This window comes from Cohnella suwonensis, assembly GCF_042655365.1.
Lineage (GTDB): Bacteria > Bacillota > Bacilli > Paenibacillales > Paenibacillaceae > Cohnella > Cohnella suwonensis.
Window position 1 is genome coordinate 1 of record NZ_JBHSMH010000042.1, and the last position, 56,699, is coordinate 56,699.

At 54.7% G+C, this 56,699-nt stretch carries 56 protein-coding genes and 1 pseudogene (1 of these 57 running past the window's edge); 39 read left to right on the forward strand and 18 right to left on the reverse strand.

Going from position 1 to position 56,699, the window contains the following annotated elements:
- Positions 1 to 211: 211 nt before the first annotated feature.
- Together aroF and glnA are read left to right on the forward strand one after the other, a co-directional pair.
- Entirely contained in the window at positions 212 to 1,273 is a 1,062-nt protein-coding gene (gene aroF / locus ACFPPD_RS13755) for a 3-deoxy-7-phosphoheptulonate synthase (protein ID WP_209749689.1), read from the forward strand.
- A gap of 274 nt (positions 1,274 to 1,547) precedes the next feature.
- Positions 1,548 to 2,972: a type I glutamate--ammonia ligase gene (gene glnA, locus ACFPPD_RS13760; RefSeq protein ID WP_209749688.1), complete on the forward strand. Its 1,425-nt coding sequence runs from the start codon at positions 1,548 to 1,550 to the stop codon at positions 2,970 to 2,972.
- Between the two features lie 115 nt (positions 2,973 to 3,087).
- Here glnA and thpR read toward each other — a convergent pair whose 3' ends face one another.
- Positions 3,088 to 3,693 carry an RNA 2',3'-cyclic phosphodiesterase gene (thpR, locus tag ACFPPD_RS13765; protein ID WP_209749687.1) on the reverse strand — a complete coding sequence of 202 codons (606 nt, stop codon included), beginning with the start codon at positions 3,691 to 3,693 and terminating at the stop codon, positions 3,088 to 3,090.
- A gap of 149 nt (positions 3,694 to 3,842) precedes the next feature.
- On the opposite strand from thpR, the gene serC reads away from it, so the two are divergent.
- The 3 genes from serC (at position 3,843) to ACFPPD_RS13780 (ending at position 5,955) form a co-directional block, all read left to right on the forward strand.
- Positions 3,843 to 4,931, forward strand: coding sequence for a 3-phosphoserine/phosphohydroxythreonine transaminase (serC, locus tag ACFPPD_RS13770; protein WP_209749686.1), 1,089 nt, complete (start codon positions 3,843 to 3,845; stop codon positions 4,929 to 4,931).
- Between the two features lie 118 nt (positions 4,932 to 5,049).
- Positions 5,050 to 5,514, forward strand: a complete 465-nt coding sequence (trmL, locus tag ACFPPD_RS13775) for a tRNA (uridine(34)/cytosine(34)/5-carboxymethylaminomethyluridine(34)-2'-O)-methyltransferase TrmL (RefSeq protein ID WP_209749685.1) — start codon at positions 5,050 to 5,052, stop codon at positions 5,512 to 5,514.
- A gap of 198 nt (positions 5,515 to 5,712) precedes the next feature.
- Positions 5,713 to 5,955: an AbrB/MazE/SpoVT family DNA-binding domain-containing protein gene (locus tag ACFPPD_RS13780; protein ID WP_115992011.1), complete on the forward strand. Its 243-nt coding sequence runs from the start codon at positions 5,713 to 5,715 to the stop codon at positions 5,953 to 5,955.
- Between the two features lie 88 nt (positions 5,956 to 6,043).
- Here ACFPPD_RS13780 and ACFPPD_RS13785 read toward each other — a convergent pair whose 3' ends face one another.
- Positions 6,044 to 6,196: a hypothetical protein gene (locus tag ACFPPD_RS13785; protein WP_209749693.1), complete on the reverse strand. Its 153-nt coding sequence runs from the start codon at positions 6,194 to 6,196 to the stop codon at positions 6,044 to 6,046.
- A gap of 140 nt (positions 6,197 to 6,336) precedes the next feature.
- Between ACFPPD_RS13785 and ACFPPD_RS13790 the strand changes: the two genes are divergently transcribed.
- Positions 6,337 to 7,458, forward strand: a complete 1,122-nt coding sequence (locus ACFPPD_RS13790) for an aminotransferase class I/II-fold pyridoxal phosphate-dependent enzyme (RefSeq protein WP_378082516.1) — start codon at positions 6,337 to 6,339, stop codon at positions 7,456 to 7,458.
- On the opposite strand, the gene ACFPPD_RS13795 is transcribed toward ACFPPD_RS13790, so the two are convergent.
- Both ACFPPD_RS13795 and ACFPPD_RS13800 read right to left on the reverse strand, forming a co-directional pair.
- On the reverse strand, positions 7,455 to 7,763 hold the full coding sequence (locus ACFPPD_RS13795; protein WP_209749683.1) for a Rieske (2Fe-2S) protein: 309 nt from the start codon (positions 7,761 to 7,763) through the stop codon (positions 7,455 to 7,457). The genes ACFPPD_RS13790 and ACFPPD_RS13795 overlap by 4 nt on opposite strands.
- Positions 7,763 to 8,680, reverse strand: coding sequence for a DUF2161 domain-containing phosphodiesterase (locus ACFPPD_RS13800; RefSeq protein WP_209749682.1), 918 nt, complete (start codon positions 8,678 to 8,680; stop codon positions 7,763 to 7,765). The genes ACFPPD_RS13795 and ACFPPD_RS13800 overlap by 1 nt, the downstream gene beginning before the upstream one ends.
- 168 nt (positions 8,681 to 8,848) lie before the next feature.
- Here ACFPPD_RS13800 and ACFPPD_RS13805 point away from each other — a divergent pair, with 168 nt between their 5' ends.
- Positions 8,849 to 10,744: a PrkA family serine protein kinase gene (locus ACFPPD_RS13805; protein WP_209749681.1), complete on the forward strand. Its 1,896-nt coding sequence runs from the start codon at positions 8,849 to 8,851 to the stop codon at positions 10,742 to 10,744.
- A gap of 78 nt (positions 10,745 to 10,822) precedes the next feature.
- Here the strand turns inward: ACFPPD_RS13805 and ACFPPD_RS13810 are convergent, their stop codons facing one another.
- The 3 genes from ACFPPD_RS13810 to ACFPPD_RS13820 form a co-directional block, all read right to left on the reverse strand.
- A complete protein-coding gene (locus ACFPPD_RS13810; protein ID WP_209749680.1) occupies positions 10,823 to 12,424 on the reverse strand; it encodes a glycosyl hydrolase family 18 protein in 1,602 nt (533 codons plus the stop codon).
- A 98-nt stretch (positions 12,425 to 12,522) separates the two neighbouring features.
- The gene (locus ACFPPD_RS13815; RefSeq protein ID WP_209749679.1) at positions 12,523 to 13,377 is read right to left on the reverse strand and encodes a sensor histidine kinase; all 855 of its coding nucleotides are present in this window, start codon (positions 13,375 to 13,377) and stop codon (positions 12,523 to 12,525) included.
- A 538-nt stretch (positions 13,378 to 13,915) separates the two neighbouring features.
- Positions 13,916 to 14,569, reverse strand: a complete 654-nt coding sequence (locus tag ACFPPD_RS13820) for a sensor histidine kinase (protein ID WP_209749678.1) — start codon at positions 14,567 to 14,569, stop codon at positions 13,916 to 13,918.
- Positions 14,570 to 15,712: 1,143 nt separating this feature from the next.
- Here ACFPPD_RS13820 and ACFPPD_RS13825 point away from each other — a divergent pair.
- The 6 genes from ACFPPD_RS13825 to ACFPPD_RS13850 all read left to right on the forward strand — a co-directional run bounded on the left by ACFPPD_RS13825 (position 15,713) and on the right by ACFPPD_RS13850 (position 19,845).
- A complete protein-coding gene (locus ACFPPD_RS13825) occupies positions 15,713 to 16,372 on the forward strand; it encodes a hypothetical protein (protein ID WP_209749677.1) in 660 nt (219 codons plus the stop codon).
- Complete coding sequence (locus ACFPPD_RS13830; RefSeq protein ID WP_209749676.1) at positions 16,365 to 16,895, forward strand: accessory gene regulator ArgB-like protein; 531 nt, start codon at positions 16,365 to 16,367, stop codon at positions 16,893 to 16,895. Before ACFPPD_RS13825 ends, ACFPPD_RS13830 begins: the two co-directional genes overlap by 8 nt.
- Positions 16,892 to 17,023 carry a cyclic lactone autoinducer peptide gene (locus ACFPPD_RS13835; protein WP_209749675.1) on the forward strand — a complete coding sequence of 44 codons (132 nt, stop codon included), beginning with the start codon at positions 16,892 to 16,894 and terminating at the stop codon, positions 17,021 to 17,023. The genes ACFPPD_RS13830 and ACFPPD_RS13835 overlap by 4 nt, the downstream gene beginning before the upstream one ends.
- Before the next feature lie 20 nt (positions 17,024 to 17,043).
- Positions 17,044 to 17,433, forward strand: a complete 390-nt coding sequence (locus tag ACFPPD_RS13840; protein WP_209749674.1) for a LytTR family DNA-binding domain-containing protein — start codon at positions 17,044 to 17,046, stop codon at positions 17,431 to 17,433.
- A gap of 156 nt (positions 17,434 to 17,589) precedes the next feature.
- Positions 17,590 to 18,390 (forward strand): class I SAM-dependent methyltransferase, encoded by an 801-nt coding sequence (locus ACFPPD_RS13845; RefSeq protein WP_209749673.1) that lies wholly within the window; start codon positions 17,590 to 17,592, stop codon positions 18,388 to 18,390.
- A gap of 108 nt (positions 18,391 to 18,498) precedes the next feature.
- On the forward strand, positions 18,499 to 19,845 hold the full coding sequence (locus tag ACFPPD_RS13850) for an MATE family efflux transporter (protein ID WP_209749672.1): 1,347 nt from the start codon (positions 18,499 to 18,501) through the stop codon (positions 19,843 to 19,845).
- A 28-nt stretch (positions 19,846 to 19,873) separates the two neighbouring features.
- Here the strand turns inward: ACFPPD_RS13850 and ACFPPD_RS13855 are convergent, their stop codons facing one another.
- Both ACFPPD_RS13855 and ACFPPD_RS13860 read right to left on the reverse strand, forming a co-directional pair.
- Complete coding sequence (locus tag ACFPPD_RS13855; protein WP_209749671.1) at positions 19,874 to 20,752, reverse strand: SDR family oxidoreductase; 879 nt, start codon at positions 20,750 to 20,752, stop codon at positions 19,874 to 19,876.
- 152 nt (positions 20,753 to 20,904) lie between these two features.
- Complete coding sequence (locus tag ACFPPD_RS13860; protein WP_209749670.1) at positions 20,905 to 22,311, reverse strand: SpoVR family protein; 1,407 nt, start codon at positions 22,309 to 22,311, stop codon at positions 20,905 to 20,907.
- A gap of 176 nt (positions 22,312 to 22,487) precedes the next feature.
- Here ACFPPD_RS13860 and ACFPPD_RS13865 point away from each other — a divergent pair, with 176 nt between their 5' ends.
- From ACFPPD_RS13865 to recQ, 12 genes are all read left to right on the forward strand, one after another.
- Positions 22,488 to 22,868: a hypothetical protein gene (locus ACFPPD_RS13865; protein WP_209749669.1), complete on the forward strand. Its 381-nt coding sequence runs from the start codon at positions 22,488 to 22,490 to the stop codon at positions 22,866 to 22,868.
- Between the two features lie 256 nt (positions 22,869 to 23,124).
- Positions 23,125 to 23,697, forward strand: coding sequence for a sulfurtransferase TusA family protein (locus ACFPPD_RS13870; RefSeq protein WP_209749668.1), 573 nt, complete (start codon positions 23,125 to 23,127; stop codon positions 23,695 to 23,697).
- Between the two features lie 2 nt (positions 23,698 to 23,699).
- On the forward strand, positions 23,700 to 24,854 hold the full coding sequence (locus ACFPPD_RS13875; RefSeq protein ID WP_209749667.1) for an MBL fold metallo-hydrolase: 1,155 nt from the start codon (positions 23,700 to 23,702) through the stop codon (positions 24,852 to 24,854).
- Positions 24,855 to 24,868: 14 nt separating this feature from the next.
- Positions 24,869 to 25,096 (forward strand): sulfurtransferase TusA family protein, encoded by a 228-nt coding sequence (locus ACFPPD_RS13880; RefSeq protein ID WP_209749666.1) that lies wholly within the window; start codon positions 24,869 to 24,871, stop codon positions 25,094 to 25,096.
- Positions 25,097 to 25,146: 50 nt separating this feature from the next.
- Positions 25,147 to 25,926 carry a sulfite exporter TauE/SafE family protein gene (locus tag ACFPPD_RS13885; RefSeq protein ID WP_378082518.1) on the forward strand — a complete coding sequence of 260 codons (780 nt, stop codon included), beginning with the start codon at positions 25,147 to 25,149 and terminating at the stop codon, positions 25,924 to 25,926.
- A gap of 26 nt (positions 25,927 to 25,952) precedes the next feature.
- Positions 25,953 to 26,429 carry a DsrE/DsrF/DrsH-like family protein gene (locus ACFPPD_RS13890; RefSeq protein WP_209749664.1) on the forward strand — a complete coding sequence of 159 codons (477 nt, stop codon included), beginning with the start codon at positions 25,953 to 25,955 and terminating at the stop codon, positions 26,427 to 26,429.
- A gap of 92 nt (positions 26,430 to 26,521) precedes the next feature.
- Positions 26,522 to 26,788, forward strand: a complete 267-nt coding sequence (locus ACFPPD_RS13895) for a metal-sensitive transcriptional regulator (protein WP_209749663.1) — start codon at positions 26,522 to 26,524, stop codon at positions 26,786 to 26,788.
- A 31-nt stretch (positions 26,789 to 26,819) separates the two neighbouring features.
- Positions 26,820 to 27,206 carry a rhodanese-like domain-containing protein gene (locus ACFPPD_RS13900; RefSeq protein ID WP_209749662.1) on the forward strand — a complete coding sequence of 129 codons (387 nt, stop codon included), beginning with the start codon at positions 26,820 to 26,822 and terminating at the stop codon, positions 27,204 to 27,206.
- Positions 27,207 to 27,559: 353 nt separating this feature from the next.
- Complete coding sequence (locus ACFPPD_RS13905) at positions 27,560 to 28,723, forward strand: BMP family ABC transporter substrate-binding protein (RefSeq protein WP_209749661.1); 1,164 nt, start codon at positions 27,560 to 27,562, stop codon at positions 28,721 to 28,723.
- A gap of 39 nt (positions 28,724 to 28,762) precedes the next feature.
- A complete protein-coding gene (locus ACFPPD_RS13910) occupies positions 28,763 to 29,743 on the forward strand; it encodes an aromatic ring-hydroxylating dioxygenase subunit alpha (protein WP_378082493.1) in 981 nt (326 codons plus the stop codon).
- A 167-nt stretch (positions 29,744 to 29,910) separates the two neighbouring features.
- The gene (gene helD, locus ACFPPD_RS13915) at positions 29,911 to 32,289 is read left to right on the forward strand and encodes an RNA polymerase recycling motor HelD (RefSeq protein ID WP_209749660.1); all 2,379 of its coding nucleotides are present in this window, start codon (positions 29,911 to 29,913) and stop codon (positions 32,287 to 32,289) included.
- Positions 32,279 to 34,093, forward strand: a complete 1,815-nt coding sequence (recQ, locus tag ACFPPD_RS13920) for a DNA helicase RecQ (protein WP_209749659.1) — start codon at positions 32,279 to 32,281, stop codon at positions 34,091 to 34,093. Before helD ends, recQ begins: the two co-directional genes overlap by 11 nt.
- A gap of 335 nt (positions 34,094 to 34,428) precedes the next feature.
- On the opposite strand, the gene ACFPPD_RS13925 is transcribed toward recQ, so the two are convergent.
- Genes ACFPPD_RS13925 through ACFPPD_RS13935 form a run of 3 tightly spaced genes read right to left on the reverse strand, consistent with a single transcriptional unit; the run spans position 34,429 to position 36,909 of the window.
- Positions 34,429 to 35,037: a 3'-5' exonuclease gene (locus ACFPPD_RS13925; protein WP_209749658.1), complete on the reverse strand. Its 609-nt coding sequence runs from the start codon at positions 35,035 to 35,037 to the stop codon at positions 34,429 to 34,431.
- Positions 35,038 to 35,061: 24 nt separating this feature from the next.
- Entirely contained in the window at positions 35,062 to 36,045 is a 984-nt protein-coding gene (locus ACFPPD_RS13930) for a TIGR03943 family putative permease subunit (RefSeq protein WP_378082495.1), read from the reverse strand.
- The gene (locus ACFPPD_RS13935; RefSeq protein WP_378082519.1) at positions 36,046 to 36,909 is read right to left on the reverse strand and encodes a permease; all 864 of its coding nucleotides are present in this window, start codon (positions 36,907 to 36,909) and stop codon (positions 36,046 to 36,048) included. It abuts the gene before it with no gap.
- Positions 36,910 to 37,365: 456 nt separating this feature from the next.
- Here ACFPPD_RS13935 and ACFPPD_RS13940 point away from each other — a divergent pair, with 456 nt between their 5' ends.
- The 5 genes and pseudogenes from ACFPPD_RS13940 (at position 37,366) to ACFPPD_RS13960 (ending at position 40,997) form a co-directional block, all read left to right on the forward strand.
- On the forward strand, positions 37,366 to 37,902 hold the full coding sequence (locus ACFPPD_RS13940) for an Ig domain-containing protein (protein ID WP_209749656.1): 537 nt from the start codon (positions 37,366 to 37,368) through the stop codon (positions 37,900 to 37,902).
- A gap of 230 nt (positions 37,903 to 38,132) precedes the next feature.
- Positions 38,133 to 39,122, forward strand: coding sequence for a quinone oxidoreductase family protein (locus ACFPPD_RS13945; protein WP_209749655.1), 990 nt, complete (start codon positions 38,133 to 38,135; stop codon positions 39,120 to 39,122).
- A 94-nt stretch (positions 39,123 to 39,216) separates the two neighbouring features.
- Positions 39,217 to 39,882, forward strand: coding sequence for a hypothetical protein (locus ACFPPD_RS13950; RefSeq protein ID WP_209749654.1), 666 nt, complete (start codon positions 39,217 to 39,219; stop codon positions 39,880 to 39,882).
- Between the two features lie 81 nt (positions 39,883 to 39,963).
- Positions 39,964 to 40,869 (forward strand): annotated as a pseudogene (locus ACFPPD_RS13955) (SulP family inorganic anion transporter).
- Positions 40,854 to 40,997: a hypothetical protein gene (locus ACFPPD_RS13960; protein ID WP_209749651.1), complete on the forward strand. Its 144-nt coding sequence runs from the start codon at positions 40,854 to 40,856 to the stop codon at positions 40,995 to 40,997. The pseudogene ACFPPD_RS13955 and the gene ACFPPD_RS13960 overlap by 16 nt, the downstream one beginning before the upstream one ends.
- A 60-nt stretch (positions 40,998 to 41,057) precedes the next feature.
- Here the strand turns inward: ACFPPD_RS13960 and ACFPPD_RS13965 are convergent, their stop codons facing one another.
- Complete coding sequence (locus ACFPPD_RS13965; protein WP_378082497.1) at positions 41,058 to 41,234, reverse strand: helix-turn-helix domain-containing protein; 177 nt, start codon at positions 41,232 to 41,234, stop codon at positions 41,058 to 41,060.
- A 242-nt stretch (positions 41,235 to 41,476) separates the two neighbouring features.
- On the opposite strand from ACFPPD_RS13965, the gene ACFPPD_RS13970 reads away from it, so the two are divergent.
- The 4 genes from ACFPPD_RS13970 (at position 41,477) to ssuE (ending at position 45,380) form a co-directional block, all read left to right on the forward strand.
- Positions 41,477 to 42,907, forward strand: coding sequence for an NAD-dependent malic enzyme (locus ACFPPD_RS13970; protein WP_209749650.1), 1,431 nt, complete (start codon positions 41,477 to 41,479; stop codon positions 42,905 to 42,907).
- 103 nt (positions 42,908 to 43,010) lie between these two features.
- Positions 43,011 to 43,817 (forward strand): lipase family protein, encoded by an 807-nt coding sequence (locus ACFPPD_RS13975; RefSeq protein WP_209749649.1) that lies wholly within the window; start codon positions 43,011 to 43,013, stop codon positions 43,815 to 43,817.
- A gap of 130 nt (positions 43,818 to 43,947) precedes the next feature.
- On the forward strand, positions 43,948 to 44,829 hold the full coding sequence (locus ACFPPD_RS13980; protein ID WP_378082520.1) for a LysR family transcriptional regulator: 882 nt from the start codon (positions 43,948 to 43,950) through the stop codon (positions 44,827 to 44,829).
- A complete protein-coding gene (gene ssuE, locus ACFPPD_RS13985) occupies positions 44,826 to 45,380 on the forward strand; it encodes an NADPH-dependent FMN reductase (RefSeq protein WP_209749648.1) in 555 nt (184 codons plus the stop codon). Before ACFPPD_RS13980 ends, ssuE begins: the two co-directional genes overlap by 4 nt.
- A gap of 147 nt (positions 45,381 to 45,527) precedes the next feature.
- Here the strand turns inward: ssuE and ACFPPD_RS13990 are convergent, their stop codons facing one another.
- From ACFPPD_RS13990 to ACFPPD_RS14010, 5 genes are all read right to left on the reverse strand, one after another.
- Positions 45,528 to 46,361 carry a carbohydrate ABC transporter permease gene (locus ACFPPD_RS13990; RefSeq protein WP_209749647.1) on the reverse strand — a complete coding sequence of 278 codons (834 nt, stop codon included), beginning with the start codon at positions 46,359 to 46,361 and terminating at the stop codon, positions 45,528 to 45,530.
- Between the two features lie 3 nt (positions 46,362 to 46,364).
- Complete coding sequence (locus tag ACFPPD_RS13995; RefSeq protein WP_209749646.1) at positions 46,365 to 47,240, reverse strand: carbohydrate ABC transporter permease; 876 nt, start codon at positions 47,238 to 47,240, stop codon at positions 46,365 to 46,367.
- 63 nt (positions 47,241 to 47,303) lie between these two features.
- On the reverse strand, positions 47,304 to 48,635 hold the full coding sequence (locus tag ACFPPD_RS14000) for an ABC transporter substrate-binding protein (protein ID WP_209749645.1): 1,332 nt from the start codon (positions 48,633 to 48,635) through the stop codon (positions 47,304 to 47,306).
- A 130-nt stretch (positions 48,636 to 48,765) separates the two neighbouring features.
- The gene (locus tag ACFPPD_RS14005; RefSeq protein WP_209749644.1) at positions 48,766 to 50,382 is read right to left on the reverse strand and encodes a response regulator transcription factor; all 1,617 of its coding nucleotides are present in this window, start codon (positions 50,380 to 50,382) and stop codon (positions 48,766 to 48,768) included.
- A gap of 1 nt (position 50,383) precedes the next feature.
- Positions 50,384 to 52,174: a cache domain-containing sensor histidine kinase gene (locus tag ACFPPD_RS14010; protein ID WP_209749643.1), complete on the reverse strand. Its 1,791-nt coding sequence runs from the start codon at positions 52,172 to 52,174 to the stop codon at positions 50,384 to 50,386.
- Positions 52,175 to 52,431: 257 nt separating this feature from the next.
- Between ACFPPD_RS14010 and ACFPPD_RS14015 the strand changes: the two genes are divergently transcribed.
- The 5 genes from ACFPPD_RS14015 to ACFPPD_RS14035 all read left to right on the forward strand — a co-directional run.
- Positions 52,432 to 53,328 (forward strand): transporter substrate-binding domain-containing protein, encoded by an 897-nt coding sequence (locus tag ACFPPD_RS14015; protein ID WP_209749642.1) that lies wholly within the window; start codon positions 52,432 to 52,434, stop codon positions 53,326 to 53,328.
- A gap of 30 nt (positions 53,329 to 53,358) precedes the next feature.
- Positions 53,359 to 54,150, forward strand: coding sequence for an amino acid ABC transporter permease (locus tag ACFPPD_RS14020; RefSeq protein ID WP_209749641.1), 792 nt, complete (start codon positions 53,359 to 53,361; stop codon positions 54,148 to 54,150).
- Positions 54,140 to 54,850 carry an amino acid ABC transporter permease gene (locus tag ACFPPD_RS14025; RefSeq protein WP_209749640.1) on the forward strand — a complete coding sequence of 237 codons (711 nt, stop codon included), beginning with the start codon at positions 54,140 to 54,142 and terminating at the stop codon, positions 54,848 to 54,850. The genes ACFPPD_RS14020 and ACFPPD_RS14025 overlap by 11 nt, the downstream gene beginning before the upstream one ends.
- On the forward strand, positions 54,847 to 55,599 hold the full coding sequence (locus tag ACFPPD_RS14030) for an amino acid ABC transporter ATP-binding protein (RefSeq protein ID WP_209749639.1): 753 nt from the start codon (positions 54,847 to 54,849) through the stop codon (positions 55,597 to 55,599). The genes ACFPPD_RS14025 and ACFPPD_RS14030 overlap by 4 nt, the downstream gene beginning before the upstream one ends.
- Before the next feature lie 119 nt (positions 55,600 to 55,718).
- On the forward strand, positions 55,719 to 56,699 hold the 5' portion of the coding sequence (locus ACFPPD_RS14035; protein ID WP_209749638.1) for an LLM class flavin-dependent oxidoreductase. It continues 36 nt past the right edge of the window; only the first 981 of its 1,017 coding nucleotides appear in the window; its start codon is at positions 55,719 to 55,721; its stop codon lies off the right edge, out of view.

Sequence of the window (56,699 nt, forward strand, 5' to 3'; positions counted from 1 at the left end):
GATGAGGGAAAACCTCACGTCCGGTTTGATGAAGGGGGAGCTGGGAAAGTAAAAGGAGGGCTTCCGCCCTCCAATGAAATTTCAGTTCTCTACTCTACCCCGGAGAATCGGGGTTGACAGAAAAGGCATCATCCTATATATTTGCTTTAGTGCTTAAAAGCGTATAAGCGTTGAAGCGTATACGCGTTAAACGACTAGGAGCGTGAACCGAATGATCGTCATTACTTCCCCTCATATCGCCGAAGAGCGCATCGCGGAAATCGTCCGCCATATCGAGAACACGGGCGTGCAAGCGCACGTATCCCGCGGCACCGACCGCACCGTTATCGGAATCATCGGCAAAGCCGAGCCTTCGCTCGCTGAGCATATACGTTCCATGAAAGGCGTCGAGAACGTCATCAAGATTTCCAAGTCCTACAAGCTGGCCAGCCGCGACTTCCATCCGGACAACACGATCATCGAAGTGAAAGGCGTCAAGATCGGCGGAGACGACCTTATCGTCATGGGCGGACCTTGCGCGGTGGAAACGCCGGAGCAGATCGACGAGATCGCGCGTCTTGTCAAAGCGGCCGGAGGCCAAGTGCTTCGCGGCGGCGCGTTCAAGCCTCGTACCGGTCCCTACAGCTTCCAGGGCATCGGCATCGAAGGACTGAAGTGGATGAAGGACGCCGGCGAGAAATACGGCCTTCTGACGATCACGGAAGTGATGGCTCCCGAATTCGTGGACGTGTGCGCGGAATACGCGGACATCATGCAAGTCGGCACGCGCAACATGCAGAACTTCGATTTGCTGCGCAAGCTGGGCACGATCCAGAACCCGGTTCTTCTCAAGCGCGGGTTCAGCTCGACTTACGACGAATGGCTGAACGCGGCGGAGTACATCCTCGCGGGCGGCAATCCTAACGTGATGTTATGCGAACGTGGAATCCGCACGTTCGAAACCTATACCCGCAATACGTTCGACTTGGCTGCGATCCCCGTGATTCAGCAGCTATCGCACTTGCCGGTCATCGCGGACCCTAGCCACGCGACGGGCCGCAGGGAGTTGGTGGAAACGATGACGAAAGCTTCCGTCGCCGCAGGCGCGAACGGCTTGATAATCGAGATGCACACCGACCCCGACAATTCGGCGACGGGAGACGGCGTTCAATCGTTGTTCCCGGACCAGTTCGCGAATCTGCTCAAGGAATTGGAGCAGTTAGCTCCGTTGCTCGGCAAGAAATTCGACACGAAAAAGGCGCCGGCAGAGGCTTTCGCGACCTGGCAGAAGTAAAAGTGCGATTCAAAAACAACGTAACGAACGCTTATCCCCGTGAGCGGTCGCTACGTTGTTTTTGCGTCCCGAAAAGCCTATCGCAATAGGGTTAAAGACGAATTATGAACATTTAATGAAGTTGTGAGCAATGCTCACATAGCCTCAAAAAATACCTTACATAAGTATTGACGCTCCTAATAGGTAGTTTTATAATAATTTCATAAGTTCGGTGAAAACTTGAACAATTGATCGGTTTCACACACTTAATGTTCGGAAATGGGGAGGAAATACAATGTCAGCTCAGCAAGTTTTGGATTTGATCAAGGAAAAGAATATCGAGTTCGTCGATTTCCGTTTTGTCGACCTTCTGGGTCGCGGACATCACATTACACTGCCTGCTACCGAAGTCGAAGCGGAAACTTTCGTTAACGGGGTAGCATTCGACGGTTCCTCGATTCACGGTTTCCGTGGCATCGAAGAATCCGATATGGTTATGATGCCGGATACGAATTCCGTATACGTCGATCCTTTCACTGCTCACGCTACGCTGATCGTCATCTGTAACATCCATACGCCGGACGGCCAACGTTATGAGCGCGACCCGCGTTCGATCGCTCACAAAGCGGAAGAGTACCTTCAATCTTCCGGAGTCGGCACGACGGCATTCTTCGCGCCTGAATCCGAATTCTTTATTTTCGACGACGTTCGTTACGAATCCACGATGAACTCTTCTTCCTTCTTCGTAGACTCCGAAGAAGCGGCTTGGAACACGAACCGAAAAGAAGAAGGCGGCAACCTTGGTTTCAAAGTCGGCGTCAAAGGCGGATACGTTCCGGTTGCTCCCGTTGACTCCCAGCAAGACATCCGCAGCGAAATGGTTCGCTTGATGCAAGAATCCGGCCTGCGCGTAGAGCGTCACCACCACGAAGTGGCGACTGCCGGCCAAGCGGAAATCAACTTCCGTTTCGACACGCTTACGACGACAGCTGACAACCTCATGAAATATAAATACATCGTGCACAACGTTGCTCGCCAATACGGCAAAGTCGCAACGTTCATGCCGAAGCCTCTCTTCGGAGACAACGGTAGCGGCATGCACGTTCACCAATCCATCTTCAACGAAGGCAACCCGCTGTTCTATGAAAAAGGCGGCTACGCTAACCTGAGCGAGATGGCTCTGCACTACATCGGCGGTATCCTGCACCATGCACCGGCTTTGATCGCGTTGACGAACCCGTCCACGAACTCGTTCAAACGTCTGGTTCCTGGTTACGAAGCGCCGGTTAACCTGGTTTACTCCAAAGGAAACCGTTCCGCAGCCGTTCGTATCCCGGTTGCAGCGGTTACGCCTAAAGGCTGCCGCATCGAGTTCCGTACGCCGGACTCCACGGCTAACCCTTACCTTGCTTTCGCGGCTATGCTGATGGCAGGTCTGGACGGCATCAAACGCAAAATCGATCCATCCGCATTGGGCTACGGTCCTTTCGACACGAACATCTACGAGCTTTCCGACGAGCAAAAGAAAGAAATCCGCAGCGTACCGGGCAACCTGGACGAAGCGCTTGACGCTCTCGAAGCCGACAACGAGTTCTTGACCGAAGGCGGCGTATTCACGAAAGAGTTCATCGAGAACTACGTTTCCGTGAAACGTTCCGAAGCGAAATCGGTTGCGATCCGTATCCACCCTTACGAGTACGGCCTCTACTTCGACTGCTAATCGGTCGATTCGAATGATAAGCTCCCTTCGGGGAGCTTTTTTCGCGTTCAAGATTCGATGTCGAATAGGCATCTTGATTCACTTCGTGATCAAAATCGGGCTTTATGAACAACCTCTACAATAAGCGGGCGCCGAGCGGGAAGGCGCCGATCGGTTCATAACTGGGCCGGCGGCCAAGGTGCGTTCGGAAGAGCGTCACCTCGGACGCCGGCCAGTTGTTCGGCTCGGCGGGGAGGGCTGACCGCCACGCCGCGCCGAGCGCCGCCGGATCGAAGCCGGCGGCCGCGTCGCGAGCGAGCGTCACGTGCGCGCGATAGGGTCTGGCCTCCGTAGCGAAGCCGGAGGCCTTCAGGCGCGAGCCCAGCGCCGCGTATAGCGCGGCGAGCGCCATAGGGGCGTCGCCGGCCGGAGCCCCGGAGGGCTCGGACAGGCCGCACCATAGCACGCGCGGCGCGGCGGACGGGCCGAACGTGCCCGGTCCCGCCAGCGCGAGCGTGAACGGCGCCGCGGCCGCCGCAGCTGCGGCGGTCAAGGCGGCAAGCTCCGGCACGCGGGATTCCGGCGTATCGCCGAGGAAATGCAGCGTGACGTGAAGGTCTTGCGGATGCATCCATTTGCGGAAGCGAATACCGGCGGCGTCGAGCGCGTTCATGGCGGCGACGAGTGCTTCCGTCGGTCCGTCGGGAAGTCGCATGCCGAGAAAAAGACGAAAATTATTCATAGATGGCACCGCTTTCGTTCGGAATTTAGCGATATTTTCTCCATTTGGAGTGGAGTTGATGGTTGCCCTTTGGAGTAAAGCTTTGTTATGATAAGCACTAACAATGCAAGTTGAACAACATATATGATTCTAGATAAGGTGGGAACAAGATGGCTAACCGCGCTTATAACTTCAACCCCGGTCCGGCGGCACTTCCCCTGGAAGTACTGGAACGAGCCCAACAGAAATTCGTCGAATTCGAGAACAGCGGCATGTCCCTGATGGAAATGTCCCATCGCGGAGCGATCTACGAGAAGGTGCATTTCGAAACGGAAGCTTTGCTCCGGGAGCTCATGTCCATTCCGGAAGGCTACAAAGTGCTGTTCGTCCAAGGCGGCGCGAGCACGCAATTCGCGATGGTTCCGATGAACCTGCTGCCCCCTGGCAAGACGGCGTCTTTCGTGGCGACTGGCAGCTGGGCGACGAAAGCGATCCAAGAAGCGAAGCTGTTCGGAGAGACGGCGATCGCGGCTTCCTCGGAAGCGGACGCTTATAAGCGCATTCCCGCCATCGGCGAATTGGAATACCCGTCCGACGCGGCTTACTTGCATATTACGTCGAACGAAACGATCGAAGGCACGCAGTGGGCGGAATACCCGGATACGGGAATCGTGCCGCTCGTCGCCGATTTGTCGAGCGATATTCTATGCCGTCCTATCGACGTGTCGAAGTTCGCTCTCATATATGCGGGCGCTCAGAAGAACCTTGGTCCGTCGGGCGTGACGATCGTCATCGTCCGCGAGGACCTGATCGCGAAGCCCTCGATTACGGTGGCGACGATGCTTCGCTACGATACGCACGCGAAGAACGATTCGCTGTACAACACGCCTCCGTCCTTCGCGATCTACATGGTCGGCGAAGTGCTGAAGTGGGTCAAGGAAAACGGCGGCGCGGCAGGCATGGAAGCCCGCAACCGCGAGAAAGCGGAGCTGCTGTACGCGGCGATCGACGGAAGCAACGGCTTCTACAACGGATTCGCGGACAAAGGCAGCCGTTCGATCATGAACGTCACGTTCACGCTTGGGAACAAAGACCTCGAAGGCGCGTTCGTCAAGGAATCCGAAACGCTCGGCTTCAGCGGCCTGAAAGGCCATCGCAGCGTCGGCGGCTTGCGCGCATCGATCTATAACGCGGTTCCCCTGGAGAGCGTCCAAGCGCTAGTGGCTTTCATGGCCGATTTCCAACGCCGCAACGGTTAATGGAAGACGTCGTCGCAGGCGACAAACTTCATACGGGCCATCCCATGGCCGACGTCGAAGAAATAGCGGACTTTTTTCGCCGCTATTTCTTCGATTTTTACCGAAGGAGGACGGAATTATGCCTTTCCATATCGTGCTCGTGAATCCGGAGATTCCCGCGAATACGGGCAATATCGCCAGAACGTGCGCCGCGACGGGCACCCATCTGCATCTCGTTCGTCCGCTCGGCTTCGACACGGACGACAAGACGCTGAAGAGAGCGGGCTTGGATTACTGGTACGCGGTTAACATTACGTATTACGACTCGTTCGAGGAAGTGCGGGCGGCGGCAGGCGGGGACGCCAGATTCTTCTTCGCGAGCACGCGCGTATCGAAGCGTTATTCGGACTTCTCGTTTCGCGACGGCGATTATTTCGTGTTCGGCCGGGAGACGAAAGGATTGCCTCAGGAACTGCTCGACGCCAACGAGGAGACGGGCATGCGCATTCCGATGACGGACAAAGTGCGCTCGCTGAATCTCGCGAATTCGGCGGCGATCGTCGTGTTCGAGGCGCTTAGGCAGAACGATTTTCCGCTAGAGTGAGACGATAGAACCAAAAAAGCGATTTCTAATCGACAAAATTCAATTTTCTTCGAGAATTTTCGCCATAATGTTGCACGATTTTAAGCAAATCCAAATCCGAGAAGGGTTTTGGACATTTGTTATAGAACGATATAGAGTGGCTAAAAGGTTTCGAGAGATCACTACTAGCTAGAATAGCGTATGAATGGAGGTACAGCATTGAAACCTGCAGGCGTAGTTCGTAAAGTGGACCAATTGGGCCGCATCGTCCTTCCGAAATCGTTGCGTAAACGATATCAAATGAACGAAGGCGACCCGGTTGAAATTCTGGTCCAAGGAGACCATATTATTCTGGAACGTTATCGGCCTCGTTGCGTGTTCTGTTCTTCGATGGAAGGCGTCGGAGAGTTCAAGGAGCGTTACGTATGCGCTTCTTGCGTCAAGGACATGCACGGACTGTAAACATAACCGGCACAAAGAAGCCGTCCCCGATGGGGACGGCTTCTTTGTCGTCGGATCATGGAGGACGGCGTCCGTCCGCTCCGAGCTATTAAAGTCCTTTGGTCTTATCTTCGTTATAAGATGACGTCAAGATGGCGACGACAAATAGAACGAGAACGAGAATAACGATCCAGAACTTGTTGGACATTCCGAACAGTTTGAGTTGCTCCGCTGCATCCTGAGCCGCTTCTGCGAGAAACATTTTCCACACCTCCGCTTGACTATCCTTATTATAACCAACGCCCGGAAAAAAGAAAACGCAAAATGTTGTGACAATCTGACGGCGGTCATATAAATGAACCAAGGCCGAGATCTTCAAGGGAGGGGAGAGCCTTGAGTTCGATGATCAACTGGATGGGCGGATGGCCCAAGGATGGCTTGATGTCGGCGGCCGATTGGGAAGAGCGCGTGGAGGCCGCGGCCGCGATCGCCGCCACGGAACGGCTCGGCGCGTTCGAACGAAAATCCGAGCCTTACGGGGAGAAGCTTCGGATGCAGCTCGCGCAAGGCGTGTTGAAGGGACGGACGGGCGGCAACGGCGGTCTGGTGAAAGTGACGCAGGGGGCGGACGGCGCGCTCGCGTGGATCGCGGAGCAGCTTCTTCGGCCGGGAGATACGGTGCTGACGGAGAAATTGACGTCGAGGTCGGCTTTGCAAATCTTCCGCAAAGCGGGATTAAAGACGGAGGCGGTCACGGGGGATCGGCGGGGCATGGACCCCGAAGCCTTAACGACGGCGTTGTTCCGGCATCGGCCCAAAATGGTGTATGTCGCGCCGGCTTGCACGGACCCCGAAGGAACGTCGTGGAGGCCGGAGCAGCGCGCGGCCTGCCAAGCGAGGTGCTCGGAAGCCGGCGTGCTGCTCGTGACGGACGATAGGCAGGAGATGCTTCTCTACGAACCGGAGGCGGTACGACAGACGAGAAGACCCGATCCCGGCGTCTTGTCGATCGGCCAGCTTCCTCCGGGGCTCGTCGCGGGATTACGCATCGGATGGATCGCGGGCCAGACGGACCGTTGGGGAAAATCGGCGGTCAACGCTTCGGCATCCACGGCGGAACCGCGCTCTAACGCATTGGAGATGCGGGCTTTGTCCCGGCTGATCGACGAACAACCGCTCGAGCCTTTGCTCGAAATGCTGCGCGTGCAATGCGGGGAACGGATGAAGCGGATGACGGACCTGCTGTCGCGTAAGCGCATACCCGACATGTCTTGGCTCGAGCCTCGCGGAGGGTTGCATCTGTGGGTGACGTTGCCGCATGGACTGGACGGCGAAGCGCTGCTTAAATCCGCATGGTTAAAAGGGTTGATCTTCCAACCCGGCGCTCCTTATTACGTGAAAGACGCTCGAGCGAACACGATTCGGCTGACGTTCGCCTTCTCGGACGAACGCCAGATGAAGCAAGGCTTGGCAAGGCTCGCCGAAAGCATGGAAGAATTCACGGGACGCTGGTCGAGAAGCTAGAAGTCGCCGCCGGTCGCGTACAGCCGGCCGTCCCGTTCTTCGACGCTTCGCCTCATGAGCCGTTCGCCCTGGACGTTCAAGCACGCGCCTTCGGCGGCGTCGAACGTCCAGAAGTGAAGGGGGCAGATCAGCATGCCGTTCATCGGGCGGATGTCTCCCCCGGCGTGGGGGCAGACGGCCATGAGCAGGCGATAGCCTTCCCCGGGGACGCGGACAAGCCAATACGGCGTATGATCGATCGTTACTTCGGCGGGGAAAGATTCGTAATCGTCGGCTGCTCCAAGATCGTAGCGTTCTTCCCTCATTAGGCGATTCCCTCGCCTTCCGCGGTAGATTCGTCGCCGGCGGTAACCGTCGATATAGTCGGCTCGCTCTCATCGCCGGAGGGCGGCAACGTCAAGGCATATTCCGTCGCCCACGGGAACCGGTTCGCCCAGAGGCGCGTAATCTCGGCGTATTCGGCCAACGCGGCTTGCCCTGCGGCGGAGATGCCGTACGAACCTTTGGCGAGGTGGACGAACCAGCCGTAATAATTGTCCCGAAGCAAAGCGGCCGCCGTCGGACAATTCGTCCGGTCCCTCACGTGCCGCGGCGCGGAAGGGCCATGGCATTGCAGGGCGAGCGCGCACTGGATCGACTTCTCCCTGTAGGCGGTCATCAGCTTGCGCTTCGTGCTGCCTCCGACGTTGTAGTCTCCGCTACGGGCGTGGAACTCCTTGCGCAGCTTCTCGGCTTTGGCTTTGGAGCGACGGGCGGGCTGGTTGGGCGCGTACGCCGCGGGCGCTTCCGCGACGACCTGGAGCGGGGTCGCGACGGCGGATGCGACCGGGCTCTTGCCGGCCGGGCTACTCTTGCCCGGGGGCTCGCACCACACGTCGATGACCGGTTTCTTCGTTTTGTAAAACGTAACCGTCAAGAAGCCGAGTTGCAGCCTGCGGCAGAGGGCGGTAATTTCGCCGAAGCGCTGGTTATGGGCGCCTTTCTTCGTTCGGTTGCGCTCGACGGCCAGCCAAACGTCGGCGCCGGTCTTCTGCCGGTCGACGCCTTGGAGCAGCAACGGAAGCGTGAACGTTTTCTTCATCTCGACGATGACCGGGTCCGGAAGATCCGCGCGGAAAGCGACGAGATCGCAACCGCGGACTTCTGCTTTGACTTCGAAGCCGCGTTCCTCGAAGAACCTTTTGACCGGGGGATACAGCTCGGTTTCGTTCTGGACGGCCAATCGTCATTCCTCCTTGCGGTCGGCGCATTGCTCGTTACCGCCATTATAGCATAACGTTCCTTTTCGATTGACGGCCCGTCCGGAGAATGTTAGGTCAAATTCGTCCGATCGTCCGCATAAGAATGTATTACGTCGACGCATTAGAGAAAGACGCGAGGAGGAAGCGGCATGGACATCTTCAGCCGGATCTCGGAATTTCGGGCCGAGAGCGAGAAACTTAGCTGGTCGGGGACGTTTCGGGATTACATCGATCTACTTCGCCGCGATAACGCTCCGGCGATGACCGCTCATGCCCGGGTTTACGATATGATCGTGTCCCATGGCGTGGAGGAGCGGGGAGGGAGTAAAAAATATACGTTTTTCAACTCGGAGATTTTCGGGTTGGACCAGACGATCGAGAAGCTCGTCGAAGAGTATTTCCACTCGGCCGCGCGAAGGCTCGACGTTCGCAAACGGATCCTGCTGCTGATGGGGCCGGTATCCGGAGGCAAGTCGACGATCGTCACGATGTTGAAGAAGGGTCTGGAACAGTTTTCGCGGTCGGAGAGGGGAGCGGTTTACGCGATCAAGGGCTGCCCGATGCAGGAGGATCCGCTCCATCTCATTCCCGGGGAGCTCCGGCAAGAGGTGCAGCAGGAGCTCGGCGTGCGCATCGAAGGCGACTTGTGCCCGTCCTGCCAGATGCGCCTGCGTACCGAATTCGACGGGGAAATCGAGCGGGTTCCGATCGAGCGGGTGCTCATATCGGAGAAAAACCGGGTCGGCATCGGCACGTTCAGCCCTTCGGATCCCAAATCGCAGGATATCGCGGATTTGACGGGGAGCATCGACTTCTCGACGATTACCGAATACGGCTCAGAGTCTGACCCGCGCGCTTACCGCTTCGACGGGGAGTTGAACAAGGCGAACCGGGGGCTGATGGAATTCCAGGAGATGCTGAAATGCGACGAGAAGTTTCTGTGGAATTTGTTGTCGCTGACGCAGGAGGGGAACTTCAAGGCGGGAAGGTTCGCGTTGATCTCGGCCGACGAGATGATCGTCGCGCATACGAACGAATCGGAGTACAAGGCGTTCATCTCGAACAAGAAAAACGAAGCGCTCCAGTCGCGGATGATCGTCATGCCGATCCCGTACAACCTGAAAGTGTCCGCCGAAGAGAAGATCTACACGAAGCTGATCGGGCAATCCGACATGAGCCACGTGCATATCGCGCCGCACGCGCTGCGGGCCGCCGCTATTTTCTCCATACTTACCCGGTTGAAGGAATCGAAGAAGCAAGGCATGGACCTCGTCAAGAAGATGCGGATGTACGACGGGGAAGAGGTAGAGGGCTACAAGGAAGCCGATCTGAAAGAGATGCAGAACGAATTCGTCGAAGAGGGCATGTCGGGTATCGATCCCCGTTACGTCATCAACCGGATATCGAGCGCGCTCATCAAACACGATCTTCCATGCATTAACGCGCTCGACGTGCTGAGGGCGCTGAAAGACGGTCTCGACCAACATCCGTCGATTACGCGCGAGGAGCGGGAGAAGTATTTGAATTTTATTTCCGTCGCGCGCAAAGAATACGATAACCTGGCGAAGAAAGAAATCCAGAAGGCGTTCGTCTATTCGTTCGAAGAATCCGCGCGCACGTTGTTCGAGAACTATCTCGACAATATCGAGGCGTATTGCAATTGGTCGAAAATCAAAGACCCGCTGACCGGCGAGGAGATGGATCCGGACGAGAGGCTGATGCGTTCCATCGAGGAGCAGATCGGCATATCGGAGAACGCGAAGAAGGCGTTCCGGGAAGAAATACTGATTCGGATATCCGCGTATTCCCGCAAAGGGAAAAAATTCGATTACAGCATGCACGACCGCTTGCGCGAGGCGATCGAGAAGAAGCTGTTCACCGACCTGAAGGACATCGTGAAAATCACGACGTCCACGAAGACGCCGGACGAAAGCCAATTGAAGCGCATCAACGAAGTGACGAAACGGCTGATCGACGAGCATCACTACTGCCCCAATTGCGCGAACGAGCTGCTTCGCTACGTCGGCAGCTTGTTGAACCGTTAACGGACGGCATAAGAAGAGACCCGAATTCGCAGGCTGGATCGCCTACGGATCGGGTCTCTATGCGTTGGCCGACTTGGTTTACTTCAAGGCTTTCGTCAGCTTGTCCGATAAGGTATGCCCGTAATCTTGGCTCATTTCCCAGATCATGGCCCCGGCCAATCCTTTGCTCTTGATATAGCCGGCTTTGTATCCGATCGATTCGGGATCCTCGTAGGAAATGAAGGTTCCGCCGTTAGCCGCGCTATACAGCCAAGGCGTCTTCGAGCTGTCGTTCCAGTAACGAACGAAGCCGTTGCCGGCCGTCCAGCCTTTGCCGACGAGGTTACCGTATTCGTGCACGCCGTCCGCGAGAACGCCTTTGGCGACGCCGGCGCAATCTTGGTACATCGCGAGATTGTCCGTGCCGCAACCCGTCCAACTGCGACCGTAGAAAGGAATGCCCAGAACGAGCTTGCTCGCCGGGGCTCCCGCTTTGATATAGGCTTTTACCGTATAATCGGCGTTGTTCTTGGCGCTGACCGGGTCCGCGGGATCCGCGTAAAGCGGCGCGTTATGGTTGCTTCTGCTCTCCCAGTCCCCGTGGTAGTCGTAAGTCATGAGACTGATCCAATCGACGATGCCGGCGATGTTGCCGACTTCCAGTTGATTCGCGTTCGCTTGGGAAGCACCCGCGGCAATCGTCAGCAAATACGTTTTCCCGTCCTTGGCTCCGGCCGCGTCCAGCTTGTCTCTAATCGCCTGAAGCAACAGCGTGAAGTTTTTCTTGTCTTCAGGACGGGTCTTGTTGCCGGGTAAGCCGCCGGACACCGGATACTCCCAATCGAGGTCGACGCCGTCGAAACCGTTCTGGCGAATGAATTGCACGGCGCTGTCGGCGAATAGATTACGAGAGTAGATAGACGCGGCGGCGTCAGAGAAGCGCCCGGACCATGTCCATCCGCCGACGCTGATGAGCGTCTTGAGCTTCGGATTCGCCTGCTTCAGCTTACGGAGGGCGGCGAAGTTCGTCTTGTCCGCGTCGGGGTCTCCCAGCGCGATTCGTCCGTCTGCGATGTTCGCGAAGGCGTAGTTGATATGCGTGATTCCGGACGTCGCCAGCTTGGCGACGTCGTATTCCTGATAGAGCGCCCAGGCCGGATAATAACCGATGATCTTGTAAGAGGAGGTGGGCTTCGAAGATTCTGCAGGTTTAGAAGGCGCCGCAGGCTCCGTAGACTTCGGAGACGGGGCTTGACCCCCGCCGGTTGCGGAGACGAGCGCGATCAAGCGCGCATCGGCGTCCCATAGCAGATTAAATTGCAGCAAGGAAGCGAACGGCCGCACGGGCAGGAAAAGCTTCGAGCCTTGAAGCACGGGAGTGGCGGCCAACGTGCGCGCGTTGCCGTTCACGTAAGCGGTCTTGCTGCCGATGGCCATGTCGACTGTCAAGCCGATCTTATAAAATCTGACTTTGCGCGCGTCGAGCCAGCTGATCGACAGCCCTATCGCCTGCATCAGAGGTCTTGTCTCGACGTATGTAACGCCGTTTAGCGAGATCGGGGCATTGGCGAATCGGACGGCGTCTCCGTCGTAAGTGACCCTGATGTCGTTATCCGCTAGACCGTCTTGCATCGGAAATAAGATAAAAGCGGCGAGAATTAATAGAATAACGAAGCCGAGTCTCGGTAAGTAACGTTTCATGTCCATCTCTCCCGGAAGTCGATTCTAGTAGCTCAACTCTATTTTCCGGGAGAGGAACGATTGGGGTAAAGGCAATAATAGTGGAAACGAAGGGGGATTTACCCTGCGATTTTGGGGATAAGAATGCGGAACATTGTCGTGCCATGGCCGTTCTCGGCGGTTTCCGTGAGGAGCTGCAGCTCGCCATTATAATGTTTGACGCGTTCGTTAACGATGGCAAGCCCTAGACCGGAGTGGCCTTCGCCCTTGGTCGTGAAACCGGGAGCGAAAATCCGTTCCTTCTCGGCCGCGGTTATAACGCGTCCTTCGTTCGATACGGCAAGCTCGATCAGATTGTTCGTGTCAATCCGAATGGAGGCATGCACGCGGCGTCGTTCGGATGGCAGATGGATCGACTCGTCGAACGCGTTGTCCACGAGATTGCCGATAATCTTGATAATGTCGATGACTTTAACGGTCGTCTCTTGGACGTTCCATTGATCCGGCAACTCGCATGAGAACGCGATCCCCTTGCCGATCGCGACGGTCGTCTTCGCCTGCGCGAACGCGGCGAGCGCGGGAGAAGAATGATTCGCGATCTCGCTTACGCTTCGCGTTTCTTTCACGAGTTCGGCGGAGTAATTTTTGAGCTGCTCGAGCTTGCCCATTTGCGCCATCGTATGGATAACCTGAACGTGGTTCAGGAAGTCGTGCCTCTGTCCGCGTATCGACGTGAACATGTCGTTGATCTCTTCCACATACAATTCTTGCGTCATCCGCGCCGCCTGCTCTCTCGTGCGGACGAGCAACCGAACGATAGAGACGAGGGCGAGTAGACTGACGAGGATGAGGATGTAGATGAGGACTGCAATAAGGGCTGTATCGAATTTTTCAGTAGTTATTTGAAATACCTGAAGCGTTCCAAGCAATACGAACTGCAAGCTAATCAATACGATAACATTGGCGAATGCCATCTTTTCACCGCTCAATAGGCTTGACAAAGTGTTTTTGAGTGAGGAATATCCGGCTTTATTTATGAACCAAGATGCAACTAATAGCAAAATGAATTCGGGGTAATAGATGCCCATCATTGAGATTAAATGGGTATCGAACATTTCTTCACGCGAAGTAAGATGGAGTAAATATACAGCCAAAAGGGTTGAGATCACATCTAGAATAATGGCGACCAAAAAAACGAAAAGCAATAATAAAAGCCGTTTTTTAACGGAAAATTCTTTGAAAATGAGGCTGACTAAAATCAAAGACATGACGACGGAGTTCAATAGATGAAATTTGACAGGTATGAAATATATAAATGAGTCCGTATACACGGAATGCAAAATAGTAAAAAGAGCAATTCTCTTAAATAGTTTATTGGGTTTAGGTTTTATAAATGAAAAACAAAATACCCACAGAACGAATGTCTGGGGAATAGATATAAATATATCAAGTTTCAGAAATTGATAAAAGCTTTCCATGATGTATCGCCCTTTGTATTGTTATTGGGTCTGCTTAGCCATGCAGAATTACGGGGATTGAGATGGAAAACGTTGTCATTCCGAGTAGATTATCAGATTTCATATCCAACGTGCCTTTATAATGTTTGACTCTTTCAAGAACGACGGCTAAACCGAGTCCCGAGTGTCCTTCTCCCTTGGTCGTGTAACCAGGCAGAAAAATGCGCTCTAATTCTTTTGAATCGAGAAAGCGGCCCTTGTTCGTAACGGTGATCTCAATTATACTCTCTATTTTGTTAAGGACGATAGAGGCATGTACTTTGCGTTGTTCAGGAGAAAGCGTCATACTTTCGTCGAATGCGTTATCAACGAGATTTCCGATGATTTTGACGATGTCTATCGACTTAACGATTGTTTCTTGGGGGTTCCAATCTGTCGGAAGATCATAAGTAAACGCAATTCCTTTGCCAATGGATACCGTAATCTTCGCCCGGATGAATGCCGCAAGAGCCGGTGAAGTATGATGCACGATTTCGCTTACGTCGTGGGTCTCCTTTACGAGTTCGGCGGAATACGACTTAAGTTGTTCGAACTTGCCCATCTGCGCCATTGTATGGATGACCTGAACATGGTTCAGAAAATCGTGTCGCTGCCCGCGAATTGACGTGAACATATCGTTGATTTCCTCGACGTACACCTCCTGAGTCATCCGCACTGCCTGCTCGCTAGTACGGACAAGTAACCGAATTATTGAAACGAGAGCGAGGAGACTTACGAAAATGGTCGAAAAGACGAGTGAGCTAAATAATATGTGATTGTCATTTTCATTAGTTGCATGAAGCAGTTGTAATACCCCAAGCATGAAAAATTGAATACATATCAAAAAGATAATTCTCAATAACCGTTTCCGGTTGTCGTTCTGTATTAGTGTGAACAGACGCTTCGCGAAAAAAGCATTTTTATTTCGAATAAACCACGATATAGCAGAAATGAGTAGTAATTGAGGATAAACGACTTTTATTATCTCAAATAAATCTTCTCTTATGATTTCAGAGTGATTCGCATTTCCGGTCATATAAATCACCAAAGAACTGGATATGATATCGGATACGATTCCAACCCCATAACAGAGAAATAGTAGCATCAGCTTTCTTTTGATGGATATGTCTCTGAATACGAAGTGAAGAAGCAGTGCTGCCGCAATAATCGTGTTTGCAAAATGAAGAGGCATTGGGAGTATTAAAATTAAAATGTCCGTGTAAATGGAATGAATAAATGTAATTAACAATATCCTTTTGAACATATTCGGAGGTTGGGGTTCCAAAAAGGAAAAAGCAAAAAGCAAATTAATAAAGGTCTGAGGCTGGGCTACTAGGAGATCGAGTTTAAGGAAATATATGAACTCTAGCATATCTTCTGAATCTCTCCTAGGATATTCATAAAGGTAATTACTTAATATTATTTGAAGTGGGAAAATTAGGGCAAAAATACCTGTATCTGTATCCGTATCTGTATAATATAGAATTAATAATACATAATAACGCTACTATGTTTATTATTTATTGAGGTTGCCGGTCTTAAAAACAAAAAGTTTAAATGATAAAGATTTGAGGTTGAGCGACCAAGACAACTATATTCATGCATACGCATGGTATCGCTCCTATGTCCGCCAACTAGTATTACTTCTTTTATATCATTAATATATTGAAAATTCACTTTAAAAATAGTAAATCTAGATTATTTAAGTGTGAACAGGAAATAGTTCTAATAATCATGAATACGTTTTAATATCGAATATGTTAATATAATATTGAAGAAACTAGGTCTTTGGAGATAGAGGAGCACAACAACGATGAATCTATTAAAATTTGTTTTCTTTTCTTCTCTCGAGTATTTTTCGTCGTTTGTTTTTATTTTAGTGCAGTTTAGGTTTCCGCTTAAGGAAAATATTGTAAAAATAGTTTTAATTTCATTATTGTTGTCATTTGTTTCTTATTCGTTTATAAATGCAGATTTAAGTACAATCTCACCAGTAATACAGATCATTATCTTATTGATATACATACAAGTAGTGTTGAAGGTAAATATAATTAATTCAATAATTATGGTATTTACAAGCTACATTGTTTATGGATTAGTTCAAACTTGTCTTATCGCAGCGTTTACGCATGTTGGATTGATAGCAGGCGAATTAAAGGCCGAAACAAATACTGCTTTTATACTACAAGTTTCGTCTTGTTTACTCGTGCTACTCATATGTAGTCTCAATTATTATTTCAAAGGGGGTTTTAGCTTTATCGAAGCTCGTAGTAGATTTTCAAAAAACTCGTTTACTGGAAAAAATAAAGGGTTTATTGGATACATATTTTTGGCCCTAGTTATTACTGTTTTTTCAAATATCGTAATTTTAGAAAGTCCCAACCCGCCGTATTTACCTATTGCAGCAATATTACTTATTACCCTTTTCGTCCTATTTTATTTATCTTTAAAAAGGGATGAGTCGGTTGATTGACGCGATAGCAAACAAAATTGCTGTAAAACTTAAAGAAGCGAATCCGGAAGAAACAGCAAGCATTGAAATTATGAAATTTGCTTTATTCGGACTAATTCACAATATATTAACTATTACAACTGCATTATTTGTTGGGTTGTGTTTAGGACAACTACTCGAAACATTACTTGCTGCATTTAGTTTTATGATATTGCGTTTTGTATCGGGTGGATATCACTTTAAAACACCGCTGTCTTGTCTCCTCTTTTCGTCATTTGTTTTCGTAGCAATTCCATTCGTTCCAACTAATATGAGTTCATTGATAATACTAAATTTAATAAGTTTATCATTGGTATTAATATTTGCACCGTCGAATATCAAAGACCACATTAGAGTGTCTGAAAAGTATTTCCCGATTTTTAAAATCTTGTCGGCACTCTTAGTCATAATTAATATATTCATTCCGGACAATTCAATTATTACTTTGGCATTTATTATTCAATCCGTAACACTCATCACTTTCAAGGAGGTGAGCGTTAAATGAAAAGAAAAGCGGTCGCATTTATCTCGAAGTTGCTGGCAATGGCTGCTGTTGTTTTCGTTAGCACGGCTTGTTGGTGGGCAGTATACCGTCCGGAAATTCCTTCGGAATTAAAGCAGAAAACTTCTTGAAGTGAATGGGGGATGAAATCATGTCTGAAAAAATGCGCTTACTGGATCGAGACGGGAATCCGTGCGAAGTTAATGTCGAAGATCTGATCGCGATTAAACCTACGGCGGACGGTCCGGAGTTCTACACGAAGGACGGCATGTACTTCTATCCCACGACATTGGACGAATTGCTCATCTTGTTTAAGGATTTAGGCTTTGAACGTCTGGACAGAACGAACGTCGTCAACATGAATCACGTGAAGTCATTTGATCCGAAGGCACGCAAGGTATACTTTGAGCATCCAGTGACGAAGGATAGCAGATTCGCCACCGTATCGGAGGCCAACTTGAGCAAAGTCGAGCATCTGGTCAAAGAAGACGCCGCATCCTACAAATCCGTGCCGAAGACCGCACTGTTTTGGAAGGGCTGACACAAGACGAAACGAGACCGCCAAGCCGCCGAGGTTTGGTTTTTTATTTTTCGGATAATAGTCAATAACTATAAGTGAAATAGTTTCTATATATTTCATCTATTTATGTGACCGTGGTATAACTTGGTTAACGGATCGACCAAGGGGGAATCGACAATGGCAAACTCGTTCAATGGAGATACGCCGAGCCAAAAAGTGCACTGGGAAGCAAGCGGATACGACCGATCGATGGGGTTCGTATCCCAGTACGGGGAAGATGTCGTCCAATGGTTGAATCCGCTCGAGGGGGAACGCATCGTCGATTTCGGCTGCGGAACGGGGGATTTGTCGGCCAAGATCGCGGAATCGGGAGCGATAACGCACGGCGTCGATATTTCCCCGGAAATGGTCGATCGGGCTCGAGCCAAGTTCCCGCATCTGAAGTTCGAATGCGCGGACGGATCGAAGTGGAAACCGGACTTCGAGTACGATGCGGTGTTCAGCAACGCGGCGCTGCATTGGATGAAGGACGCGGAAGGGGCAATCGCGAGCATGACGAGCGGACTGAGAGGAGGCGGCCGGTTAGTCGCCGAGTTCGGCGGATACGGCAACGTCGCGAACATCGTCGAGGCAGTGAAGGAATCGCTTGCGGAGGAAGGACGGGGAGACACATTCGTCATGCCATGGTTCTTCCCGACGATCGGGCAATACGGCGCGATGCTCGAGAAACAGGGGGTGGAAGTTCGGCAAGCGGTGCTGTTCGATCGTCCGACCCCGCTCGAGAACGGGGAAGAAGGGATGAAAGATTGGCTCCGGATGTTCGGAGAAGCGATGTTTCCGAACGCGGATGAGGCGGATGCGGACAGATGGATGGACTCCGCCGTCTCCGAGTTGAAGCGGCCGGAGAGAGGTCTCTACGCGGCCGGACGTTGGACCGCCGACTACCGCCGAATCCGGATCTACGCGATCAAAGGCTGAACGATAACCGCACAATCGAATAAAAAATAGGCTTTAATCGTTCATTGACTTGAGCCGTCTACTCCGTCAGAATGGGGACATCTTAGACAGCGGGGACGGTTAGACAGCATGAAATTACTTAGAAGCTGGCAGGGCATCTTGCTGCTGGCTCTTCCATCGTTATTCGCTTTCGCGACTCAGACGCTTACGGGTACGATCAATCTGATTCTCGTCGGCGATCTCGGCTTCGTCGTCATCGCCGTCGTCGGCGTATCGAATATTATCATGTACAACGTATTCGCGATTTTCTCCGGCATCGGTCATTCGGTCAACTATCTCGTCGCGCAGAATTTTGGCGCGAAGGAGATGCGCAAGGGCATGCAGCGCATGTATCTCGCCTTGCTCGTCAGTCTGGGCGTAGCGGTCGTCATTACGGTCGCCGGTTGGCTGGCTAGCGAACGGGTGTTGGCGTTGACCGGCGGCTCGGAGGATCTCGTCTCGACGGGCAGGGAGTACTTGGAGCTTCGGTTCTACGCGATGGCGTTCGGCATTATCAGCTTCGTGTTCCACGGATTTTTCCGCGGCGTGGGCGATACCCGAACATCGATGATCGTATCGATCGTGGTGAACGTGCTGATGGTGGGCCTAACCTATGGTCTCACTTACGGACATTGGGGCTTGCCCGATTTGGGCGTCATCGGAGCGGGTTACGCGCTGCTGATCGGCGAGGCGGTGCAATTGCTCGTCTGCATGATCGTGTTCTGGGGTCCGATGCACAAGCGGTATCGGACGAGAACGATACCGAAGCCGGATTGGCTGGAGCTGAAGCTCATTTCCAGGGAAAGCGGCAAGCTCGGTCTTCAAGAGTTTTCCATGAGCATCTCCATGTACATCTTTACGATCTTCGTCCTGACGCTCGGGGATATGGCCGCCGCGGCCAACGAGGTGGCGCTCAGCATCATGTCGTTCGGCTTCATGCCGGCGTTCGCGTTCGGTTCGACCGCCACGATTCTCGTCGGCCAGGAGCTCGGGCAGCGCCGGCCGAAGCTCGCCAAGGCGGCCGGGACGAACGCTGCGGTGCTCGGTTCGATCTTCTTGATCTTGCTCGGAACGGCGGAGATTATCTGGTCGGTGCCGATCGCGAAGCTGTACAGCAACGATCCGGGCGTCTACGAGCTGGCGGCCCATCTCATCCGGGTGTCCGCATACTTGCAAATCTTCGATGGGTTCTATAATTTCTACGCGGGCGGCCTAAGAGGCATCGGGGACACGACGTTCCTGATGAAGTCGTCGTTCGTGCTCAGTATTTTCATGTTCGTGCCGCTGACCTACTTGTTCGTCATCGTGTTCGATTGGGGCAGCATCGGCGCATGGCTCGCGCTCTATTCTTTCCTGGTCGCGCTGGGCACGGCCGTTATGGTGCGCTATTACCGGACGGACTTTACGTCCGTCCAACTAAAAGTAGCTCACGCTTAATATCGGGCGGCGAGGCCGTCGCGGCGATTCAGCCGTTGACGATCTCGCCGCCGTTTACATGTAGCACTTGTCCGGCCATGTAAGACGAATCTTCGCTGGCCAGGAAGACGTAAGCAGGCGCGACCTCGTCGGGTTGTCCTGCCCTCTTCATCGGCGTATCCGAGCCGAACGAGGCGACCTTCTGCGCGTCGAACGTCGACGGAATGAGCGGCGTCCAGATCGGTCCGGGCGCGACGGCGTTCACCCGAATGCCTTGTCCGATGACGTTCGCCGAGAACGAACGGGTGAAGGCGACTTGCGCGCCTTTGGTCGCGGAATAGTCGAGCAGCGTCGGGCTTCCCTGGTAAGCGGTGACGGAAGTCGTATTGATGACCGTCGCCCCGGCTGTCAGATGGGGCATAGCGGCTTGAGTCAAGAAGAACATGCCGAACACGTTCGTGCGGAACGTACGTTCGAGTTGTTGCGGCGTAATTTGTTCGAGCTTGTCCTGCGGATGCTGCTCGGCGGCGTTGTTCACGACGGTATCGAGTCGGCCGAGAACGGATACCGTCTGGGCAACGGCATGCTTGCAAAATTCCGGCATGCCGACGTCCCCGCGTAACAGCAGGCAACGCCTGCCCTCGGCTTCGATTTGTTTCTTCGTCTCCTCGGCGTCCGCGTCTTCGTTCAGGTAGACGACGGCGACGTCCGCGCCTTCCTTGGCGAAGGCGATCGATACCGCTCGTCCGATGCCGCTGTCTCCGCCCGTGACGATGGCAACCTTACCGGACAGCTTGCCGGCGGGCTTATAGATCGGCGACTCGGCTTCGGGCAGCGGCGTCATCGCCTGCTCGATGCCGGGCATCCGATTCTGGTGCTGGGGAGGGAAGGAGGTCGGGCGCTGCGGTTGTTCAGGGGTATTGCACATCGGTTGAATCGCTCCTTTCGTTTCCCTCATAAGGATAACCAATTACGGTCGACTTAAGCGGTCCGCGCACGAACAAAAGGGCAATTCGCCGATGCGGCGGATTGCCCTTTGCCTTGTCTTGTTTTGTTTTGATACGCCTGATCTTGCGAACGTTAAGCCGGCTTGCGCGTCGTCTTCTTGCCGTCGCAGGAGAACAGCATTTTTTTGTCGTCGGACACCGTCTCGAGATGAACCGCTTTGCCCCATAGCTGAGCGAGATAAGGGAGCGTGCGTTCGACGTACTTTAAGTCCAGTTCCGTCCCTTCGTAGCTATGGGAGATGTACAACTCGCCGCTTCGTTGATAGTCCCCGTCGGTGACGACGAGATACGGAAAGCCTCCGTTTACCCTCGAATACACCATTTGGTCGCGGATATGCTCCCATGCTTTGTCCGTGATTTTCCACTCCTGGCCCTTCTTCTCGAAAATGTACAAATCCAGCTCTTCGGTCAGTTCTTTCGTCAAGTAATTGCGAATGAAAGACGGATCCGAATCCATCTCGCGCACTTCGAATATTTTTTCCCGCCCGAACCGTTTCTCGATATCCTCGAAAATTTTGAGTCCCAAATAATACGGATTCAGCGAATGGCGGGACGGCTGCACGACGGAGGAATTCAGCTTCGCGTATTCGATCGTCTCCTCGCTCGTCAGCGGGAGTTCCCGCATGATGCGTTGGTGCCAATAGGAAGCCCAGCCTTCGTTCATGATCTTCGTTTCGATCTGCGGCCAGAAGTAAAGCATCTCCTCGCGGATGATGCTCATGATGTCACGTTGCCAGTCCTCCAGATGCGGCGAATATTCCTGAATGAACCAGACGACGTCTTTCTCGGGGTTGACCGGGAACTTGCGGGGGTCTGCCGTCGCATCTGTTTTGTTTTTGTCCTTGTCCCCGGCGTTCTCGTAGCTCTCGAGCTCCCACAGATCTTCGTAAGGGGAAGAAGGTCTGGACGCGCCCCGGTCTTTGGCTTTGTCCTTCTTCTGCTGAAGCTGCGCGTTTTTCTTGTCCATGCCGTAAGGCTTGTGGATCGCGGGGTCGATATGCTCCTGAATCGCCATGACCGCGTCCAGGAAACGTTCGACTTCGGCCGCTCCGTATTCGATTTCGTACTGGCCGATCCGTTCCGCCGCGGCCGACATCGAATCGACCATGTTGCGGTTGGAGACGGAGAAGCGCGCGTTGTTCTTGAAAAAGTCGCAGTGGGCGAGCACGTGGGCGACGATAAGCTTGTTCTGCACGAGCGAGTTGCCGTCGAGCAAGAAGGCGTAACAAGGATTGGAGTTGATGACGAGCTCGTAAATCTTGCTGAGGCCGAGGTCGTATTGCATTTTCATCCGGTTAAAGGTCTTGCCGAAGCTCCAATGGCTGAACCGGGTCGGCATGCCGTAGGCTCCGAACGTGTAAATGATATCCGATGGACATACCTCGTAGCGCATCGGATAGAAGTCGAGACCGAATCTTTCGGCGATCGCCGTAATGTCCGCAATGGCTGTTTCCAGTTCACGCTGTTCCTCTTCGCGCATGCCGAGCCAAGCCCCCTGTCGGATTCAAAGATTCCACCAAGCTATGTATATGTGGGAACCGGCGCGAGCGTGTCGGGGAATTGACAGGCAGTCGCGAATATTTCCTTGAAACGGGGGCACGCTACCGAAGTCATTTTCGGCAAGCTCCAGCATCCGGGAATCGGGGGATAACGCTTATGGCGGAAAGAACGGTATTCGCATATTTCAACACGCCGGACCAGGCCGAGGAAGCGCTAAGGCAGCTGAAGCCGTTGAAGCTAGTCGACTACGCGATAGAGAGGTTCGACGGCTATACGGGCACCGGCACCGAGAGTCTGGACAAAATCGGAGGCACGATCACGGGCGATTTCGCCAGTCTGGGCAACTTGACGCTAGGCGGCGATTTCGACAATCCGGATGCGGCCAAGCTGGCTACCTCCAGCGTCAGCGCGAGCGGCTATAGCTCGGGCGGACCGGATAACCGGGTTAGCGGGAGGGACATCATGCTCGTGGCGATCGTCGAGGAAGAAGACTACGAGCGCGCGAGCCGCATCGTCCAGGACGCAGGGGCGCTTTAGCGAATTGAACAAACAATAAACGAACAAACAATGAGCCGTATCTCCCCTTGGCGGGCGCGATACGGTTTATTGTTGTCGGTTCAGGAAATGAAGAAGGCAATTGCATATTCGCCATAAACCCACGGGGGTATGTTGACAAATAAATCTACTGCGATTATAGTATTCAACATACCCCATGCGGTATACGGAATACCATGAAGACAAACATACCCTATAGGGTAATAAATGCAACTACTCTAAGGAGGATGAAAGCGACATGACTGCTACATTTACGGCGAATCAAGTATTGGATTGCAAAGGTCTTGCTTGCCCGATGCCGATCGTCAGAACGAAGAAAGCGATCGAAGCGTTGAAGCCGGGCGAAGTCATCGAGATGCAAGCGACGGATAAGGGCTCCCTGGCTGATATTCAAGGCTGGGCGAAGAACACGGGCCATCAATATCTGGGCACTTTGCATGAAGGAAACGTGCTGAAGCATTACGTACGCAAGGCGTCCGCCGACGAAGAGAAGGCGGAGACGACTTTCGAACGAACGATCTCGAACGACGAACTGCTCGATAAGCTTGAAGCGAAAGCGCCGATCGTCGTGCTTGACGTTCGGGAACCGGCCGAGTACGGCTTCGGTCATATACCGGGCGCCGTATCGATTCCGCTCGGGGAATTGGAAAACCGCCTGGGAGAACTGCCTAAGGATAACGAGATCTACGCCGTGTGCCGGACAGGTAAGCGCAGCAATTACGCCTGCTTGCTATTGAACGAGAAGGGCTACCGTGCGACGAACGTCGTTCCGGGCATGACGGATTGGACAGGACCGAAGGAGGGGAAATAACGATGACGATAACGACAACGAAGAGCGCGCATGCGATGACGGCCGGGGAAGTCACCAGAGCGATTATCGAACGGAAGCCGTTGTTTATATTGGATGTGCGCAACGAATCCGACTACGCGGATTGGAAAATCGAAGGCGGCATCGTGGAAAGCCTCAACGTCCCTTTTTTCGATTTGATCGACGGCGTGGAGGACGTATTGCCACGTCTCCCGGCCGATCGCGACGTACTCGTCGTCTGCGCGAAGGAAGGCTCGTCCGTCTTCGTGGCGGAGCAGCTTGCCGAAGCCGGCATCGAAGGCGTGCGCTACTTGCAAGGCGGCATGAAAGCTTGGAGCGAATATTTGGAGCCGGTGAAGATCGGCGACTTGAAAGACGGCGGCGAGTTGTATCAGTTCGTTCGGATGGGCAAAGGCTGTCTGTCCTACATGGCGATATCCGAAGGCGAGGCGGCGGTCGTCGATACGCTGCGGATGACGGACGTGTTCGAGGACTTCGCGAAGGCGAAAGGCGCGGTCATCAAGCATACGCTCGACACGCATTTGCACGCGGATCATATTTCCGGCGGACGCAAGCTCGCGGAGAATAGCGGCGGAACGTACTGGCTGCCGCCGAAGGATGCCGACGAAGTCGTGTTCGACTATCATCCGCTCGACGATCAAAGCCGGATCAATGTCGGCGGAACGTCCCTTTCGATCCGTCCGATATACTCCCCGGGGCATACGATCGGCAGCACGTCGATCATCGTCGACGATCGATACTTGCTCAGCGGCGACATTTTGTTCGTCGAGTCGATCGGCCGTCCGGATCTTGCGGGCAACGCCGGCGATTGGGCGGACGATCTGAGAAACACGCTGTACTCGACGTACAAAGAACTTTCCGACGACCTGCTCGTGCTTCCCGCGCACTTCGGCAAGACGAGCGAGCTGGGCGAAGGCGGTCGCGTCGCGGCTCGTCTAGGCGATCTGTTCGCCTCGAACCCGGGACTTAACATCGACAGCGAAAAGGCCTTCAGGAAGACGGTCACGACGAATTTGCCCGCGCAACCGAACGCTTACCAGGACATCAGAAGAACGAATATGGGTCGCGTTCAACCGAGCGACGACGAACAACGCGACATGGAAATCGGACCGAACCGCTGCGCGGTTCACGACAAATAAGGAGGACAAACAACATGAAAATCGATATTCAAGTAGATGCGAAGGGACTCGCTTGCCCGATGCCGATCGTCAAGGCGAAGAGAGCGTTGGACGGCTTGCGGGAAGGTCAATTGATGGAGCTTCTCGCGACGGACAAAGGGGCGTTGAACGATTTCCGGGCATGGGTGAAATCGTCCAAGAACGAATGGATCTCGCATGATGAGAAAGACGGCGTGCACAGATTCGTCATCAAGAAAGGGTGAGGCGCGATTCCGTTTCTCTCTAACCTAAGGAGGTTTTGCTCGCCATGGATATGGAGTTCGGTCTCATCATACTGCTATTCGCGATCGGTTTCGTCGGCTCGATGATATCGGGCATGGTCGGCATCGGAGGATCCATCGTTAAATACCCGATGCTGCTCTATATTCCGCCCGCTCTCGGTTACGCGGCTTATACCGCGCAGGAAGTATCGGCCATCAGCGCGGTGCAAGTGTTCTTCGCCACGCTGGCCGGAATGCTAGCCTTCCGCAAGGGAGGCTTCATCAACGGCAAGCTCGTGCTCTACATGGGCGCGGCGATCGTCGCCGGAAGCTTCGCGGGCGGTTACGGCTCGAAGTATTTGTCCGATTCCGCGATCAATACGACCTACGCGATACTGGCTCTCATCGCCGCCGTCATGATGTTCCTTCCGAAAAAAGGGGAGGAGAACGGGGATTTCGGCAAGCTGGCGTTCAATCGGGCGCTTGCGTTCGCATTGGCCGGCATTATCGGCGTCGTATCGGGAATCGTCGGTGCCGCGGGCGCGTTCATTACCGTCCCTGTCATGCTCGTCGTGCTTAAGATCCCGACGAGGGTCGCGATCGCTTCGTCGCTCGCGATTACGTTCATCTCGTCGATCGGGACGACGGCCGGCAAGGTGATGGGCGGACATATTTTGCTCGATCCGTCCATCATCATGGTCCTCGCCAGCTTGGTCGCGGCACCGCTAGGCGCGATGGTCAGCAAGAAAATGAACACGAAAGCACTTCAATGGATATTGATCGCGCTAATCGCGGCGACGGTCGTTAAGATTTGGCTCGATATTTTATCCTAATTCGATACATGGGGGACGCAATAATAATGGAAAAGGAAAAAACGACGATCGTTCTATTCAGCGGCGACTTGGACAAGGCGCTCGCGGGTTTCATCATCGCGAACGGGGCGGCGGCCTACGATCACGACGTGACGATCTTCTTCACCTTCTGGGGCTTGAACACGATGCGTAAGGAAGAAGTCGTGAAGACGAACAAAGGCTTGCTGGAGAAAGCGTTCGGTTGGATGATGCCGAGAGGCGCCAAGAAGCTGGGCTTGTCGAACATGAACATGCTCGGCATGGGGCCGAAAATGATCAAGCACGTCATGAAGAAGCACAACGCGCTTACGCTTCCGCAGTTGATCGAGCTTGCCCGAGAGCAAGGCATTAAACTCGTCGCATGTACGATGACGATGGATTTGCTCGGCTTGCGGCAGGAGGAGTTGATCGACGGCATGGAATACGCCGGCGTAGCCGCTTATCTCGGCGACGCGACGAACGCCAAGGTGAATTTGTTCATCTAAAGGCTTAAGAGATGGCACGTCCTTATTTTTTGCTCTATAATATACCGGTATAGGTATAAGATAGAGAACACGATTCAGGGAGGCGATGAACAATGGCTTACGAATATAGCGACGACATCAAGAAGAGGCTACGGCGCTTGGAAGGCCAAGTACGCGGCGTATTGCGGCTGATGGAGGAAAGAAAAGACTGCAAGGACGTTATCATGCAGCTATCGGCCGTACGTAGCGCGGCAGACAAAGCGATCGCCACCATCGTGGCGGAAAATTTGGAGCAGTGCATTCTCGAGGAGCAGCAATCGGGCGGTGACACGAAACGCATGGTGAAGGACGCGATCGAGCTGCTCGTCAAGAGCCGTTGATCCGGGATAAACGGGACGGGAGATGCGCACGATGAATACGACAACGATAATCGGCTTGTTGCTGATCGCCGCAATCGCGGTGCTGATCGTCAGAGGTAGACGCGCGGTCGGAGGTATGGCGAATTATACCCCTGAACAATTCGAGGAGAAGCTCAAGGGAACTCCGAAACCCGTGCTCGTGGACGTGCGCGAGCCGTCGGAATACGGTTCGGGTCATCTCGCGGGCGCGGTGAACCTCCCTTTGTCCGGACTTAGGGGTTCGCTAGGCAAGCTACCTAAAGACCGCGAAATTCTGCTGTACTGCCGAAGCGGCATGAGGAGCAAGCAAGCCGGCGCGGTACTGCGCGGAAACGGAATCGAGAACTTAGGCCATCTGCAGGGCGGCATTTCCTCTTGGAAAGGAAAAGTCGTCCGCTAACGAAAACGGAGGGCGATGCCGCTCGGCGACGACGGGTTGAAGGCGATCGCGGCGGAAGTCGAGGCGATGTTAATCGAAGCGATCGATCGAATCCGCGAAAAGGATTTTCATCGACGTAAAGCCGGGCGCGGGAGCGCTCGGCTATTTATGTTATTTTACATAACGCGTTCATTCATTTGTTGTGATATCCATCGTATAAACTATTCTTTTTCGTATTTTTCACAATTTTACGTTAGATTTATTGACGTATATATAACGTAAATATATAGTTCTCTATAGAACGTTAGTCGATTACGTCTTGCGCGCGGTCGAGCGACGGCAGAGGAAGCCACATAAGTAGAGGAGAGGTCATCATGGTCAAAAAGGGTTGGGTAGTCGTCTTGGCTTTATTGATGGTTTTTACGGTTGCATGCTCCAACAATAACAACGAGAATACGTCGTCGCCATCGGCGAGCGCGAGCGCTCCGGCATCGACGGAGTCGGCCGCCGGCAGCGCGTCCGCATCGCCTTCCGCGTCGGAGAAGCCGTTGCCGAAAGTCGCTTTCGTCTACATCGGCGTACCGGGAGACGGAGGCTGGACGTACCAGCACGACCAAGGAAGACTCGAAATGGAAAAAGAGTTCGGCATAAAATCGACGGTCGTCGAGAACGTGCCGGAAGGTCCGGACGCGGAGCGCGTATTCGAGGATTTGGCGAAGGACAACGACATCATCATCGGTACGAGCTTCGGCTACATGGACTCGATGGTCGCCGTCGCCGCCAAGCATCCGGATAAAATTTTCCTCCATAATACCGGGTACAAAACGGCAGAAAACTTGTCTACCTACATGGGCCGGGAATATCAAAGCAATTATCTCGTCGGCATGACGGCGGGCAAAATGACGAAAAACAAAAAGATCGGCTACGTCGGGGCGTTCCCGATTCCGGAAGTCGTCTATTCCATCAACGCGTTCACCCTCGGCGCCCAAAGCGTCAATCCGGACATCGAAGTGTCGGTCGTCTGGAGCAACACGTGGTTCGATCCGACGGTGGAACGCCAAGCGGCGGTCAGCTTGCTGGATAAAGGCGTAGACGTCATCGCGGCGTACCAGGATTCCCCGGCCAGCATCCAAGCGGGCGCGGAGAAGGGCGTATGGGGCGTCGGCAACGACTCCGACATGGGCAAATACGCGCCGGATACTTACTTGACGAACAACGTCTGGGATTGGGGCCCGTATTACATCGATACGGTCAAGAAATACATGGACGGCACTTGGAAATCCGAAGCTTATTGGGGCCATATGAGCACGGGCATCGTCGATCTGGCGCCGTTCGGCAAAAACGTTCCTCAGGACGTACGCGACCTGGTCGAAGCGAAGAAAAAGGAAATCATCGACGGCACGTTCGAAGTGTTCACCGGTCCGATTACCGACCAATCCGGCAAGGTGCACGGCGAAGCGGGCAAACCGTTGTCCGACGAAGAAGTGCTGTCGACGAACTGGTTCGTTAAAGGCGTTAGCGGAACGATTCCGCAATAAACGGAATAGAAGCGGACAGATAAGGAAGGGGCAACGGCCATGACAGCGGATTTGTCTCCCGCCATGCTGGATCAATGGTATCCGGTCTTAATCTCCTCGGAACTACGCGACGAACCGGTGTCGGCGATGCTGCTCGGGCAACAAATCGTGCTGTTCCGGACCTCGAAGGGCGTTCACGCGTTCAAGGATCTGTGCATTCACCGGGGCGTTCCGCTTTCGCTCGGACGCATCGAGGGCGACGAGCTCGTGTGCGCTTACCACGGCTGGAGGTACGATGGTTGCGGCGCTTGCGTCCGCATCCCGTCGTTGCCGCCGGAGCGGGCGATACCGGACAAGGCGAAGGCGATCGCGTACTCTTGCATCGAAGAGCACGGTATCGTCTGGGCGAGCATCGGCCGACCGGAGACCGAGAAACCGAACTTTTTCTCCCATATGAACGCCGATCACAAAGTCGTGAGAATGGGGCCCTACGAGCTTGAAGCCGCGGGGCCGCGCATCGTCGAGAACTTCTTGGACGTCTCGCACCTCATGTTCGTTCACGAAGGGCTTCTCGGGGATAGCCGCTATTCCGAAATCCAAGATTATCGGGTGAACGAAGCCGAAGGCGTCTTGCGCACGGACGAGATCGTCGTGTTCCAGCCGGACGCGGACGGCCGGGGGAAAAGCATGAACAGCCATTATGTATACGAAGTATACGGACCGTTCACGGCCGCGCTCGTCAAGCGCAATCCGGACAACGGGGAGCTGTTCCATCTGTTCCTTGCGGTGTTGCCGATTACGGAGACGAAAAGCAGGGCGTTCATGCTGAAAGCCCGGAGCTACGATCTGGAGGCGCCTGACGAAGCGTTCGTCTCGTTCCAGGATACGCTCATCGAGCAGGACCGGGTGATGGTCGAGAATCAGAATCCGGATCTGTTGCCGCTCGACTTGCAGGCGGAGCTTCATCTGGTCTGCGACCGGATGAGTATCGCCTATAGGCAAAGGCTGAAGGCTTGGGGCGTGACGTTCGGCACGGCATAAGTACCGGGGAGGAACCCCGCGCGACGATTCGGTCGCGCGGGGTTTCTTTGTCTTCGGGCATGGAGGAGGGCGGCAGGCTTTTCTTCGGAACCGATCATTGAATTTAGAATATGCGCATGATAAAATTCAAGATTACGAAGAAGTGCTGTCAGGGGAGTGGAAAGCGAATGAGTAACGAATCTTCGACCCCTCGGGAAGAGGAAGAAGAGAGGCTGTTGACGGTGCTCGAGCAAGTCGGGCGACGGATGCGCAAGGAGTCGGCCCTGCTCGGCGAACGGCGCGAGGACGTCGTCGGCATTCGCCAGGAATTCTGGGACGACGTTCGCGTAAACTTCTCGGATTCGACCGAAGTCGGCGAGACGTGGAGCAGCATCATGCAACAGAAAGAGCTGCTCGTCGAGCGCGAACGAAGCCATCGCATCGCGACGGAAGTCGTCGACCGGTTGACGAAGCAGTTCGACTCGCCGTACTTCGCGCGCATCGATTTCTCGGAGAAGGGAGCCGGAGGCGGCGCCGAAGCGATCTACATCGGGCGCGCTTCCCTCGTCGGCGAGGACGGGGACACGTTCTACGTGTACGATTGGCGGGCGCCGGTATCGAGCCTGTTCTACGATCACGAACCTGGCCCCGCGGCCTATCGCGTTCCCGACGGGCAGATCGAAGGCGAATTATCGCTGAAGCGGCAATTCGTCATTCGCGGCGGACAGATGAAGCATATGTTCGACACGTCGGAGACGGTCGGGGACGAAATTCTGCAAGCGGTTCTCTCCGAAGGCTCGGACACCGCGATGAAGAGCATCGTCGCGACGATCCAGAAGGAGCAGAACGGCATCATTCGGGACGAGAAGCATAAGCTGCTCGTCGTGCAAGGAGCGGCGGGAAGCGGCAAGACGTCCGCCGCCCTGCAGCGGATCGCTTACTTGCTCTACCGGTTCCGGGAGACGCTCGGGCCGAACCAGATCATTCTCTTCTCCCCGAACCCCGTGTTCAAGGGGTACATTTCCCGCGTCCTTCCCGACTTGGGCGAAGCGAACATGCGGCAAATGACGTTCCGCGAGCTGGTCGAGGCGAGACTCGGCCGCAGGTTCGAGGTGGAGGACTTGTTCTCCCAGACCGAAGCGCTGTCGGATGAGAACGGCGAGAACGCGGGAGAGGCGAGGGAACGGGCCGTCAGGTATAAGGGCTCGGAGCATTTTTTCGCGACGGTGGAGACTTACCTGAAGAAGCTCGAGAAGGGCGGCGTCCGGTTCCGTCCGCTTCGGTTCCGCGGCATGTCCATCGCGACGGAAGAAGAAATCGCCGAAAGGTTCTACGCCATTCAAGCATCGGACGGATTCGGCACGCGCGCGGCTAACGTGAGGCGCTGGCTGCTGGAGAAGCTGAACGGCTGGATCGATTCTCAGATGGACGAGAAATGGGTGGAGGAAGCCGCGGAGCTCGTCGAGATCGAGGACATTCAGCGGGCATACGTCGATATTCGGCGCAAGGGCGGCTTCCACGACGAAGTGTTCGACGACGAAGAGCAGATGAGCATTCGGTTGAAGCGCCGGGTCGCGGAAGAGAGCATCGCGCCGCTCGTGAAAGCGGTGCGCGGGTATCGCTTCATCGACGGACCGGAAGTGTACAGGGAATTGTTCGAGAACCGCGGCGTGTTCATGGCGTGCGCGCCGGAAGGCAAGCTTCCTCCGAACATCGAGTGGATGCTGCAGCGGATCGACGATTCGTTCGGCCGCAAGCAGATCGATCACGAGGACGCGACGCCTCTCATGTATATATCGGAGGCGCTCGAGGGCTTCCGCAAAGTCGAAGGCGACATCGAGCACGTATTCGTGGACGAGGCGCAGGACTATTCGCCGTTCCAGGCCGCTTATTTGCGCCGCCGTTATCCGCGTGCGCGGTTTACCGTTCTGGGAGACTTTAACCAGGCGATCTACCTGCAGTCCCAGGAAAGCGGCGGGTTCGGCGGCTGGACGAGGTTGATGGCGCCGGAGACGACGTCGGTCTTGAAGCTGACGACGAGTTATCGTTCGACGGAACAGATCGTGGCCTATACGAAAAAGATCCTATCGCCGGAAGACGCCGCGAGCATCACGGCCTTCCATCGGAGCGGCGAGGAACCGAGATTGACGACGTGCGGCGACGGGGGCATCCTCGGCCAAAGCGTGGCCGAAGGCATCGTCGAGCTGTCCGCCCGCGGGTACGGCACGATCGGCGTCATCGCCAAGACGGCGCGCGAATCTGGCAACGCCGCGGCCGTACTGAAGGAGTTGCTGCCGGACGAAATCCCGGTAACGCTCGTGACCGGAGGGGCGGCGCAATTGCCGAAAGGCGTATCGGTGCTGCCGTCGTATCTCGCCAAGGGCATCGAGTTCGACGCGGTGCTCGTCTGGGATGCCTCCGCCGCGCAATACGGCAAAGAAAAGGACCGCAAGCTGTTGTACACCGTATGCACGAGGGCGCTGCACGTGCTGCGCGTCTTTACGATCGGCGAGCCTTCTCCTTGGCTTCCCGCGGATGATGAGGAGAGTGTGAGGAATGGTCAATAAAGCCGCGCTCGACGCGCTGAAAACGTATTACGGCTACGATTCTTTCCGCTCGGGCCAAGGCAAGCTGATCGAGGCGATATTGGCGGGCCAGGACGTGCTCGGCATTATGCCGACGGGAGCCGGTAAGTCGATCTGTTATCAGATTCCGGCGCTGCTGCTCGACGGCGTCACGATCGTCGTATCGCCGCTTATTTCCTTGATGAAGGATCAGGTCGACGCCTTGAATTCGGCGGGCATCGAAGCGACCTTCATCAATAGTTCCTTGTCGCTTAAGGAGACGAACGAACGGATGCGGCATGTGGCGGCCGGGCATTACAAGCTGCTGTACGTCGCTCCCGAACGGCTCGAGTCGGAATACTTCCGGGAACTCGTCCGCAAGCTCGAAGTTCCGCTCGTCGCGGTGGACGAAGCCCACTGCGTTTCGCAGTGGGGGCACGATTTCCGTCCGAGCTACATGACGATCGCGACGTTACTTCGGGACATCGAGCCGCGGCCGGTCATGGCGGCGTTCACGGCGACGGCGACGGACGTCGTCAAGGACGATATCGTGAATCGGCTTCGGCTGGTCAAGCCCGCCCGCGTCACGACCGGTTATGCCCGCGACAATCTGGCGCTGTCCGTCGTCAAGAACGCGGACAAGCGGGATTACGTGGAACGGTTCATCCGGGAGCGTCCGGATCAAGCGGGCATCATCTACGCCTCGACAAGGCGGGAGGTGGAGAGCGTTCATGCGTTCGTCCGATCGCTCGGCATATCGGTCGGCAAGTACCATGCCGGATTGCCGGAAGAAGAGCGGGAAGCGACCCAAGAGGCGTTCCAACGGGACGACTTGCAATTGATCGTGGCGACGAACGCGTTCGGGATGGGCATCGACAAGTCCAACGTCCGGTACGTCATCCACAACAACATGCCGAAAAATCTAGAGGCGTATTACCAGGAAGCGGGACGCGCGGGACGCGACGGCGATCCGGGGGAATGCGTGCTGTTGTTCTCGCCGCAGGACGTCGTCACGCAGAAGTTCTTCATCGACCGGAGCGAGGCGGGCGACGAGCGGAAGACGAACGATTATCGGCTGTTGAACGAAATGGTGCAGTACGTCCATACCGGCGAGTGTCTGCAGCTGACGATCGTGCGCTACTTCGGCGAGGAGAACGGAGAACGTTGCGCCACCTGTTCGAACTGCGCGGATACGCGCGAGACGAAGGACGTGACGGAAGAAGCGAAGTTCATCTTCGCCTGCGTGTCGGAGATGAAGCAGCGGTTCGGCGTCACGCTGACGGCCAAAGTGCTTCGCGGCGCGAACGACGCGAAGATCAAGCAGTTCGGCTTCGATCGGCTGAGAAGCTATGGAAGGCTGCAGGCGGTGCCGGAGAAACGTCTGACGGGACTTATCCACGGCCTCGTCGCGGACGGGTACCTGACGATGTCCGATTCGCAGTACCCGGTCGTCCAATTGACGGAACGTGTGCTCGGCGTCATGCGCGGGGAAAGCAGCGTCTTCCAGAAGGTCGAGCCGGAGGTCGCTCCTTCTTCGAGAAGCGGCGGGCGAAGATCCGGCGGCTCGTCCGCGTCGATCGCCGTGTCCAATCCGGCGTTGTTCGACGAGCTGCGCAAGCTGCGCAAGCGAATCGCGGACGAAGAGCGGCTGCCGCCGTTCGTCATCTTCCACGACGCGACGCTGCGCGAGATGTGCGAGGCGATGCCGCGGACGGAACGCGAGATGAAGAGCGTCAAAGGGGTCGGCGACGGCAAATACGCGAAGTACGGCAGGGCGTTTCTGGAACTGATTCAGGATTATTCATAAGCGATAGAGAAGGAGCCGACTCGCGGGAGTCGGCTCCTTGTATTTTGTTGCGCTAAGTCGCTGAATGCGCCGAAATAACGTCGCCCCGCGCCGCTAAATCCGCGAAATCGCTTGATGCGCCAAAATAACGTCGCGCCGCGCCGCTAAATCTGCTAAATCGCTTGAATGCGCCGAAATAACGTCGCCCCGCGTCGCTAAATCCGCGAAATCGCTGAATGCGCCGAAATAACGTCGCCCCGCGCCGCTAAATCCACGAAATCGCTGAATGCGCCGAAATAACGTCGCCCCGCGCCGCTTAATTCACGAAATTGCTTGCTTCCCCACGACGTACTCGCTCAAGCGTACTTGATCTCGACCGGCACCATGTTCGCCTTCTGCGGATGCCACTTCGGCATGCCGAACTTTTTCATGTAACCGAGCACGTTTATGTAATTCGATACGCTTTGTTCCTCGTTCATCTTCTCGAGCAGCTTCCAGCAGGCGATCACGTCGTTGAGCGAGCGGTGGGCCCCTTCGAGCGCGATGCCGTATCGTTGGGACATTTCTTTGAGGTTATGCGGGTATGTATGGCGTTCCCTGGCTATCGTCAGCGTATCGAGAAAATCGTTCGGGAACGACCGATTCGCCAGCCGGAGCAACGTGTGATGCAGGAAGCCGAGGTCGAACATCGCGTTATGCGCTACGATCGTGCTGTCTCCGATTAACCGGTTAAGAATGCGGAACGCCGTTTCTTCGTCCATGCCGTTCACGAGATCCGCGCCCGTGATGCCGGTGATTTCTGTAATCTTAGGAGCGAGCGCGCCGTCGAAGCGGATGAGCGTCTGGAATTGGCTGACGATCTCGCCGCCGAAGCAGCGGATCGCCGCCACCTCGATGACGCGGTCGCGCGACGGGTCGAGACCGCTCGTCTCGAAGTCGAGCACCGTAATATTATCGAGTTTCATAGGGACGGATGCGCCTCCTCGTCATTAATTCGTCCTGTATACGTAAGGGTCTTTCGGAGCGGGAACCGCTTCGTACGAAGTGACGCGAAGCACGGGAATCGTTTGCTTGAACGGCTGGTACAGCTCGGACGTCAGTTTGCCGGTGACGTGCACCCAATCGTCGTCGTGCAGCACCGTTCCTTTCGGAAAGTCGACCAACATCCCGAATACGCCCGAATCCGCCGCGCAGTGGATGAAGCCGAACCGAAAGACGAAGTAATGCTCGCCGTCGACCTGTTCTCCCTTGTAGGCGAACCCGTCGAACGAAACCGTCCGGTTCATGAATTCTCCCGGGAAGTTGTAGATAACCTCCATGCCTTTCATGAACAGATCGTCGTTCAAGTTGATTTCCTTCATGCCGACGATCTCGGACAGTTCCTTGTTCTTGAGCTTGTCGTAGCCTTCTTTGCCGTAGAAGACGCTAGAGTCCGGCTTCAGGAATTGGTGAGTGCCCGGGTTCTTATCCGACATCGAATCGTCCATGCCCGGGAAAGAGAAGCCCTTCGCTTTCACGAAGCTCGAGTCGAGCGTCTGAACCGGAAGGAAAATGCCCGTGACGATCGGAAAAGCCAGAATGAGATAGCCGATGGCGCGTTTCCACTTGGACTTGGGCTCGTGCGAATGACCGAATACGTCATGGTCGTGATCGTGATCGTGATCGTGATCGTGATGCTCGTGCGAGTGATCGTGGTCGTGCGTATGCTCGTGATCATGGCGATGAGCATGTTCGTGCTCGTGGCCGATAGCGTGAGCTTGAGCTTTGGCCTCCGCGTCTTCCAGCTTCTTTTTCTCCGCTTGTTCGGCGCGGTACATGCGGACGACTTCGATCGCGCTGAGCAACAACAGCAGCACGATGGCCGTGACCGACAAATACGCGTATTTGGTGTTAATGAATTTGTTCAATTGACCTTGCAGATGGATGAGCGAGAACATGAGGGCGAAGCCGAACAAAATATAAAATCGGATCAATCAAACCAACCTCCCGACGATTAAGGAGCCAATGAGAGTAAACAGAGTGACGAGGGCGATCAACGTAACGACGAACTTCGTGCGGAACGTGCCGAGCAGCATGAGCGTGTTCTTGATGTCGATCATCGGCCCGTATACGAGGAAGGCGGAGATGGAGCCCATCGAGAACGTGCTGCGGAACGATGAAGCGATGAAGGCGTCGGCCTCGGAACAGAGCGACATCGTGAAGGCGAGACCGATCATGACGAGCGACGCCATCACTTCGTTGCCGCCGAGATGGAGCAGCGTGGACGTCGGAATGAACGTTTGCATGCTTGCGGCGATGAACGCGCCGAGCACGAGGTATTTGCCGACGGAGAAAAATTCGTCCACCGCGTGCGTGAGGACGTGCCCGAGCTTCTTCGAAGCGTCCGGGCGAGGTTTCGCCGCGACGGGAGTTTCCGACGCGGCCGCGACTTGGCGTTCGTCTACCCGAAGCGGCAATACCGGGAATAGGATCGCGACGCACATGGAGACGGCGAGAGCGACGGCGAACGCCATGCCCGATCGGATCAGAACGACGCGCCAGTCGTTGCCGAAGGCGATATAGGTCGAGAACAGAACGATCGGGTTCACGATCGGTCCCGTCAGCATGAAGGCGATGCCCGCGTTCAACGGAACGCCCTTATTAAGCAGGCGGCGGGTAATCGGCACGATGCCGCACTCGCAGGAAGGGAACAAAATGCCGACGCTGCAGCCGAACAACGACGCCAAGAAGCGATTTCGCGGCATGACGCGGGAGATCCACTTTTCCGTGACGAACGATTGAATGAAGCCGGAGATCAGCACACCGATGAGCACGAACGGAATGGCTTCCATTATCATGCTTAGGAAAATCGTATTGAGTTGAAGGAATGTTTTCACGAATGCACCTGCTAGTTACGATAGAATGGGCGAACCTATGCTACTAAATTAACACATCGCGTTCAAGAAAACCTTAAAAAGATGGGGCGTAAAGGTGAATGGCGAGGGGCAGTCGTCGCCACTGCAGCGCATTTGATTATGACAGTCGTGTATAACAATCATTACGAAACAAGGTGAGTTTAATGATTTAGGCAGCAACTATTTTGAAGTTCGACGACAAGTACGTCATATGGAACAGAGTACCAACCGCCTTGAAAGTTCAGGGTTCATAATCACACCAACTGTTTTTGAAATCTACTGAATCTACGGGATCGGGAGAGGTTTGAAAGTTTACATAAGGCATACATTACACGGGGGTTCTTGCTAACAAAACGCCTATACACTGGATGAAACTATCCATAATAGGGAGTGTACAGAGTGAACAAATCGGCGAAGCAAGGTTTGTCTTTCGTCTTAACGTTTGCCATATTGGCGGCGATGCTGCTGCCCGGGTCGGCTTCGGCGGTTCCGGATTCGGTGGGGTTTCCGGGGACGCCTTACGGTGCGAACGGGGCATTCGACGAGAAAAGCGCTTACGACGTTATTTTGCCTCATTACAGCGCTATCGGCGCATCTGATCTAGCGTCTAAAAGCTCTTATGTAATCGCGACGTCGTCGCTTGCGGCAGGGACTGCTGGCAAAGCTTATTCGGCAACATTATCGGCGATCGGTGGAACGGGGCCGTACAGGTTCTCCGCGACAGGACTGCCTAGCGGATTAACGATGAGCCCGGAAGGTGTCATTAGCGGTTCGACGACGGTGACGGGGAATCTGTTTGTCGAAGTTCAAGTAACGGATAGCGCCAACTCGCCAGTAACGAAGACAAGATCTTTCTCTCTTATGATAAATGATGCGTCGGTCGGATCGATACCTCTCAAAGTGCCGGCGTTAAACACTTCTCCAAATCCGCGGTAGGCTACAACAAGCAATCGTTCGCGGAACGGCGAACAGTTTCGCGAAAGACTGCTCGTCTCGATGATCGAGCGGTTACGCGGCGGCGATGAAGTTCTCGCTGAAGAAGACGACCGTTCCGATCGTGTTCGCGCCGAAAGATTTCGCGACGCGCGCGGAAACGGCCCAAAATTTGGCGATACTGATGCAGGTTATGGTTAAATAGAGGTAACCTGATCAGTGGAGTGATGAAGATGAAAGCTTTGGTCTTCCGCGAGTTCGGCGGACCCGAAGTGTTGCATATAAGCGAAATCGAGGATCCGGCTGTCTCGGCCGGGTCCGTTATCGTTCGAACGAAAGCGGTCGGGTTGAATTTCGCCGACATTTACCGCCGTAAAGACAATTATCATCTTGCCGGCGAAGCGCCGTGGATTCTCGGTTACGAGGGAGCGGGCATCGTAGAGAGCGTTGGCGAAGGCGTCGCCGGCATTCGCGTCGGCGACAGAGTCGGTTTCGCCGACGCGCCGCACGCGAACGCGGAGCTCGTCGCGGTAGGCGCCGACCGCGTCATCCCGCTGCCGCCGGACATTCCGTTCGAGCTGGCGGCGTCCGTCTTGCTGCAAGGGCTGACGGCGCATTACCTTGTCCACGATAGCTACGTCGTCCGCGAAGGCGACGACGTGCTCGTTCATGCCGCGGCGGGCGGCGTCGGCCAATTGCTCGTCCAGCTATGCAAGAGCAAGGGAGCCAGGGTCATCGGACTGACGTCCAGCGAGGATAAGAAGCGGGTGGCGTTGAACGCCGGAGCGGACGAGGTGCTCTTGTACGGCGACCAGAACGCCGAAGCCGACGCCTCTTGGCCGCAGGCCGTTCGCGCTTGGTCCTCCGGCGGCAAGGGCGCGAACGTCGCCTACGACTCCGTCGGCTCGACGCTCATGGACAGTTTCAATTCCGTGAGGGAGAAAGGGACGGTCGTCTTTTACGGCATGGCCGGAGGGGACCCGCCGCGGATCGACCCGAGAATGCTCATGGATTCGTCGCTTACGTTAACGGGCGGAGACTTGTGGAACCACGTGACGTCCCGGGAGGAGCGCACCCGAAGAGCGGGCGAACTGTTCGGGGACATCGCGGCCGGAAAGCTGCGCGTGGAAGCGCCGACGGTATTCCCGTTAAGCGAGGGCGCCGATGCCCATCGGCTCATGGAAAGCCGCCGGAGCACGGGCAAAATCATACTCGTGCCTTAACGGACCTCCGAAGACGGAGAAAGCGGGTGCCCTTTGGCCGCCAATAGGCTATAATAATAGGTATCGAGCTTTATGAGTCATGAGGAGGATCATTTTGAACCAAACGATTACGGTGAACAAAAAAGAAGTCGCGGTGACGTTCTCGAAATTTTTCGATACGGAGCTGGGCGAATTCATATTCACGCAAGTCATGTGCGACGTCTACATGCCCCACAACGAAGCCGTTCCGCTCGACCTGGAGAAGGAACAGATGAAACGGATCGTCGAAGGCTTCAAGAAGCGGCCCGAGCTGCGCAACGAGATCGAGAGCGAGACGATCAAAGGCAAGACCTACTTCGTCATCAATCCGAAAATGCGCTATGATCTCGATTGGCTGAAGGGGAACAAGCCTGCCCGGCCGATCTCCCTCGCGGAGCACGAGAAACGCAAGGAGGCGGAAGCGCGCGGCATCAAGTACGATCCGTCTCCCGAACCGGAGCCGGTCGAAGCGGTCGAACAGGCGCCGAAGCCGGAGCCCCGCAAGGCACCCGAATTCACGGACGGCCGCCGCAAGTTTTTGCAGGCGAAGGGCTTTAAGCTGAACCTCGGCACGAACAACTGGGAGATCAAGGATATCCGGTTCCCCGATTCGAAGATCGACAAGTCGCCGTCGGACGAAGAATTCATTCAAGGGATGAACCGCTTGCTCGAGGCGTCTTACCAGAATCATCTGAAGCGCAGGGCCAAACCGGCGCAGACTAGCGCGCCCGACAAGAATTAACCCGGTACGGATGGCACAACGACAGCCCGGGCGGCGAAAGCCGTTCCGGGCTTTGATATGCTCCAAGGAGACCGCATAACGATGACTTTAACGAATAAAATTCGCGCCGCCTTGTTCGCGAACGTTCGAGCCGACGTTCTCGCCGGACTGACGACGGTGCTGGCCCTCATTCCCGATTCCCTCGCCTTCGCGTTCATCGCGGGCGTCAATCCGATGATCAGCATTTACTCGACGATCTGCATCTTGCTGCTGACTTCGATTTTCGGCGGCAGACCGGCCATGGTTTCTTCGACCGCGGGCTCGATGGCCGTCCTGATGACCGCCCTCGTGGCTCTGATATTCCTGTCGCAGCTCCGCTATTTTCGCGGCGAATCGTGGCTCATGTACGGGATGGTGGCGGGAACGCTCGCGATCGTTTATTTGCTCCCGAAGGTGACGAAAGCGATCCCTTCGCCGCTGGCTGCCGTCGTCTTGATGACGGTCGCCGCCGCGTTCCTGCATTTGGACTTCAGCACGGTGGGCAATCTCGCGACGATCGAATCGTCTCTGCCCTCGTTCCATTTCCCGAACGTGCCGTTCACCTTCGAGGCGTTGTGGATTCTGCTCCCCGTATCGTTCTCGCTCGCGATCGTCGGCTACTCGGAGACGCTGCTCACCCAGACGATCATCGACGAGATGACGGAGGAGAAGACGAGTAAGGACAAGGAAATGAAAGGGTAAGGGATCGCCAATACGGTAACGGGCTTCTTCGGCGGCATGGCGGGCTGCGCCCTGATCGCGGAATCCGCGATCAACGTGAAAGTCGGCGGAAGAGGACGGTTATTGACGATCGTCGCCGCGCTCGTGCTCTTCCTGCTCGTCTTCGTGCTCGATGACGTGCTGAGCCGCATTCCGATCGCGGCGCTCGTCGGCGTCATGCTGATGGCGACGCGTTGCTTGAGCGGATTGATTTCGCGGATGACGCGGACAACGTGTGTCTGGATTTGACGGATTCCCGCGTGTGGGACCATACGGCGGCGAAGACGGTGGATAAAATCGTCGGCAGGCTAGAGGGCAAAGGGAAGAAAGTCCGCGTTCTGGGGCAAGAGCAACCGGCGCGTTCCCGTCCCGCTTAATCAAAAAGGTTGTCCCCGGAAGCGGAACGGTTCGTTCCGGCGGGGACAACCTTTTATCGTTTACGGCAGATGCCGGGCTTGCAGCCGATACTCGGTCGGGCTGAAGCTGGATTCCTTGCGGAACGCTTTGGCGAAATGGTTCGTGTCCGGATAGCCGACGAGCTCGGCCACTTCCTTGACCGGAAGCGAGGTCGTCGCGAGGATCGATTTCGCTTTTTGCATTCTTTTGCGGTTCAAATATTACCTATCCGTTGCCGGACGAGCGGGATACGGTAGTGGAATTGACGCTGAACGACTAACGAACGAATAGCCGAAAGACAAAGACAAAGACAAAGATAAAGCCGTTCTCCAATGCCGGTTACCGGCAGAGGCGAATGGCTTCTTTAGGCACGGGTGCGAGGAGCAGTAAGTATTGCCTCGGATCGTTGGGTTAAGCTATAGTTTGGAGACGATAGATGGAAAAATAAGGGGTGGTTTCGATGGCGGGCAACAACAATCAAACGCTAGGCGGGAACAGCGTCATTCTGCGTCTGGAAATCGACGCGGCGCGCATGAATTTCGGACTTGTCGCGAATATCATCTCGAGCATGGGCGGAGACATCATCGCTATCGATACGATCCACATCGGACACGGGAGCAGCATCAGGGATATTACGGTGAACGTCGTCGACGCGGGGGATATCGGCAAAATATCGGAAGCCATCCGGCAAATTCCCGGCATCCGCATCGTCAATACGTCGGACCGGACGTTCCTGCTGCATCTCGGAGGCAAAATCGAAGTGACGCCGAAGTTGACGATTCAGAACCGCGACGACCTGTCCCGCGTCTACACGCCGGACGTCGCGCGCGTCTGCCTGGCGATCCACGAAGATCCGGACGACGCTTATTCGCTGACGATCAAACGGAATACGGTGGCCGTCGTCTCCGACGGAACGGCCGTGCTCGGACTCGGCGATATCGGGCCGAGGGCGGCGATGCCGGTCATGGAAGGCAAGGCGATGCTGTTCAAGCAGCTCGCGGGCGTGGATGCGTTCCCGATCTGCCTCGATACGAAGGATACGGAGGAAATCATCCGCACGATCAAACAAATCTCGCCTACTTTCGGAGGCATTAACCTGGAAGACATCTCTTCCCCGAGGTGTTTCGAGATCGAGCGCCGGCTGAAGGAGGAGCTCGACATTCCCGTCTTCCACGACGACCAGCACGGCACGGCGGTCGTCACGTACGCGGGCCTCATCAACGCGCTGAAGATCGTCGGCAAAAACATCCGCGACGTCAAGGTCGTTGTCTGCGGCATCGGGGCGGCGGGCGTCGCCATCAGCGATATTCTGCTTGCGGCCGGCGTGAAGGAGCTGGTCGGCGTCGATAAGGAAGGCATCCTCGTCGAAGGCGAAACCTACTCCAATTCGGTGAAGGAAACGTACGCGACGCGGACGAACCCGAAGCGCGTCCGCGGCGGATTGAAAGAGGCGCTGGCGGGCGCGGATATTTTCGTCGGGGTGTCCGCCGCCGGCTTGCTGAAGCGCGAAGACGTGCTCGGCATGGCGCAAGACCCGATCGTCTTCGCGATGGCGAATCCGAAGCCGGAGATCATGCCGGGAGAGATCGAAGACATCGTCGCCGTCATGGCGACGGGCCGGTCGGATTTTCCGAACCAGATCAATAACGTGCTCTGCTTCCCGGGCATTTTCAGGGCGGCGCTCGATTGCCGGGCGAGCGTAATCAACGAAGAAATGAAGCTGGCCGCCGCGGAAGCGATCGCTTCCGTGATTACGGACGATAAACGGGACAAGTATTATATCGTGCCGAGCGTGTTCGACCAGAAGGTCGTCGAGCTGCTGCGAGACCGGGTCATCCGCGCGGCGATCGAGACGAAGGTCGCGAGAAGGATTCCGAAGGAATATCGCTGATCGGGAAGGCCGATCGCATCGGCTAATCGCGTTCGCCCATAGGCACCAGTTGCTCTTCCCGGTAATAGTGTATCGGTAGAGAGTACGGAAGGGAGCCTGCGCCATGGGCGGATACGATAACCGGACGGCGATCTTTCTCGCGTCCGTATGCAGCCAGACGTATGCCAGCTACAACAATCCGGATGGCAGCTTCGTCGTGCCGGAAGGGTTCAGGCTGGCGAAGGAAATCCGCGCGAAGTCTCTTGCCGGCGTGTCGGAGAGGTTCGGATTCATCATCGAATCCGACAGCCACGTCGTCGTCGCGTTCCGAGGAACGAGCTCCGCGCAGGACTGGGTCGCGGACGCGATGGCGAGCCAAGTCAAGGTGAAGTGGGCGAGTCGAGCCGGTTACGCGCATCGCGGCTTCTCGAGGATATACGATTCCGCCCGCGGCCAAGTACTGGAGACGCTCGAGGGCTTGCCGCCGGGCAAAGCGTTGAATATTACCGGCCACAGCCTGGGGGGCGGGCTCGCGACGCTTTGCGCGCTCGACGCCGCGGAGAATTCTTCGTTCGAGAATCCGACGACGTATACGTTCGGGAGTCCGCGCGTCGGCAATCCGGCGTTCGCAAGGGCGTTCAAGGAAAGGGCGGGAGACAATTACCGCGTGAACAACCGATTCGACGTCGTGACGCATTTGCCTCCGCAAATCTACAGGCTGCCGAAGCGGGACAAAACGTTTTATTACGAGCATGTGTCGAAGCCCGAGACGCTCGCTTTCCACAACGGCTCCGTTTCGGGCAATCACGTGATCGGCAGCTACTACGCGGTACTCGCGGAGAGAAATCCGGGTTTCGCGGAGAGCTTGAGCGAGAGGAATCCGGGCCTATGCCCCGGAACGGCGGATAGCGAGGGAGCGTTTCCAGCGTAAGGCGATGGCGCGAAGAGGAGCAAAGCCGAAAAATCGGCTTTACTTTCCTCCATTTCCGAGTTATCCTATTGGATAAATATTAAAAAGTCGATCGACCGGCGGGAGGGGAACGGCCATCAACATCGATAATATCGAAGCTTTCGTATACGTGATCCACTGCGGCAGTTTCAATAAAGCGGCCGAAGCGTTATACTTATCCCAACCCTCGGTGACCGCACGCATCCAGTCGCTGGAAAGAGAACTCGACTGCAGGCTGTTCGACAGGCAAGGCAAGCAAGTCCAAATCACCGAAGAAGGCAAGCGTTTCCTCCCCTACGCGCAGCAATTGATCACGACGTACCGCAGGGGGAAGCTGCACGTCCATCGGCAACGCAAATTGCCCGAGGAGCTTCGGATCGGATGTACCGTATCGGTATCCAATTACGTGATTCCCGAGTTGCTGCCGAAGCTGAAGCAACGTTTTCCGGATGTTCACTATAAGATCGTGACGGGCGTAACGGACGATATCGTGGGCAAAGTGCTGGGCAAAGAAGTCGATATCGGATTCGTGCGCAACGTGAACCATCCGCAGCTGCACTCGGCGAAACTATACGAGGATCCGATCACCTTGTACGCTTACGAGGGACATCCGTTCGTCGGCTCGGAACGGGTCACGATCGAGCAGATCGCGGATCAGCCGCTCGTGTTCTTCGAATGCGGGGCGCTCGACTGGCTGCGCATTCACCGGATGTTCGAGAATCTAGACAAGCCGCCGAACATTCAAATCCAAACCGATAATTCCGAGACGGCGAAGAAGCTGGTCATCGGCAGGGCGGGCATCTCGTTCTTGCCCGGTTTGACCGTCCGCCAGGAACTCGTCCAAGGAAAGCTGATCCCTCTCAAGGTCCCGGAAACCGAAGGAATCGCCTTGCAGACGAACGTTATCGTAAGTCCCGGAGAGTATGCGCACTTTATGAACGCGATCATCGAAATCGGCAAACAATTCATGTCGCCAATAGGAGGAGTCGTATGAGCCGCATCGTTATTATCCATGGAAGCCCGACGCCGGGATCCCGCCTGAACGGCATCGTCGGTTACGTCGAAAGCAAGTGGAAAGAGAAAGGCATCGAGATCGACCACGTCCATGTTGCGGAATTGCCGGCGGAAGCGCTCTTGCACGCGAATTTCAAAGACGAGAGCATTATCGCCGCGGTCGGCAAAGTAGAGGCCGCTTCCGGCGTCGTCATCGCCAGTCCGGTGTACAAAGCGTCCTTCACCGGCATTCTGAAGGCGTTCCTGGATCTGCTTCCGCAAAAAGGACTGCAGGACAAGGCGGCTCTACCGCTGTTCATCGGCGGTACGATCTCGCATCTGCTCATCTTGGACTACGCGATCAAGCCGGTATTGTCCGTGCTCGGCAGCCGCAACATTCACGGCGGCGTCTACGCGATCGACCAATGGGTACAGCGCCTGGAAGGCGGCGGATTCGAGCTGTCCGAAGAGCTGCGCGAAAGGCTGACCAACGCCGCGGACGAGTTCGCCGAAGAGCTCGAGTGGATCGATAGACGGAAGCAGGAAAAGTAAAGCCGATTGTCCATCCGCGGTAAAAATGAGGGGATGCTTCCCCGTGAAAATGACGATCGACGACTAAAAACGAAAGCGGGACTGTCCCGGGTCATCCTAGATGACTTCGGGACAGTCCCTGATTGCTTTTATAAATCGATGAATTTCTTATTCCTTTATCGCGCCGGCGGTAATCCCCGAAAAGATGAACCGCTGAAGGAACAAGTAGAGCAGCAAGGTGGGCACCATGACAATTAAGATAGCCGCCGTCAATTGCTCGAAGTCGGAAGCGCGTTGACCCACGAAGGACATCAGCGACGTGGACAACGTATGCAAATCTTTGGACGGCATGTACAAGAACGGAATATACATGTCATTCATGATATCCACCGCTTTTATGATGCCTAGAGTAGCTGATGCAGGCAGCAGCAGCGGGAAAATGATTCGAACGAAAATGCTGAAATAGGAAGCTCCGTCGATCATCGCGCTCTCATCCAGCTGGGACGAGATTTTCTCGATGAATTGAAGGAAGATGAAAATTTGCAGCAGATCCGTTCCGGCGTAGATGAGAAGGGGAGCGCCTAACGAATCGTATAATCCAAGGCCCTTGATGATTTGAAACCGCGCGATTTCCGTCGTATAGAAAGGCACGACCATGGCGACGACAAACAGGCTCATGATCACCTTCTTGAAGCGAAAGTCGAAGCGGTTAAGCACGTAAGCCGTCATCGCTCCGAGGATCGTATTCAAGAAGACGCTGACGAAGACCAGTATGCCGGTATTTTTGAATCCGGTGAGCATGCCGCCTTTTTCGAACGCCGTTTTCAGGTTGTCGAAGGTCCATGCCTTCGGCAAGGCTAGCGGGGACGAATTCATCAAATCTATAGGCGATTTGAAGGCCGTAAACACGTTAATCAGAATAGGGAACATGACGAACGCGGTGATGATAGCGAACAAAAGGTAGATCAGCGGAAGGGAACGGACCTGTTGTCTTCGGTTCATGTCTTAATCCCCTTTCCCTTTGAACAATTTGCTTTGAAAATAACTGAACGCGATGATCATCAGCATGAGAATGACGCCCAAAGACGAGGCCAGGCCATAGTTGTTATACTTGAAAGCGGTTTGTATGGTGTATACAGTAAAGGTCGTACTCGCAATTCCCGGTCCTCCTTGCGTGATCAGGAACGGAACATCGAACACCTGCAGAGCACCCCGGACATTCAAGAATAGGACGATCTCCATTACCCGGGATATGCCCGGAAGCGTAATGTACCGAAATTTTTTCAAGGGACCGGCGCCATCGATCGTCGCCGCTTCATACAAATCTTGCGGTATGGACTGCAGGCCGGCGAGAAACAAGATGACATGAAGACCGCTGAACCGCCATAAGGAAACGACGACCAACGAATAATTGACGATGCCTTTATCGCTTAACCAATTCTGAATCCAGCTAGACAGTCCGAACGCTTCGAGAAAAGCGTTCAAAGGTCCGTTGATGGGGTTGTACAGAAAGCTGAACAAGTAAGCTACGGCTACTCCGTTCAGGATATATGGCATAAAAACGATGGAACGGAAAAAGTTGCTGGCCCGCATCTTGTTGTTCAGGAGTACGGCAACCATGACTTCCAAAGGAATGAACAAAGCATGGATTCCGAAATAAAGGAAGTTGTTAGACAGCGCCTTCCATACGTCGGAGTTGTTGAAGGCGGCCCGATAGTTGTCGATTCCCACGTAATGAAAGCTCTTGCTCATCCCGTTCCAATCCGTCAGGCTGAACTGAAGCAGCCGCAGCGTCGGATAAAACAGGAACAACAGAAGCAGAGATACGGGTATGAACAGAAACGAGAAGATGACCAGTTTCTTCTGAAAGGAATAGCTCATTCCACTTCCCCTTATTAATTTGGAGAAAGCCCCGCAAGGGCTTTCTCCAAAAGTGATTGTTTATTATTTAGCCGCTCTGGCTTTGGTCCATTTGGCATTCAGTTCGGCAACGATATCGTCCAATTTTTTGCCGGCCATCATATCTTGGCCTATCGCCTTCACATCCAATTGGATAGCGTTCGTAATCCGCGTATATTCCGAATCGCCTGGAATATAAGTGAACACTTCGTTCTTGTTGTTTGCGTAAAATTGCTGCAGGAACGGTACGTCTTTGGCCTCGATGCCTTCGAAGGTGGAAACCAGCTTCTGCTTGTCGATGTAGGTTTGGTAAACTTCCGGAGAATAGAACCATTTCAGGAACGCTTTCGCTTCTTCCTGATGCTTGCTTCCGTTCGTGATTCCGTAGAAGTAGTCCGTGAACATCATAAGCTTAAGCGGCTCGCTTTCCGACTGCCGATACGGCATCGGGAAAGCGGCCAAATCGTCGATGTTGCCGACTTTGGATTCATAGGTAGGTTCGAACCACAGTCCGGCTGCGATGACGGCCGCTTTTTTGGCATTGAACAGGTCGGTTGCCTGATCCCAACTGATGCCGAGCGGATCCGGTCCCATCACTTTGCTGGAATACAATTGCTCGATTTGTTGATACGCTTTGTAGAACGGCGTGCCTGCGGCGAAAGGTTGGTCCTGTTTCGCGATATCGCTCAGATAGCTCTCCGAACCGGACACGATTTGCGGAAGGAATTCGTTGAACGGATAGTTCGGCCAAGCGTCTTTCCCACCCATGGCATAAGGGATATAGGTGCCGTTGTCTTTGATTTTCTTCAGAACGTCGATAAATTGCGGCCAAGTGGTCGGAACTTGCAGGTTCAGCTCTTTGAACACGCTTGGGTGGTAATAGACCAACTCAGGGAAGGAGATCGTCGGAACTCCCAATATTTTTCCGTCGACCGCGTATTTGCTCGCGAATTTGTTCGTGGCCACATAAGGTTCGCCGTCCAATGGAAGAAGCTGGTCTTTGAAATCGGACAGCCAGTTAGGCTTCATGCCCATGATATCCGGAAGCTCGTCGCCCGTCGCGCGAACTTTCATCGCTTGCAAATAATCGCCGTCATTTTTGATGGATTCGAATTCCACGGTAACGTTAGGAGCCACCGCGGCGTATTCTTTGACTTTGGCTTCGAGATAAGCAACGAAATCATCGTTGTTGCCCCAGAGCGCCATTTTTAAGGTTACTTTTTCTCCGTTTGCTTCCTGGGTTGCCGCCTGCGAAGCCGGAGCCGATGCGGAAGAGCCCTCGTCTTTATTGTTCTTGCTGTTGCCGCATGCCGTTAATATGGAGAACGAAGCCAGCATTGCCGTGAGCAAGAGCGTAATCCATGTCTTTCTCTTCATCTTTTTTGAACCCTCCCAATGTATGGTTGCAATCGCTTTCGAAGTTTATCTTATAGGGAATGAGGGCGCTTTCACATGAATATAATTGCTTTTTTCTTCTCTCTTTTTATCCTTGACCTCAACCGATGGATCATTTCGAGAGCATTTCCTCCCGGTATTCCAGCGGCGTTTTCCCGGTAACCTTCTTGAATATTTTACTGAAGTGGCCTTGGTTCGGATAACCGACTTTTTCCGCGATCTCGTAAATCTTCATCCCGCTGCCCATCATCTGAATAGCTGTCTCGACTCTTTTTCGCGTCACGTATTCGATGAACGTTTCTCCGGTTTCTTTGGCGAATAATCTGCTAAGGTAGCTTTCGCTGATACCGACGGATTCACTGGCGTTCGTGAGGGAAATCGGCTCGTGGAAATGCCGGTCGATCCACTTCTTCACCTTGTCCACCAAGGGTGGAGAATTTTCCATGATCCGCTTTTTCGGGTCGATGCTGTCGAATACGGTTTGGATCAACGACCGAAACCATACGTTCAGCGGGTTGGCCTGCTCGAATTGTCCAAGCCGTTCTAGCGGAGACTCGGGTTCGCCGGTAATATTCTCCCATGCTAGCCCCTTTGAATAGAGGAGGGAGCTGATTTCCCACAACAAGGCTCGATAAGCGTGCAGCGTTTTCTCGACGGGCACGCCGTAAGCTTCGGCAAGGTCGTCTAAGCCTTTATCCAGCTTGTTACGCCAACCCGCATTACCCGATTCCAGATCATGGAGCAGCTCGGGTACGTTCCAGACGGGTTCCTTGATCCGGCCCGTATAGGAGGTTACGTCCTCCTCGAAGTAAGCTCTTCCCGATCCAAGATAAAATCTTGTCTCGGCCCATAGCTTGGATTGCCTGAAGCTTTCCCCCCAATAGGCGAATTGGGTGCAAATCCGCGAAACCCCCCATGTTGCCCAGAGGTTCATATACACTCGCAAATGGCTGATCGTCTTGTTCAACATCTCGGAAATGACTTCTCTTGCCTGCAATTCCCCCATAAGACCAGGCAGCAGGAATAGAACGGCATATTCCTCTCTGGCGATGCAGGTGACGATGGCGTTTATTTTGTAACCGTCGGCAACCTGGCGGATCGTATGGACGATAAATCGGCTTCGTTGTTTTTCCGATTCGTGGTCCGTTGGCGCAGAGCTTCGGTCGATGATCAAACAGCAGACGACATGCCTGGAGCCGAGCGTGGAAAGCAGCCAATTAGAGGCTTCGCTTCCTTCCGCATCGGCGGTTTCCTGGAAATGAACGAGGGAACGAAATGCTTGCTCCCGGATTTTTTCCGTCCGCGAAAGACTATCCCTTTCCTTCTGCTCTTGTTCGTCGATCACTTCGCGCAACCGCTGGACGGCTTTTAGAATGACTTCCCCGACATGCGCTGCATTGAGATCTTCCTTAATGATATAATCGTACACGCCGTATACGAACGCTTGACGGACATATTCATATTGAGAATACGCGCTTAGCACGATGACCCCGGTCTGACTGCCTTCTTCCGACTCTCTAAGTTTCTGCAGGAAGGCAAGTCCCGAGAGGATCGGCATCTGAATGTCTACCAGAACAAGATCGATGCGCATCGGCGTAATCAAGCGTAATGCGTCCTGACCGTTCGAGGCTTCTCCCACGATTTCGCAGCCGTAATCCTCCCATCGGATCAGTTCCCTTAAAGCCAGCCTGTATATGGGTTCATCATCCACGATCAATACCCGCATCATATTATTCATCCTCTCGAATAACCGGCATGACGACCGTAACGGTCGTACCCCTGTTCAGTTCGCTTTCGATCGTAATGCCGTAAGGCAATCCGTAGTTCAATTGCAGCCTTTCGTGAACGTTCTTCAATCCTATTCCGCTGAAACTCTCCTGAACCTTATCTTCTTTCGTCTCAAGCAGCTTTCCGAGCACGTCCGGATGAATGCCCCTTCCGGTATCGCGAATGACGATCCGGCAATTGCCCTGGGAAATATCGCCGGCCACTTGGATTAACCCCCGGGATTCGCGCTCGTGAAGTCCGTGAACGATGGCGTTCTCGACGATCGGCTGCAGCAATAGCTTTAGGATCGGGATCGATTGCATCCGGGGTTCTATATCGTATCGGATATCGAATTGGTCGCCGTATCGGATCTTCATGATCTGGACGTAATAATCCAGAAGTTTCATTTCTTCCGCTACGGTCGTATACATGCCTCCGCGGTTAAACGCGGAGGAGAGCAGTTTGGTCAGCGCTTCGGTCATTTTCTGGATATTCCCGGCATTGGAAATGCTGGCCATCAGTTTGATCGTGTTCAAGGTGTTCAATAGAAAGTGCGGGTTGATCTGCGATTGCAGGGCGGCGATTTCCGCCAACCGTTTCTGGGTCTCTTTATCTTCGATTTCTTGAATCAACTCTTTCAACTGAGAAACCATTTCATTGAAGGTAACGCCCAACACGTAAATCTCGACGGGACCGGATTCCTTGATATTCGCCTTCAGATTGCCGGCTTTGACGGAGGCCATCTGATTGACGAGCGAGCCGATCGGCTTAACGATGCTTCGGACAAGCAAATAGGAGACGAGAAGAAAGACGATTACCCCCGCGGCCGACAGCGCAATGATCCGTTCGTACATCTCATCGATTTGCTCCAGCATGTTGTCGTAGGAGTAAATCTGTATATATTTGAAGCCTGACGCGGAGGATCTATATACGATAAAGGATTGTTGTCCTCCGATATTCTGGACGTAATACCCGTTAGCTCCCGCCAGCGCTTCCCGGAACGAGGGGTTGCCTCTCACCCCTTGACGCATCGCTTCGGAATTCGTGGAGGCGACGACGGAACCCGATGCGTCGAGCACGAAGCTATCCCCCGCATCGGAAACATTGGTTTTGAGGAGATCCGTAATTTCGCGGGCGTTAAACACGAAATAGATCATCTCGACGTTGTAGAATGCCGTACTGTAATTCGGAGCTACCGCAACGCTCAAATATTCTCCCCTGTCAGGGAACGTTTCCAGATTCGTCTCTACTCCCATGATTTGTACTTTGTTTTTGTTCTGCAGCACCTCGCGGTACCACGCTTGGCTACGCATTTTCGCTTCATTCATCTCCAGGTTTTGCCTGTAAATGTCCAGTCCTTCGCGATTGAAGGCGAATATGACCGCGATGACGTCGGGGGTATAGTGAAAGTAACTGTGCAGATTGGACTCGAGCTTTCTGCTCAGCTCAAGCTGCTCCGACACGGATTCGGAAAAATGCACGGACGATGCCGCCGCAATCATCTCCCGGTCGTTCGCGATCGTGGCGATCGTATTTTTCATCAAGCGAAGCTTGGAGTCGACCGTATACGAGATTTGCTCCACCGTTTGCATAGCGCGGGACGTCGCATTATCCAAGAGAATCGTATTGAACGATCTCGCGGAATAGGCGGCGATCAGCGAAATGGATAACGAAATCATAATGACGAAGGAGACGATCAGAATGCTTGATATTTTCCATCTTCTCTGGTGGATATATTGCGGTTTTCGAAGCAACGGGGTTCCCTCATTCAACTGAGTAAATTTCATTAATTGTATTACTCTAGCACCATCCGGCGGCTTTCGACAAGCAAGAGAGAATGCATTCGGCCGTAATCGGGCGAATGTCCGTATCGGTTTTTACTATCGATCGATAGAACTTCTCTATTATCCAAAGAGCGCTCGGGGTGATAAAGTTAGCTCAAACATAATTCTTAGTTAACCGCTAGGAATTATAAGTTTAATAAAAAGACAATCACTTGGAGGGATCATGCATGAAAAAATTAATCACGTTCGCGGCTGCCGTTATTCTAGTTTTTACTCTGGCGGCATGCGGCAACAACAACAAAAATAACGCGTCGAATTCGCCGTCTCCGTCGGTTTCCGAACCGTCCGCCGCGGCCGGCGCGTCGCCGAGCGCTTCCGCTGAAGCAAGCTCCGAAGCGCCCAAGGAGGTCAAGAAAATCGTCGTCGGCACGGGCAACCAGTTCCCAAAAGTCGCTTTCGTCGACGAGAGCGGCAAGCTGACCGGGTTCGACGTCGAGCTCGTGCGCGAGATCGACAAGCGGCTTCCGGCATACAAGTTCGAGCTTCAAGTTCTCGAATTTACGAACATCCTACTCAGCCTCGAGACGGGCAAGATCGATTTGGCCGCCCACGAGTTCGAGAAGAACCCGGAGCGCGAAGCCAAATACTTGTTCAACAAGGTGCCTTACGCGTATTGGAAAAACAAAATCATCGTCGCGAAGGACAACAACGATCCGATCGAGACGCTGGACGATCTCAAAGGCAAGAAAGTGTACGCGACGGCGACGAGCGCGGCCGCTACCCAATTCGAGAACTACAACAAAGAGAACGGTAACGCGCTGAAAATCGTGTACTCGAACGGCGGAGCGAACGATCTGGCGCAGCAAATTTCCTCCGGCCGCGTATATGCGACCGTCGGCGACGACTTCGTCCTGCCGCTGATCGATCCGGAAGGCAAGCTGAAGTCCGTAGGCAAAGTCATCAGGGAATCCGACATTCTGTTCTTGTTCCGTAAGAACGATCCCGAGGAACAGCAACTGGCCGACGCGGTCGACAAGGCGATCGTCGAGCTGCAAGCGGACGGCACGCTGTCCAACCTGAGCAAGCAATGGCTCGGCTTCGACGCCACCGTCTCCGATAAATAGAATTCCGTGAAGAAAGGATGAGGCCGGGGTATGGGTGCGCCATTCGATATTTCCTTCGTGTTCGAATACTTCGTGAAGCTGTTGCCTTTCGTTAAGACCTCTTTGTTCATCGTGGCCAGCTCCATCGCGGTGGGCATCGCCGTCGGATTTCTCGTCGCCCTGCCCCGGTTGTACGACGTTCCCGTCCTGAAGCGGGCGTCCCAGCTTTACGCTTCCTTCTTCCGCGGGACGCCGATCCTGATCCAATTGTTCTTAATCTATTACGGCCTTCCGGAGCTGCTGAAGCTGATCTCGATCGACGTCAGCAAGATGCCCGTCCTCGTCTTCGTCATCCTCGCGTACGGGCTGCACAACGGGGCATATATTTCCGAAGGGATACGGGCCGCGGTCAAAGCGGTCGACAAGTCGCAGGTGGAAGCGGCGTACGCGGTCGGCATGACCGGCTATCAGGCGTTCACGAGAATCGTGTTCCCGCAGGCGCTCGCCATCTCCATACCGATTCTGGCGAATATCGTCATCGCGACGTTGAAGGATACGTCGCTCGCGTTCACGCTGGGCGTCATGGAGCTGACCGGCAAGTCGCAAACGCTCTTTACGATGTCCCGGCACATGATCGAAAGCTATGTCGCCCTGGCGCTCGTGTATTTCATTATTAGCTTCGTCCTCGAAAGACTGTTCAACTTTTCGGAGCGCAGGCTACTGAGGCATGAGGCGCCCGTTGCGAAGGAAGACCGGGTACCGATGGGAAGAAAATGGCTGAACCGTAAGCTGAAGCCGGCGGATTTGGCGATAACCAAGGGGGGACTGGCGAATGACGCTTGATTTCTCGTTCATCTGGACCGCGTTCAAGCAGCTGTTGCCCGCGTTGCCGACGACGCTTCAGATTACGGTCGTATCCGTCTTCTGCGGGTTCGTCATCGGCACGATCGTGGCGCTGTCCCGGATCTTCAAAGTGCCGGTATTGAGCCAACTCGGAGCCGCGTACGTCACGTTCGTCAGGGGAACGCCGATGATTACCCATCTGTTTCTCGTCTATATCGGGTTATCGACGATTCTCGATCACCTATCCGAGAAGTACGGCTGGTCATTCAACTCGGTATCGATCCCGATGATCGGATTCGCTTATATCGCCTTCTCGATTACGGCGGGAGCATATATGTCGGAAGTGGTCCGTGCGGGCATGCTGGCCGTCGAGAAGGGGCAGATGGAGGCGGCGCGCGCGGTCGGCATGACAACGTTCCAGGCGCTTCGCAGAATCGTGTTCCCGCAAGCGTTCGCGGCCGCGCTGCCGAACCTCTCGAATTCGCTGATCGGCATGCTGCACGGGTCCACCCTCGCATTTATCGTGTCCGTCGTAGACATTAACGCCCAAGCCCAGATCGTAGCTTCGACCAATTGGAAATTCACGGAAGCTTATCTGGCGGCCGCGATTCTATTCTGGATCGTGACCGTCGCCATCGAGAGGGCGACGGCCGCCCTCGAGAAAAGAATCAACGTCTACAACCGCGGAGGTGTCGCATGATCAAGCTGAAGCAAATCCACAAATCGTTCGGTCGCGCCGAAGTGTTGAAAGGCATCGATCTGACGGTGCTGAAAGGGGAAGTCGTCGCGATTCTCGGTCCGAGCGGGTCGGGCAAGACGACGCTGCTTCGCTGCTTGAATTACTTGGAGAAGCCGAGCGACGGGGAAATTTCGATCGGAGAGCACACCGTCCACTGCAAGAAAGCGCACAAGAAGGACATCCAGAAGCTGCGCCGCAAGACGGCGATGGTGTTCCAGCAATATAACCTGTTCCGCCATAAAACGGCGATCGAGAACGTGATGGAAGGGCTCATCGTCGTTCAGAAGCTCCCGAAGGCGGAAGCGCGGAAAAAGGGCGTCGAGCTGCTGGAGAAAGTAGGGCTCGGCAACAAGCTGGACTCGTATCCGAGCCAGTTGTCGGGCGGACAGCAGCAACGCGTCGGCATCGCCCGGGCGCTCGCGCTGAATCCGGAAGTGATCTTGTTCGACGAGCCGACGTCCGCGCTCGATCCGGAGCTCGTCGGCGAAGTGCTGGCGGTCATCCGGAAGATCGCCAAGGAAGGCATTACGATGGTCATCGTCACGCACGAAATGGGATTCGCGCAGGACGTGGCGAACCGCGTCGTGTTCATGGACGGCGGCGTCATCGTGGAAGAAGGCTCGCCCAAAGACATTTTCCAATCGCCGAAGGAAGAAAGAACGAGGCAGTTTTTGGCGCGTTACACGTCGGAATACGCCTACTCCATATGAGAGGTAGTTCAAAAAGTCCGCTTTTGATCACGAAGTCAATTCGGGAAGTGGATTCGGCAAAGGTGCTGAAAATCGAACTTTTTGAACTTCTATTATTTTAAGAACGGAGCGGATGAACGATGGCTCTTAAATTCGGCATATTGGACCAAAGCATCGTGTTTCCGGGGCATACCCCGGCCGAGGCGCTGGCGAACACGGTGAAGCTCGCGCAGTTCGCGGAAGCGAGCGGCTTCGAAAGATTCTGGGTATCAGAGCATCACGATTCCGCCCTTATGGCGGGCGCTTCTCCCGAAGTGCTTATTTCCCATCTGCTCGCCCGGACGGAAAAAATCAAAATCGGTTCCGGCGGCGTCATGCTCCAACATTACAGTTCATACAAAGTGGCGGAGAACTTCAACGTGCTTGCTTCGCTAGCGCCGGGTCGCGTCGAGCTCGGCATCGGAAGGGCGCCGGGCGGGCTTCCGCGTTCGACGAAGGCATTACAGAAAGGCGTATCCGTTACGGAATCGCTCGGCGAGAAGCTAGAGGAGCTGGATCAACTGCTAATCGGGCCGCTCGGCGAAGCTCATCCGCTCGCGGGCTTGCAAGCCAATCCGATTCCCGAGCGGCCGGCGGACGTGTATCTGTTAGGCACGAGCGTCTCGAGCGCGGAGCTTGCGGCCGAGCGGGGATACCCGTACGCGTTCGCGCTCTTCATCAATAACGACCCGGATGCGGCCAAAGCCGCCTTCGACGTCTACCGGGCGAAGTTCGACCGCTCGAAAGGTCGCGAGCCGAAGACGTTGCTCGCCCTGTCCGTCATCGCGGCGGATACGGACGAGGAAGCGGCGGAGCTCGCGGGACATCTGAAGAGCGTCCGGGTGACGCTCGCCAGCGGCAAGACGGTGAACGTCGGCACGCTGGAACAAGCGGAGGAGTTCGCGAAGCAGGCCGGGGAGACGTATACGGCCGAAGTTCGCGAAGCTGATATTACGCGCGGCACGAAAGACGCAGTGCGCAAGCGGCTGCTCGAGCTGCGCGACTTGTACGACGTCGACGAGCTGATCTTCACGACGATCGTGCCCGACTTCGAGAAGCGGTTAAGGTCGTTCCGGTTGTTA

Coding starts and splice junctions, on each gene's coding strand:
- ACFPPD_RS13795 (WP_209749683.1), bottom strand. CDS start 7,763: ATGAGGGAAGAACGCTACGATCTTGGAGCAGCCGACGATTACGAATCT.
- ACFPPD_RS13995 (WP_209749646.1), bottom strand. CDS start 47,240: ATGAGCTATTCCTTTCAGAAGAAACTGGTCATCTTCTCGTTTCTGTTC.
- ACFPPD_RS13990 (WP_209749647.1), bottom strand. CDS start 46,361: ATGAACCGAAGACAACAGGTCCGTTCCCTTCCGCTGATCTACCTTTTG.
- ACFPPD_RS13880 (WP_209749666.1), top strand. CDS start 24,869: ATGAAAATCGATATTCAAGTAGATGCGAAGGGACTCGCTTGCCCGATG.
- ACFPPD_RS13835 (WP_209749675.1), top strand. CDS start 16,892: ATGAAAAGAAAAGCGGTCGCATTTATCTCGAAGTTGCTGGCAATGGCT.
- ACFPPD_RS13850 (WP_209749672.1), top strand. CDS start 18,499: ATGAAATTACTTAGAAGCTGGCAGGGCATCTTGCTGCTGGCTCTTCCA.
- ACFPPD_RS14015 (WP_209749642.1), top strand. CDS start 52,432: ATGAAAAAATTAATCACGTTCGCGGCTGCCGTTATTCTAGTTTTTACT.
- ACFPPD_RS13805 (WP_209749681.1), top strand. CDS start 8,849: ATGGACATCTTCAGCCGGATCTCGGAATTTCGGGCCGAGAGCGAGAAA.
- ACFPPD_RS13945 (WP_209749655.1), top strand. CDS start 38,133: ATGAAAGCTTTGGTCTTCCGCGAGTTCGGCGGACCCGAAGTGTTGCAT.
- ACFPPD_RS13860 (WP_209749670.1), bottom strand. CDS start 22,311: ATGCGCGAAGAGGAACAGCGTGAACTGGAAACAGCCATTGCGGACATT.
- ACFPPD_RS13785 (WP_209749693.1), bottom strand. CDS start 6,196: ATGTTTCTCGCAGAAGCGGCTCAGGATGCAGCGGAGCAACTCAAACTG.
- thpR (WP_209749687.1), bottom strand. CDS start 3,693: ATGAATAATTTTCGTCTTTTTCTCGGCATGCGACTTCCCGACGGACCG.
- ACFPPD_RS13895 (WP_209749663.1), top strand. CDS start 26,522: ATGGCTTACGAATATAGCGACGACATCAAGAAGAGGCTACGGCGCTTG.
- ACFPPD_RS13890 (WP_209749664.1), top strand. CDS start 25,953: ATGGAAAAGGAAAAAACGACGATCGTTCTATTCAGCGGCGACTTGGAC.
- ACFPPD_RS13845 (WP_209749673.1), top strand. CDS start 17,590: ATGGCAAACTCGTTCAATGGAGATACGCCGAGCCAAAAAGTGCACTGG.
- recQ (WP_209749659.1), top strand. CDS start 32,279: ATGGTCAATAAAGCCGCGCTCGACGCGCTGAAAACGTATTACGGCTAC.
- ACFPPD_RS13810 (WP_209749680.1), bottom strand. CDS start 12,424: ATGAAACGTTACTTACCGAGACTCGGCTTCGTTATTCTATTAATTCTC.
- ACFPPD_RS13975 (WP_209749649.1), top strand. CDS start 43,011: ATGGGCGGATACGATAACCGGACGGCGATCTTTCTCGCGTCCGTATGC.
- ACFPPD_RS13875 (WP_209749667.1), top strand. CDS start 23,700: ATGACGATAACGACAACGAAGAGCGCGCATGCGATGACGGCCGGGGAA.
- ACFPPD_RS13870 (WP_209749668.1), top strand. CDS start 23,125: ATGACTGCTACATTTACGGCGAATCAAGTATTGGATTGCAAAGGTCTT.
- glnA (WP_209749688.1), top strand. CDS start 1,548: ATGTCAGCTCAGCAAGTTTTGGATTTGATCAAGGAAAAGAATATCGAG.
- ACFPPD_RS13865 (WP_209749669.1), top strand. CDS start 22,488: ATGGCGGAAAGAACGGTATTCGCATATTTCAACACGCCGGACCAGGCC.
- ACFPPD_RS13905 (WP_209749661.1), top strand. CDS start 27,560: ATGGTCAAAAAGGGTTGGGTAGTCGTCTTGGCTTTATTGATGGTTTTT.
- ACFPPD_RS13925 (WP_209749658.1), bottom strand. CDS start 35,037: ATGAAACTCGATAATATTACGGTGCTCGACTTCGAGACGAGCGGTCTC.
- helD (WP_209749660.1), top strand. CDS start 29,911: ATGAGTAACGAATCTTCGACCCCTCGGGAAGAGGAAGAAGAGAGGCTG.
- ACFPPD_RS13790 (WP_378082516.1), top strand. CDS start 6,337: ATGATCAACTGGATGGGCGGATGGCCCAAGGATGGCTTGATGTCGGCG.
- ACFPPD_RS13970 (WP_209749650.1), top strand. CDS start 41,477: ATGGCGGGCAACAACAATCAAACGCTAGGCGGGAACAGCGTCATTCTG.
- ACFPPD_RS13820 (WP_209749678.1), bottom strand. CDS start 14,569: ATGACTCAGGAGGTGTACGTCGAGGAAATCAACGATATGTTCACGTCA.
- ssuE (WP_209749648.1), top strand. CDS start 44,826: ATGAGCCGCATCGTTATTATCCATGGAAGCCCGACGCCGGGATCCCGC.
- ACFPPD_RS13815 (WP_209749679.1), bottom strand. CDS start 13,377: ATGGCATTCGCCAATGTTATCGTATTGATTAGCTTGCAGTTCGTATTG.
- ACFPPD_RS14005 (WP_209749644.1), bottom strand. CDS start 50,382: ATGATGCGGGTATTGATCGTGGATGATGAACCCATATACAGGCTGGCT.
- ACFPPD_RS13840 (WP_209749674.1), top strand. CDS start 17,044: ATGTCTGAAAAAATGCGCTTACTGGATCGAGACGGGAATCCGTGCGAA.
- ACFPPD_RS14020 (WP_209749641.1), top strand. CDS start 53,359: ATGGGTGCGCCATTCGATATTTCCTTCGTGTTCGAATACTTCGTGAAG.
- ACFPPD_RS14025 (WP_209749640.1), top strand. CDS start 54,140: ATGACGCTTGATTTCTCGTTCATCTGGACCGCGTTCAAGCAGCTGTTG.
- ACFPPD_RS13855 (WP_209749671.1), bottom strand. CDS start 20,752: ATGTGCAATACCCCTGAACAACCGCAGCGCCCGACCTCCTTCCCTCCC.
- aroF (WP_209749689.1), top strand. CDS start 212: ATGATCGTCATTACTTCCCCTCATATCGCCGAAGAGCGCATCGCGGAA.
- ACFPPD_RS13935 (WP_378082519.1), bottom strand. CDS start 36,909: ATGATAATGGAAGCCATTCCGTTCGTGCTCATCGGTGTGCTGATCTCC.
- ACFPPD_RS13900 (WP_209749662.1), top strand. CDS start 26,820: ATGAATACGACAACGATAATCGGCTTGTTGCTGATCGCCGCAATCGCG.
- ACFPPD_RS13910 (WP_378082493.1), top strand. CDS start 28,763: ATGACAGCGGATTTGTCTCCCGCCATGCTGGATCAATGGTATCCGGTC.
- ACFPPD_RS14030 (WP_209749639.1), top strand. CDS start 54,847: ATGATCAAGCTGAAGCAAATCCACAAATCGTTCGGTCGCGCCGAAGTG.
- trmL (WP_209749685.1), top strand. CDS start 5,050: ATGCCTTTCCATATCGTGCTCGTGAATCCGGAGATTCCCGCGAATACG.
- serC (WP_209749686.1), top strand. CDS start 3,843: ATGGCTAACCGCGCTTATAACTTCAACCCCGGTCCGGCGGCACTTCCC.
- ACFPPD_RS13885 (WP_378082518.1), top strand. CDS start 25,147: ATGGAGTTCGGTCTCATCATACTGCTATTCGCGATCGGTTTCGTCGGC.
- ACFPPD_RS13825 (WP_209749677.1), top strand. CDS start 15,713: ATGAATCTATTAAAATTTGTTTTCTTTTCTTCTCTCGAGTATTTTTCG.
- ACFPPD_RS14000 (WP_209749645.1), bottom strand. CDS start 48,635: ATGAAGAGAAAGACATGGATTACGCTCTTGCTCACGGCAATGCTGGCT.